General features: G+C 70.4%; 48 protein-coding genes and 1 tRNA gene. 39 read left to right on the top strand and 10 right to left on the bottom strand.

All coding sequences use genetic code 11. The features are described from left to right. Window positions 1–269: 269 nt before the first annotated feature. Window positions 270–1160 (top strand): diaminopimelate epimerase, encoded by an 891-nt coding sequence (gene dapF / locus ABS772_RS00685; RefSeq protein WP_350391668.1) that lies wholly within the window; start codon window positions 270–272, stop codon window positions 1158–1160. Continuing rightward, window positions 1157–2389, top strand: a complete 1233-nt coding sequence (gene mtaB, locus ABS772_RS00680) for a tRNA (N(6)-L-threonylcarbamoyladenosine(37)-C(2))-methylthiotransferase MtaB (RefSeq protein ID WP_350391667.1) — start codon at window positions 1157–1159, stop codon at window positions 2387–2389. The genes dapF and mtaB overlap by 4 nt, the downstream gene beginning before the upstream one ends. A 335-nt stretch (window positions 2390–2724) precedes the next feature. Here mtaB and ABS772_RS00675 read toward each other — a convergent pair whose 3' ends face one another. After that, entirely contained in the window at window positions 2725–3489 is a 765-nt protein-coding gene (locus tag ABS772_RS00675) for an RluA family pseudouridine synthase (protein WP_350391666.1), read from the bottom strand. 55 nt (window positions 3490–3544) lie between these two features. On the opposite strand from ABS772_RS00675, the gene ftsY reads away from it, so the two are divergent. Together ftsY and ABS772_RS00665 are read left to right on the top strand one after the other, a co-directional pair. After that, window positions 3545–5008, top strand: a complete 1464-nt coding sequence (ftsY, locus tag ABS772_RS00670) for a signal recognition particle-docking protein FtsY (RefSeq protein ID WP_350391665.1) — start codon at window positions 3545–3547, stop codon at window positions 5006–5008. A gap of 43 nt (window positions 5009–5051) precedes the next feature. After that, window positions 5052–5672, top strand: a complete 621-nt coding sequence (locus ABS772_RS00665; RefSeq protein ID WP_238254695.1) for a septation protein A — start codon at window positions 5052–5054, stop codon at window positions 5670–5672. 6 nt (window positions 5673–5678) lie between these two features. Here the strand turns inward: ABS772_RS00665 and ABS772_RS00660 are convergent, their stop codons facing one another. Further along, window positions 5679–6539, bottom strand: coding sequence for a carotenoid 1,2-hydratase (locus ABS772_RS00660; protein ID WP_350391664.1), 861 nt, complete (start codon window positions 6537–6539; stop codon window positions 5679–5681). Further along, window positions 6536–8071, bottom strand: a complete 1536-nt coding sequence (gene crtD, locus ABS772_RS00655; protein WP_350391663.1) for a 1-hydroxycarotenoid 3,4-desaturase CrtD — start codon at window positions 8069–8071, stop codon at window positions 6536–6538. The genes ABS772_RS00660 and crtD overlap by 4 nt, the downstream gene beginning before the upstream one ends. Window positions 8072–8179: 108 nt before the next feature. Between crtD and ABS772_RS00650 the strand changes: the two genes are divergently transcribed. The 17 genes from ABS772_RS00650 (at window position 8180) to ABS772_RS00570 (ending at window position 24855) form a co-directional block, all read left to right on the top strand. Beyond that, a complete protein-coding gene (locus ABS772_RS00650; RefSeq protein ID WP_350391662.1) occupies window positions 8180–9046 on the top strand; it encodes a polyprenyl synthetase family protein in 867 nt (288 codons plus the stop codon). A 22-nt stretch (window positions 9047–9068) separates the two neighbouring features. Continuing rightward, on the top strand, window positions 9069–10208 hold the full coding sequence (locus tag ABS772_RS00645; RefSeq protein ID WP_350391670.1) for a methyltransferase: 1140 nt from the start codon (window positions 9069–9071) through the stop codon (window positions 10206–10208). 105 nt (window positions 10209–10313) lie between these two features. Then, window positions 10314–11252, top strand: coding sequence for a chlorophyll synthesis pathway protein BchC (bchC, locus tag ABS772_RS00640; protein WP_350391661.1), 939 nt, complete (start codon window positions 10314–10316; stop codon window positions 11250–11252). Then, window positions 11249–12253 carry a chlorophyllide a reductase iron protein subunit X gene (locus ABS772_RS00635; RefSeq protein WP_350391660.1) on the top strand — a complete coding sequence of 335 codons (1005 nt, stop codon included), beginning with the start codon at window positions 11249–11251 and terminating at the stop codon, window positions 12251–12253. Before bchC ends, ABS772_RS00635 begins: the two co-directional genes overlap by 4 nt. 3 nt (window positions 12254–12256) lie before the next feature. Beyond that, window positions 12257–13783, top strand: a complete 1527-nt coding sequence (gene bchY / locus ABS772_RS00630) for a chlorophyllide a reductase subunit Y (protein ID WP_350391659.1) — start codon at window positions 12257–12259, stop codon at window positions 13781–13783. After that, entirely contained in the window at window positions 13783–15249 is a 1467-nt protein-coding gene (bchZ, locus tag ABS772_RS00625) for a chlorophyllide a reductase subunit Z (RefSeq protein ID WP_350391658.1), read from the top strand. Before bchY ends, bchZ begins: the two co-directional genes overlap by 1 nt. A gap of 68 nt (window positions 15250–15317) precedes the next feature. Then, a complete protein-coding gene (locus ABS772_RS00620) occupies window positions 15318–15551 on the top strand; it encodes a hypothetical protein (protein ID WP_350391657.1) in 234 nt (77 codons plus the stop codon). Between the two features lie 120 nt (window positions 15552–15671). Next, a complete protein-coding gene (gene pufB, locus ABS772_RS00615; RefSeq protein ID WP_183434156.1) occupies window positions 15672–15902 on the top strand; it encodes a light-harvesting antenna LH1, beta subunit in 231 nt (76 codons plus the stop codon). An 11-nt stretch (window positions 15903–15913) separates the two neighbouring features. Next, window positions 15914–16102 carry a light-harvesting antenna LH1, alpha subunit gene (gene pufA, locus ABS772_RS00610; RefSeq protein WP_012454734.1) on the top strand — a complete coding sequence of 63 codons (189 nt, stop codon included), beginning with the start codon at window positions 15914–15916 and terminating at the stop codon, window positions 16100–16102. Between the two features lie 78 nt (window positions 16103–16180). After that, window positions 16181–17005 (top strand): photosynthetic reaction center subunit L, encoded by an 825-nt coding sequence (gene pufL / locus ABS772_RS00605; RefSeq protein ID WP_238255504.1) that lies wholly within the window; start codon window positions 16181–16183, stop codon window positions 17003–17005. Between the two features lie 124 nt (window positions 17006–17129). Further along, complete coding sequence (pufM, locus tag ABS772_RS00600; RefSeq protein ID WP_238255520.1) at window positions 17130–18107, top strand: photosynthetic reaction center subunit M; 978 nt, start codon at window positions 17130–17132, stop codon at window positions 18105–18107. Next, window positions 18104–19213, top strand: coding sequence for a photosynthetic reaction center cytochrome PufC (gene pufC / locus ABS772_RS00595; RefSeq protein ID WP_350391656.1), 1110 nt, complete (start codon window positions 18104–18106; stop codon window positions 19211–19213). Before pufM ends, pufC begins: the two co-directional genes overlap by 4 nt. Before the next feature lie 409 nt (window positions 19214–19622). After that, entirely contained in the window at window positions 19623–21380 is a 1758-nt protein-coding gene (locus tag ABS772_RS00590) for a type I secretion system permease/ATPase (protein WP_238255506.1), read from the top strand. Further along, window positions 21380–22741: an HlyD family type I secretion periplasmic adaptor subunit gene (locus ABS772_RS00585; protein WP_238255507.1), complete on the top strand. Its 1362-nt coding sequence runs from the start codon at window positions 21380–21382 to the stop codon at window positions 22739–22741. The genes ABS772_RS00590 and ABS772_RS00585 overlap by 1 nt, the downstream gene beginning before the upstream one ends. A 290-nt stretch (window positions 22742–23031) precedes the next feature. Continuing rightward, window positions 23032–23157 (top strand): type B 50S ribosomal protein L36, encoded by a 126-nt coding sequence (ykgO, locus tag ABS772_RS00580; protein WP_003601867.1) that lies wholly within the window; start codon window positions 23032–23034, stop codon window positions 23155–23157. An 89-nt stretch (window positions 23158–23246) separates the two neighbouring features. Beyond that, window positions 23247–23849, top strand: coding sequence for a tetratricopeptide repeat protein (locus ABS772_RS00575; RefSeq protein WP_350391655.1), 603 nt, complete (start codon window positions 23247–23249; stop codon window positions 23847–23849). 10 nt (window positions 23850–23859) lie between these two features. Then, entirely contained in the window at window positions 23860–24855 is a 996-nt protein-coding gene (locus tag ABS772_RS00570) for an alpha/beta fold hydrolase (protein WP_350391654.1), read from the top strand. On the opposite strand, the gene pyk is transcribed toward ABS772_RS00570, so the two are convergent. Further along, the gene (gene pyk, locus ABS772_RS00565; protein WP_350391653.1) at window positions 24852–26288 is read right to left on the bottom strand and encodes a pyruvate kinase; all 1437 of its coding nucleotides are present in this window, start codon (window positions 26286–26288) and stop codon (window positions 24852–24854) included. The two genes, ABS772_RS00570 and pyk, sit on opposite strands and share 4 nt — an antisense overlap. A gap of 371 nt (window positions 26289–26659) precedes the next feature. On the opposite strand from pyk, the gene ABS772_RS00560 reads away from it, so the two are divergent. Next, window positions 26660–27517, top strand: a complete 858-nt coding sequence (locus ABS772_RS00560) for an outer membrane protein (protein ID WP_350391652.1) — start codon at window positions 26660–26662, stop codon at window positions 27515–27517. Window positions 27518–27876: 359 nt separating this feature from the next. On the opposite strand, the gene ABS772_RS00555 is transcribed toward ABS772_RS00560, so the two are convergent. Together ABS772_RS00555 and ABS772_RS00550 are read right to left on the bottom strand one after the other, a co-directional pair. Continuing rightward, window positions 27877–28365, bottom strand: a complete 489-nt coding sequence (locus ABS772_RS00555) for a DUF1036 domain-containing protein (protein ID WP_238255512.1) — start codon at window positions 28363–28365, stop codon at window positions 27877–27879. Next, a complete protein-coding gene (locus ABS772_RS00550) occupies window positions 28331–29644 on the bottom strand; it encodes a glycerate kinase type-2 family protein (protein WP_350391651.1) in 1314 nt (437 codons plus the stop codon). Before ABS772_RS00550 ends, ABS772_RS00555 begins: the two co-directional genes overlap by 35 nt. Window positions 29645–29838: 194 nt before the next feature. On the opposite strand from ABS772_RS00550, the gene ABS772_RS00545 reads away from it, so the two are divergent. The 3 genes from ABS772_RS00545 to ABS772_RS00535 all read left to right on the top strand — a co-directional run bounded on the left by ABS772_RS00545 (window position 29839) and on the right by ABS772_RS00535 (window position 31357). Beyond that, window positions 29839–30612, top strand: coding sequence for an N-formylglutamate amidohydrolase (locus tag ABS772_RS00545; protein ID WP_350391650.1), 774 nt, complete (start codon window positions 29839–29841; stop codon window positions 30610–30612). Between the two features lie 56 nt (window positions 30613–30668). Further along, a complete protein-coding gene (locus ABS772_RS00540) occupies window positions 30669–30986 on the top strand; it encodes a DUF1244 domain-containing protein (RefSeq protein ID WP_350391649.1) in 318 nt (105 codons plus the stop codon). A 104-nt stretch (window positions 30987–31090) separates the two neighbouring features. After that, entirely contained in the window at window positions 31091–31357 is a 267-nt protein-coding gene (locus tag ABS772_RS00535; protein WP_003601858.1) for a DUF2312 domain-containing protein, read from the top strand. Between the two features lie 239 nt (window positions 31358–31596). Here ABS772_RS00535 and ABS772_RS00530 read toward each other — a convergent pair whose 3' ends face one another. The 3 genes from ABS772_RS00530 to ABS772_RS00520 all read right to left on the bottom strand — a co-directional run bounded on the left by ABS772_RS00530 (window position 31597) and on the right by ABS772_RS00520 (window position 36885). Further along, complete coding sequence (locus ABS772_RS00530) at window positions 31597–33081, bottom strand: DUF882 domain-containing protein (RefSeq protein ID WP_350391669.1); 1485 nt, start codon at window positions 33079–33081, stop codon at window positions 31597–31599. A 222-nt stretch (window positions 33082–33303) separates the two neighbouring features. Further along, the gene (locus ABS772_RS00525) at window positions 33304–35244 is read right to left on the bottom strand and encodes a L,D-transpeptidase family protein (protein ID WP_350391648.1); all 1941 of its coding nucleotides are present in this window, start codon (window positions 35242–35244) and stop codon (window positions 33304–33306) included. 150 nt (window positions 35245–35394) lie between these two features. Continuing rightward, a complete protein-coding gene (locus ABS772_RS00520) occupies window positions 35395–36885 on the bottom strand; it encodes a sigma-54-dependent transcriptional regulator (RefSeq protein WP_350391647.1) in 1491 nt (496 codons plus the stop codon). Window positions 36886–37201: 316 nt separating this feature from the next. Between ABS772_RS00520 and ABS772_RS00515 the strand changes: the two genes are divergently transcribed. The 14 genes from ABS772_RS00515 (at window position 37202) to ABS772_RS00450 (ending at window position 55197) form a co-directional block, all read left to right on the top strand. Then, window positions 37202–39079: a M3 family oligoendopeptidase gene (locus ABS772_RS00515; RefSeq protein WP_350391646.1), complete on the top strand. Its 1878-nt coding sequence runs from the start codon at window positions 37202–37204 to the stop codon at window positions 39077–39079. Window positions 39080–39153: 74 nt separating this feature from the next. After that, on the top strand, window positions 39154–39378 hold the full coding sequence (locus ABS772_RS00510) for an AbrB/MazE/SpoVT family DNA-binding domain-containing protein (protein WP_238257596.1): 225 nt from the start codon (window positions 39154–39156) through the stop codon (window positions 39376–39378). After that, window positions 39375–39764, top strand: coding sequence for a type II toxin-antitoxin system death-on-curing family toxin (locus ABS772_RS00505; RefSeq protein ID WP_350391645.1), 390 nt, complete (start codon window positions 39375–39377; stop codon window positions 39762–39764). Before ABS772_RS00510 ends, ABS772_RS00505 begins: the two co-directional genes overlap by 4 nt. A 92-nt stretch (window positions 39765–39856) precedes the next feature. Then, complete coding sequence (locus ABS772_RS00500) at window positions 39857–41227, top strand: ABC1 kinase family protein (protein WP_238257599.1); 1371 nt, start codon at window positions 39857–39859, stop codon at window positions 41225–41227. Between the two features lie 113 nt (window positions 41228–41340). Beyond that, the gene (locus ABS772_RS00495) at window positions 41341–41634 is read left to right on the top strand and encodes an aa3-type cytochrome c oxidase subunit IV (RefSeq protein ID WP_238257600.1); all 294 of its coding nucleotides are present in this window, start codon (window positions 41341–41343) and stop codon (window positions 41632–41634) included. A gap of 111 nt (window positions 41635–41745) precedes the next feature. Beyond that, entirely contained in the window at window positions 41746–42885 is a 1140-nt protein-coding gene (locus ABS772_RS00490) for a Re/Si-specific NAD(P)(+) transhydrogenase subunit alpha (RefSeq protein WP_350391644.1), read from the top strand. A gap of 21 nt (window positions 42886–42906) precedes the next feature. Continuing rightward, window positions 42907–43359, top strand: a complete 453-nt coding sequence (locus tag ABS772_RS00485; RefSeq protein WP_350391643.1) for a proton-translocating transhydrogenase family protein — start codon at window positions 42907–42909, stop codon at window positions 43357–43359. Between the two features lie 4 nt (window positions 43360–43363). Beyond that, window positions 43364–44761, top strand: a complete 1398-nt coding sequence (locus ABS772_RS00480; RefSeq protein WP_350391642.1) for an NAD(P)(+) transhydrogenase (Re/Si-specific) subunit beta — start codon at window positions 43364–43366, stop codon at window positions 44759–44761. A gap of 116 nt (window positions 44762–44877) precedes the next feature. Next, window positions 44878–46689: a single-stranded-DNA-specific exonuclease RecJ gene (recJ, locus tag ABS772_RS00475; protein WP_350391641.1), complete on the top strand. Its 1812-nt coding sequence runs from the start codon at window positions 44878–44880 to the stop codon at window positions 46687–46689. An 89-nt stretch (window positions 46690–46778) separates the two neighbouring features. Next, window positions 46779–46862: transfer RNA gene (locus ABS772_RS00470), tRNA-Tyr, on the top strand. Between the two features lie 248 nt (window positions 46863–47110). Continuing rightward, entirely contained in the window at window positions 47111–47845 is a 735-nt protein-coding gene (locus tag ABS772_RS00465) for a Crp/Fnr family transcriptional regulator (protein WP_238254580.1), read from the top strand. Window positions 47846–47895: 50 nt separating this feature from the next. Continuing rightward, window positions 47896–48600 carry an HWE histidine kinase domain-containing protein gene (locus tag ABS772_RS00460; protein ID WP_350391640.1) on the top strand — a complete coding sequence of 235 codons (705 nt, stop codon included), beginning with the start codon at window positions 47896–47898 and terminating at the stop codon, window positions 48598–48600. A gap of 222 nt (window positions 48601–48822) precedes the next feature. Further along, on the top strand, window positions 48823–50808 hold the full coding sequence (locus ABS772_RS00455) for an autotransporter assembly complex protein TamA (RefSeq protein ID WP_350391639.1): 1986 nt from the start codon (window positions 48823–48825) through the stop codon (window positions 50806–50808). Beyond that, window positions 50809–55197, top strand: a complete 4389-nt coding sequence (locus ABS772_RS00450) for a translocation/assembly module TamB domain-containing protein (protein ID WP_350391638.1) — start codon at window positions 50809–50811, stop codon at window positions 55195–55197. A 57-nt stretch (window positions 55198–55254) separates the two neighbouring features. Here ABS772_RS00450 and ABS772_RS00445 read toward each other — a convergent pair. Beyond that, window positions 55255–55448, bottom strand: a 194-nt coding sequence (locus tag ABS772_RS00445; RefSeq protein ID WP_456238261.1) for a cyanase, incomplete at its 5' end; no start/stop codon positions are given.

The raw sequence follows: 55448 nt of genomic DNA, 5'->3' as shown, positions 1-55448 counted from the left end.
GTGCTGGGCGGCGGTGCGTTCTGGGCGAGGGACGCGGAGGGCAGGACGGGAGCGAGAGCCAGCAGGCCCGCGGCGAGGGTGGCGAGACGGGTCAAGGCGGTGAGGCTCCGAGTGGCCGATGCCGGCAGGGTAGGGCCGAAACGCGCCCCGCGCGAGACCGTTGCGGCGCGACGATGCGGGCCATACCTCCCGACTCGCGGGCGGCGGGCTTTTGCCCTATACGCCGCGCCATCCCCCACATTCCCGCAGACAAGGTCGTCAGAGGTCCGATGAGCCCTCTCGCAGAGCGCCGCTTCCTGAAGATGCACGGTGCCGGCAACGCCATCGTCGTGCTCGACCTGCGCGGCAGCTCGATTCGCGTCGCCCCGGCCGAGGCCCGCGCCATCGCCGCCGACGCGCATTCGCGCTTCGACCAGCTCATGGTGGTACACGACCCCGTGACGCCGGGCACCGACGCCTTCATGCGCATCTACAACACCGATGGCTCGGAATCGGGCGCCTGCGGCAACGGCACCCGCTGCGTCGGCTACGCGCTGCTCGACGATCCGGCCATGGCGCGGCCCGCCGAGAACGGCTGCCTGACGCTGGAGACCAAGGCGGGTCTCGTCGCCGTGAAGCGCGTGACCGACCGCTCCTTCACCGTCGATATGGGCCAGCCACGCCTGCGCTGGGACGAGATCCCCCTCGCCGAGCCCTTCCCCGATACCCGGCGCATCGAGCTTCAGGTCGGGCCGATCGACGACCCGATCCTGCACTCGCCCGCCGCCGTGAGCATGGGCAATCCGCACGCGATCTTCTTCGTGGAGCGCGACCCCGACAGCTACGATCTCGGCCGCATCGGCCCGCTGCTCGAAGCGCACCCGATCTTCCCGGAGCGCGCCAACATCTCCATCGCCCAGGTGACCGGCCGCGACACGATCAAGCTGCGGGTCTGGGAGCGCGGCGCCGGGCTGACGCTCGCCTGCGGCACGGCCGCCTGCGCCACGGTGGTGGCGGCCTCGCGCCTGCGCATGATCGGCCGCGCCGCCCGCGTGGCGCTTCCCGGCGGGGAACTCGCGATCGAGTGGCGCGCCGACGACCACGTGCTGATGACCGGCCCGGTCTTCCTTGAGGGCGAGGGCACCTTCGCGCCCGACCTCTTCGCCGGACTCGACGGGTGAGCGTCGAGACGCTCACCTTCGGCTGCCGTCTCAACACCGTCGAGTCGGAGGTGCTGCGCGGCCATGCCGAGGCCGGCGCGCAGGGCCGCGACCTCGTCGTCGTCAACACCTGCGCCGTCACCGCCGAGGCCGGGCGGCAGGCCCGCAAGGCAATCCGCCGTCTCGCGCGCGAGCGGCCCGGCGCCGAGATCGTCGTCACCGGCTGCGGCGCCGAGGTCGAGCGCGCGCAGTATTCCGGGATGCCGGAGGTGGCGCGCCTCGTCGGCAACGCGGCGAAGCTCAGGCCGGAGAGCTGGCGCGACGGGGCCCCATCCGAGCCAGAGGACATCATGGCGGTACGGGCCGCCGAGCCGACGCGCATCGCCACCATGAGTGGGCATACCCGCGCCTTCGTGCCGGTGCAGAACGGCTGCGACCATCGCTGCACCTTCTGCATCATCCCGTTCGGCCGCGGACACTCCCGCTCGGTCCCCGTTGGCGAGGTGGTGGCGCAGGTGCGCCGCATCGTCGAGCATGGCGGCCGCGAGGTGGTGCTCACCGGCGTCGATCTCACCGCCTACGGCCGCGATCTCGATCCCGACCTGAGCCTGGGGCGTCTCGTCCGCACGATCCTCGCCGAGGTGCCGGATCTCGCCCGCCTGCGGCTTTCCTCGATCGACTCGGTCGAGGCCGATGCGGCGCTGATCGCGGCGTTTGCCGAGGAGTCGCGGCTGATGCCGCATGTCCACCTCTCGCTCCAGGCGGGGGACGACCTGATCCTGAAGCGGATGAAGCGCCGCCATTCCCGCGCTGACGCGATCCGCCTCTGCGCGACCCTGCGCGACCTGCGTCCCGGCCTCGTCTTCGGCGCCGACCTGATCGCCGGGTTTCCGACCGAGACCGAGGCGCAGTTCACCCGCTCCCTCGATCTGGTGGCGGAATGCGGGCTGACGCATCTCCACGTCTTCCCCTACTCGCCGCGCCCCGGCACGCCCGCCGCCCGGATGCCGGCGGTGCCCGGCGACGTGATCCGCGCGCGCGCCGCGCGACTGCGCGAGGCCGGCGCGGCGGCGCTCGCCCGCCATCTCGACGGTGAAGTCGGCGCCCGCCGCCGGGTGCTGACCGAGCGGGGCGATACGGGGCGGACGGAAGCGTTCGCGCTGGTGCGCTTCGCGGAAACGGTGCCGGCTGGAGAGATCCGCGCCGTCACCGTGACGGGACATGACGGGCAGGCTTTGCTCGCGGCTTGAGAGGCGCACCAACCCCTCCCCGCACGGATATCGGGCCTGTCCGATATCCGCATTCTTGGGTGCTCACGTCGGGCAGGCCCGACTTGCGCTGGAGGAGGGTGGCCCTCGCGTGAGCGAGGGTCGGGGAAGGGGAGCGACCTTTCCGGAAGAACCTGAGCCGGCCCCCCATACGCCATCCGTTTGATCGCTTCGGTGTTTCCTCCGTCATTGCGAGGCGAAGCCGTGGCAATCCAGTCCGCGACTTTTCCGGATGAGTCGCGCGCTGGATCGCTTCGGCTCCGCCTTCGCGATGACGGAGGCTGGCAAAGCCCGAAGCGATCGACCGGGAAAAGGTATCACCCGTCCGCTGCGCGGGCACCCTCGCCCGCGGAGGGGAGAGGGTTTTGCGAGGCGGCGACCATCCCGCATGCCGCCAACCCCGCCCGCATATGCCCCGGCGCGGGCGCCTCCACGGCGATCGCCTCGCGCTTCGGATAGAGCGGCAGGCGCAAGCCCCGCGCATGGAGCTGGAGCCCCGGCCCCTCCCGCCCGGCGGATCCGTAGATCGCGTCGCCGCGGATCGGCCACCCCATCGCCGCGCAGTGGACGCGCAGCTGATGCGTGCGCCCCGTCACCGGCTTCAGTTCCAGCCACGACATCCCGTCCGCCCGCCCGAGCACCCGGTAGAGCGTCAGCGACGGCGCCCCGGCCGGGTCCGCCTTCATCCACCAGCTGCGCGGATCGTCCGAGCGCTTGGCCAGCGGCAGGTCGATGCGCCCCTCCATCGCCTCGGGTCCGCCCTCGACCAGCGCCCAATAGGTCTTGTCCACCTTGCCGTCGGCGAACAGGCGGTTCAGACGGGCGAGCGCCTTGGCGTGACGGCCCAGCACGAGGCAGCCCGAGGTGTCGCGGTCGAGCCGATGCGCGGCCTCCGGGCGGCGCGGCAGGCCGAAGCGCAGGGCGTCGAGATGGTCGGTCAGGGTCGGCCCGCCCTTCGGCCCCGGATGCACCGGCAGACCCGCCGGCTTGTCGATGACGAGCATCAGGGCATCGCGGTAGAGCAGGGAAAGCCCTATCTCCGGTCCGACGGTGCGATCCGGCACTGAAACACGCGCGTTCATGCCTCACGGGCTAGAATGCCGGATCGTCGCGGGCAAGGCTGTATAAGGGACTGGGATGAGCGACGACGAGAAGCCCGGCTGGTTCGGACGCCTGTTCGGGCGGAAGGGTGCGCCCGAGGCGAAGCCTGCCGACCCCACGCCCGCCGAGGAACTGCCGGCCGAGGTTCAGCCGGACACGCCGCCGGTCACGCCAGACCCTTTGTCGCCGGCCTCCGAATCCGAGGGTCTGCCGGACTTCGCCACCGCGGCGGACGACGTGTCCCACGTGCCGCCGCCGGTCAGCGAACCCGCCTCCGAGGATCCCGACAAGAACCGCATCCCCGATCAGGTCGAGGGCGCCGACCTCCAGCCGGAGCCGCAGCCGCCGTCGGGCGAAGCGCCGCAGCCGGACGAGACGACGACGGAGCCGGAACCGTCGGCCCTCTCCGCGGAGCCGGCGGAGAAGCGGAACTGGTGGTCGCGCCTGACGGCCGGTGACGCGGAGGAGGCGGTCCCGGCCGAGGCGCAGCCGCCCGCCGAGGCCGACATCCAGCCCGTCGATGCCGCCGCGGCGCTCGCCAGCGATGCGATCTCCGGTGCCGTCGAGGGCACGGAGAAGCGGGGCTGGTGGTCGCGGCTCACCGAGGGCATGCGCCGCACCTCTTCGGCCCTGTCGGATCGGGTGACGGGGCTGTTCACCAAGCGCAAGCTCGACGCGACCACCCTGGAGGATCTGGAGGACGCGCTGATCCAGGCCGATTTCGGCGTGGAGACGGCCACGCGGATGTCGGAGGCGGTCGGCAAGGGCCGCTACGAGAAGGGTATCTCGCCCGACGAGGTGCGCGCCATCCTCGCTACCGAGATCGAGCGAGCGCTGGAGCCGGTGGCGACTCCGATCGCCATCGACACGGGCAAGAAGCCCTACGTGATCCTGACGGTCGGCGTGAACGGTGCCGGCAAGACGACGACGATCGGCAAGCTCTCCCTCAAGTTCAAGGCGGAGGGCCGCAGCGTGATGCTGGCGGCGGGCGACACGTTCCGCGCCGCGGCGATCGAGCAGCTGCGGGTCTGGGGCGAGCGCACGAACACCCCCGTGATCAGCCGCGAGCAGGGATCGGACGCCGCCGGGCTCGCCTTCGATGCCTTCAAGGAGGCGCGGGAGAAGGGCACCGACGTGCTCCTCATCGACACCGCCGGCCGCTTGCAGAACAAGGCGGGGCTGATGGCGGAGCTGGAGAAGATCGTCCGGGTCATCCGCAAGCTCGATCCGGAAGCGCCCCACGCCACCCTGCTGGTTCTCGACGCCACCGTCGGCCAGAATGCGCTGAGCCAGGTCGAGCTGTTCTCGCAGGCGGCCCCCGTGTCCGGACTCGTGATGACGAAGCTCGACGGAACCGCGCGGGGCGGTATTCTGGTGGCACTCGCCGCGAAGTTCGGCCTGCCCGTGCATTTCATCGGGGTCGGCGAGGGCGTCGAGGATCTGGAGCCGTTCGCCGCGCGGGATTTTGCCAGGGCGATCACCGGCCTCCCCAAGGAGTAACCGATTGCCCGCCGCCCCATCGGAAGATCATGAGAACCTCAGCATGAAGGTCGAGAGCGTCCCGCCGCGCCGGCACCTGCCGCCGCTCCTCAAGCTGGCGCTGGAGGTGGGCCCGCTCGCGGTGTTCTTCTTCAGCAACGCCTATGCCGAGCGCTTCGGCGTGACGCCGGAGAGCAAGCTGTTCGTGGCGACCGGCGTATTCATCGTCGCCACGATGATCGCGCTCGGCGTGCACTTCGCCCTGCTGCGGCGGCTGCCGATCATGCCCCTCGTCTCCGGCGTCGTCGTGCTGGTGTTCGGCGGGCTGACGCTGGCGCTTCAGGACAAGACCTTCATCATGATGAAGCCGACCATCGTGAACACGCTGTTCGGCCTCGTCCTGCTCGGCGGGCTCGCCTTCAACAAGTCGCTGCTCTCGGTCGTGCTCGACAGCATGTTCGCGCTGACCGACGAGGGCTGGCGCAAGCTCACCTTCCGCTGGGGCCTGTTCTTCCTCGCGCTCGCCGCCCTCAACGAGATCGTCTGGCGCACCCAGACCGAGGATTTCTGGGTGAGCTTCAAAGTGTTCGGCATCATGCCGCTCACCATCGCCTTCGCTCTGGCGCAGACGCCGCTGCTGCTGCGCCACGAGCGCAAGGACGAGGCCGAAGCGAAGGCCGGCTGACCGATCCTAGCCGATCCGCCGCGGCATCCGGAACGGCAGCATCAGCCGCACCAGCGGGTTGCGGAACCGGGTCAGCGAGAGGCTCTCGTGCACCGGCCGCGCCGCCTCGCCGTCGAGGGTCGAGGCGAGCAGCGAGCGGGCGTAGAACGGCGTGTCCTCGAAGGTGCGGACGACCTGCGCCCGCGCATCGTCGCTGCGGGTCGAGCGCGGCATCCGCCACAGGCCGGTCGGCGGCAAGGGGGCGGCGAGCGGCGGGCGCATCTCGCGGCGGCTGCCGTCCGCGTCGAAGCGCAAAGTCAAGTTCTGGCCGCTGCCATCGGTCCGGCGCACGTCGTAGAGGATGGCCGAGCCGCGCTGGAGCGGCGCGCGGCACCAGGTCCAGTCCGTGAACGCATCTTCAAGGGCGCCGTCGCCGTCGTTGGTGTCGTGGTAGCCGCTGCCGCGCCAGGCGATCGCGGGTGAGGAAAACTCCGCCTCGACCTCGCAATCGGGCGCCATCGGCCACCAGCGGTGCAGGCCCTGCGCGTCGAGGGTGAAGGGCTGCGCCGTCAGCGCCTTCGGCCGCACCCGCACCGTGCCGCGCACGGCCCGCGGAATCGGGGCGCCGCGCTCGTCGAGGCGGATGGTGAGCACGCTGCCGTCCCATTCGAGCGAGGACGGCCCGAGGCTGAAGCGCGACGCGTCCCGCGACAGGGAGCGGGCGTCGCGCTCGGTCATGGCGAAGCGGTTGGCGCGCTCGCCGTAGAGCACGACGTTGACGGCGCAGTGGGCGAACGGGTCGCGCGACGCGTCCCACCCGTAATAGGGCGAGAACACGCTGCCGATGAAGGCGATGACGGTGAGCCCCTGGCGCCCGTCCGCGCTCACCGCATCGACGTACCACCAGACGTAGCCGCCGCGCGCGACCGCGCCGTCGAATCGAGGTCCGCGCGCAGTGCCGCCGCCGCGAGCCGGCCCGACTGCGCCGCCATCGGCACTCCCGGCCCCGGATGCACGCTCCCCCCCGCAAGGTAGAGGCCCGGCACCCGCGTCCGCGCCCCCGGTCGCTTGAAGGTCGCCGTCCAGCCGTGCGAGGCCCGGCCGTAGAGGGCGCCCCCCGTCCCCGGAAACAGCCCCGCGAAGCCTGTCGGCGTCGTGAGCGTCGCCGGTCCCGTCGGCTCCAGGGTCAGCCCGCAGGCCGAGAGCTTGCGAAGGATGGTCGTCTCGCATGCGGCGATCTCCCGAGGGGTGAGGGGGCGGTCCCCGCCATCGGCCGGGGCGTTGACGAGGAGGAGCAGGCGCTCCGGCCCATCGGGCGCCGAGCCGCCGTCGCCGTCTCGATCCTGGGCGCAGACGTAGACGGTCGGGTCCGGCGGCAGGCGGCGTCCGCGCAGGATCGTGTCGAACTCCGCGCGGTAGTCGGCGGAGAAGAACACGCTGTGATGGGCGAGGTCGAAGCCTTTCGCCCGCGCGGTCAGGCAGGCGGTGACCGCCGAGAGCGAGCGTTCGCGGGGCGGGATCCGGTCGCCGGCACCGACCGCCTCGGGGCCGAGCAGGCCCGCAGCGAGGGCGGCCACATCCGCGTTGGCGATCACCGCGTCGGCGGCAAGGCGCTCGCCGTCCGCCAGTTCGACCCCGGCGACCCGGCTCCCTTCGGTCAGGATCCGCGCCACCTGCACCCCGGTGCGGATCTTCGCCCCCCGGCGTTCCGCCAGGTCCGAGACGGCGCCCGCGAGGCGGCTCAAGCCGCCCTCGACGGTCCAGACGCCGGCCTGCTCGACATGGGCGACCAGCATCAGCGTGGCCGGCGCCTCGAACGGCGAGGCGCCGCAATAGGTGGCGTAGCGCCCGAAGAGCTGGCGCAGCCGCGGATCGCGAAAATACTCACCGAGCGCCGACCACAGGGTCGCGAACGGTTGGATGCGCCAGAGGCTGCCGAGCCCCGACAGGCCGACGCGTTGGGCGAGATCGACCGGGCTCGGCCGTTCGGCACGGATGAACGGCCCCTCCAGCGTGCGGTAGACCTCTGCCGCGCGGGCGCAGAAGCGGCGGTAGCCTTCCGCCTCCCGCGCGCCCGCGAAGGCGTCGATGGCGTCGGCGGAGGCGGCGATGTCGGCGAAGAGATCCAGCCGCTCGTGCGCGCTCCAGGCGTGCCGGGCGAGCAGCGAGGCCGGCCGCAACCCGATCTCCGTCTCGAGGCTCGTGCCCGCCTCGGCGAAGAGCTCGTCGAACACCCAGCGCATGGTGAAGACGGTCGGCCCCGCCTCGACCGGAACGCCCCCGACGCTGACCGAGCGCATCTTGCCGCCGACGGGCGGAGCGCGCTCCAGCACCGTCACGTCGAGACCGGACGCGGCGAGGCTGAGCGCCGCCGCGAGGCCGCCGATCCCGGCGCCGATCACGATGACGCGCTTCTCCATCGAAAGATGCCTGCTTTGTCCGGCCTGCGGCGTTGATCCGGGCCGCAAACACTGTCAATCATAGTTGACACTTGAGCAAGACAAAATGAATTTACTCGGGAGGTCGCCATGGATGTCGGAAGGCGGATCGAGACGGTGCTCGACGTGGCGGTCTCGCATGCGGAGGCGCCGGGTGCACCGCCGCTCCTGGCCGAGGCGATCCGCTACGCCGTCTTCCCCGGCGGCCATCGCATCCGTCCCCGCCTCTGCATCGCCGTGGCGCTCGCCTGCGGTGACGACGATCCCGGCGCCTCCGATGCCGCGGCGGCGGCGATCGAGCTGCTGCACTGCGCCTCCCTCGTCCACGACGACCTGCCCTGCTTCGACGACGCGCCGATGCGCCGGCAGAAGCCGTCGGTCCACGCCGCCTTCGGCGTTCCGCTCGCCGTCCTGACCGGCGACGCGCTGATCGTTGCCGCCTTCGAGACGCTGGCGCGGGGCGCCGCCCGCTCGCCCGCCCGGCTGGCGTCCCTCGTCGGGCTCGTCGCCCGCGCCGTCGGCTCGCCGGCGGGCATCGTCGCGGGCCAGGCCTGGGAATCCGAGCCGCATGTCGATCTCGTCGAGTACCAGCAGGCCAAGACCGGGGCGCTGTTCGCCGCCGCGACCGTCGCCGGCGCGGCGGCCGCGGGCGCCGCGCCCTTGCCCTGGCGCCTGCTCGGCGAGTGCCTCGGCGAAGCCTATCAGGTCGCCGACGACCTGCGCGACGTCGCCTGCCGTCAGGAGGAGATCGGCAAACCCGCCGGCCGCGACGCGACCCTCGGACGCCCGAACGCCGCCGCCCTCCTCGGAATGAGCGGTGCCCTTGAGCGGCTCAAGCGGCTGACGCGGGAGGCGATCGAGGTGATCCCGACCTGTCCGGGGCAGGACGCCATGCGCGCCGAGATCGAAGCGCAGACGCGACTGTTCCTGCCCGCTTCCCTGCGCGAACTCGCGTGAGGCCGCCGTGCCGCCCGGCGCGATGACGGAGATCGGGCCGGCGCCGCGGCATCCCGGCTGGCGCGAGCGCTGGCTCGCCCTGCGCAACCGCCTGGTGGCCTCACCGGGCTTCCAGCGCTGGGCGGCCGGTTTCCCGCTCACTCGCCGGATCGCGCAGCGCAACACGCGGGCCCTGTTCGATCTCTGCGCCGGCTTCGTCTACGCGCAGGTGCTGTTCGCCTGCGTCCGGCTCGACCTGTTCGGATTGCTGCGGGCCGGCCCGCTCGGCCCGGAGGCCATCGCCCACCGGCTCGGCCTGTCGCCGGAGCGCGGGCTAACCCTGCTCCGAGCCGCAACCTCCCTCGGCCTGATCGCGCGGCTGCCCGACGGCCGCTTCGCGCTCGCCGACCTCGGCGCGGCGCTGATCGGCAATCCCTCGATCGCCCTGATGATCGAGCATCACGCGATGCTCTACGCGGATCTGGCCGACCCCGTCGCGCTGCTGCGCGGCGAGGCGGGCGCGACCCGGCTCGCCGGCTACTGGCCGTACGCCGATGCGGGGAATGCCGGCTCGATCCACCCCGAATCGGTGGCTGCCTACAGCCGGTTGATGGCGGCCTCGCAGGCACTGATCGCCGACGACGTCCTCGACGCGCTCCCGCTCGCCGGCCGGACCTGCCTCATGGATGTCGGAGGCGGGGAGGGCGTCTTCCTGACGCACGCCGCCCGACGCCACCCGGATCTGGCGCTGCGCCTGCTCGATCTGCCGCCGGTCGCCGAGCGGGCCGCGGCGCGGTTTGCGGCCGAGGGGATCGGCGACCGGGTGACCTGCTTCGGCCAGACCTTCCTCGACGGTCCGCTGCCGACGGGGGCCGACGCGATCAGCCTCGTGCGCGTGATCCATGATCACGACGATGCGGCGGCCCTGGCGATCCTCAGGGCGGTCCACGCGGCGCTGCCGCCCGGCGGTCTCGTCGTCATCGCCGAGCCGATGGCCGGAACCGGCGGCGCGGAGCCGGTCGGCGACGCGTATTTCGGATTCTACCTCCTCGCGATGGGAAGCGGCCGGCCGCGGCGAGTGGAGGAACTGGCCGGCATGCTCGCCCAGGCCGGATTCGCCGCGATCCGCGAGAAAAGCACCCGCAGGCCGCTCCTCGCACGACTTATCGTCGCCGTTCGGTGAGCGGAATGTAATCTTTCCTTGACGGGACGTTGTGTCCATCTAGATTGACACTATGCGGTCCTGCATCCGGCAGAGTCGCCAACAAGAGAGAGCGGAGGCACGAACATGGAGGCGTTGGCCGTCGTTCTCGAGCGACCGGAGCACCTGGCGCTCAGCCGCCTCGCGCTCACCCCAGCTGCCCAAGGCGACGCGGTCGTCGCCGTTTCCTGGAGCGGAATCAGCACGGGAACCGAGCGGCTGCTCTGGTCCGGCCGGATGCCGCCCTTCCCCGGCATGGGCTACCCGCTCGTGCCGGGATACGAGTCGGTCGGCACGGTGGTCGAGGCCGAGGCCGGAAGCGGCCTGCGCGTCGGACAGACCGTGTTCGTCCCCGGCGCCCGCTGCTTCGGCGAGGTCAAGGGCCTGTTCGGCGGCGCGGCCTCGCACCTGATCGCCCCCGCCTCCCGCCTCGTCCCGGTGGATGCCGCCCTCGGCGACCGGGCCTGCCTGATCGCGCTCGCGGCGACCGCCTACCACGCCCTCTCCGGCATCGTCCCCGGCGAGCGGAACCTGATCGTCGGCCACGGCGTGCTCGGCCGGCTGCTGGCGCGGCTGACGCTGCTCGCGGGCGCCGAGCCGGTCGTCTGGGAGCGCGAGCCGCTGCGGTCCGAAGGCGCGTTCGGTTACGCCGTGCTCGCGCCCGAGGACGACCCGGCCCGCGACTATCCGGTCGTCACCGACGTCAGCGGCGATTCAGGCCTCCTCGACACGCTGATCGGCCGTCTCGCCCCCGGCGGCGAGATCGTGCTCGCCGGCTTCTACGAGGCGCCGCTCGCCTTCGCCTTCCCGCCCGCCTTCATGCGCGAGGCCCGCATCCGGGTCTCGGCGGAGTGGCGGCCGGCCGACCTCGCCGCGGTCCGTACGCTGATCGAGGCCGGCAGCCTGTCGCTCGACGGCCTCATCACCCACCGGGTGCCCGCCTCGGCGGCGCCGGAGGCCTACCGCACGGCCTTCGCCGACCCGTCCTGCCTGAAGATGATCCTCGATTGGAGGACCTGCTCATGAATCTCCAGCTCAACAAGGCGGCGCTCGCCGCCGCCGCCACGCTGCGGGACGAGGCCGCCATCGAGCCCGATCCGGTCGCCACCGGCGAGGTGAAGCGCGAGACGCAGATCATCGCGATCTACGGCAAGGGCGGCATCGGCAAGTCGTTCACCCTGGCCAACCTCAGCTACATGATGGCCCAGCAGGGCCGGAAGGTGCTGTTGATCGGCTGCGACCCGAAGAGCGACACGACCTCGCTCCTGTTCGGCGGGCGCGCCTGCCCGACCATCATCGAGACCTCCACCAGGAAGAAGCTCGCGGGCGAGGCGGTCGCCATCGGCGACGTCTGCTTCAAGCGCGACGGCGTCTACGCGATGGAGCTCGGCGGACCGGAAGTCGGTCGCGGCTGCGGCGGGCGCGGCATCATCCATGGCTTCGAGCTTCTGGAAAAGCTCGGCTTCCACGAATGGGGCTTCGACTACGTCCTGCTCGACTTCCTCGGCGACGTGGTCTGCGGCGGCTTCGGCCTGCCGATCGCCCGGGACATGTGCCAAAAGGTCATCGTCGTCGGCTCCAACGACCTGCAATCACTCTACGTCGCCAACAACGTCTGCTCGGCGGTGGAGTATTTCCGCAAGATGGGCGGCAATGTCGGCGTCGGCGGCCTCGTCATCAACAAGGACGACGGCACCGGCGAGGCGCAGGCGTTTGCGAGGGCCGCCGGCATTCCGGTGCTGGCCTCGATCCCGGCCGACGACGACATCCGCCGCAAGAGCGCCAACTACGAGATCATCGGCAAGCCCGAGGGGCGCTGGGGCTCGCTCTTCGCCGACCTCTCGCAGAACGTGGCGGAGGCCGCGCCGCACCAGCCGAAACCGCTGAGCCAGGACGCCCTGCTCGGCCTGTTCTCCAGCGAAGCCACCGGGCGCGACGTCGTGCTGGAGCCCGCCACCCTCGAGGACATGTGCGGGCGGACCAGCCTCGCCAAGCCGTCCCTCGAAATCGTCTACGACGAGGTCTGAGCCATGGCGGTCAGCCTCGACATCGCCGCGCTCCGCGCACGCCGCCCCGAGGGCATCGACATCGCCGCGACGCAGGGCGACGGGCTCGGCTGCCACGCCGGCAAGGATGCGATGCGAGCGGCCGCCGAGGCCGCCGGCCTGTCGGCGACGCTGGAACAGTACAAGCGGGACTACCCGGCCGGTCCGCACGACCAGCCGCAGAGCATGTGCCCGGCCTTCGGCAGCCTTCGCGTCGGCCTGCGGATGCGGCGCACCGCGACGATCCTGTCGGGCTCCGCCTGCTGCGTCTATGGGCTCACCTTCACCTCGCACTTCTACGGCGCGCGGCGCAGCGTCGGCTACGTCCCGTTCAATTCCGAGACGCTCGTCACCGGCAAGCTGTTCGAGGATATCCGCGAGGCGGTCCACGCCTCCGCCAAGCCCGAGGAGTGCGACGCCGTCGTCGTCATCAACCTCTGCGTCCCGACCGCCTCGGGCGTGCCGCTGCGGCTGCTGCCGAAGCAGATCGACGGGGTGCGCGTCATCGGCATCGACGTACCGGGCTTCGGCGTGCCGACCCATGCCGAGGCCAAGGACGTGCTGGCTGGCGCGATGCTCAAATTCGCCCGCACGGAGGCCGAGCAGGGCCCGGTCCAGGCCCCGCGCGGTGGTCGCTCGGAGCGCCCCTCCGTCGCGCTGATCGGCGAGATGTTCCCCGCCGATCCCGTGGTGATCGGCGGGCTCCTCGAACCGCTCGGCCTCAGCGCCGGGCCGGTCGTGCCGACGCGGGAATGGCGCGAACTCTACGGCGCCCTCGATGCGGCGGCGGTGGCGGCGATCCACCCGTTCTACACCGCGAGCGTGCGCGAGTTCGAGGCGGCCGGGCGCCCGGTGGTGGGCTCCGCCCCCGTCGGCCACGACGGCACCGCCGAGTGGCTGGAGGCCATCGGCAACGTCTGCGACGTCCCGCGGGACAAGATCGCGGCGGCGCAGAACCGATGGCTGCCGGCGATCCGCGGCGCGCTCTCCGCGGCGCCGATCCGCGGACGCATCACGCTCTCGGGTTACGAGGGCTCGGAACTGCTGGTCGCGCGCCTCCTCGTCGAGAGCGGCGCCGAGGTGCCCTATGTCGGCACCGCCTGTCCGCGCACGCCCTGGTCCGAACCCGACCGGGCGTGGCTGGAAGCGCGCGGCGTCCGCATCCGGTACCGCGCCTCGCTGGAGGACGACCTCGCCGCGTTCGAGGAATTCCGGCCGGATCTCGCCATCGGCACGACCCCGGTGGTGCAGAAGGCGAAGGAGGCCGGCACGCCGGCGCTCTACTTCACCAACCTGATCTCGGCGCGCCCCCTGATGGGGGCGGCCGGCGCCGGCTCGCTCGCCAAGGTGGTGAACGCGGCGCTCGCCAACCGGCCGCGCTTCGATGCCATGCGCGCCTTCTTCGAGGGGGTCGGCACCGGCCACGCCGCCGGCATCTGGCAGGACGTGCCGCGGATCAAGGCCGCGCCGAAGGCGCAGGCCCCCGAGAAACCGGTCGGGGAGATGGCGTGATGCTCGTCCTCGATCACGACCGGGCCGGCGGCTACTGGGGGGCGGTCTACGTCTTCACCGCGATCAAGGGATTGCAGGTCGTCATCGACGGCCCCGTGGGCTGCGAGAATCTGCCGGTCACCTCGGTCCTCCACTACACCGACGCGCTGCCGCCGCACGAATTGCCCATCGTCGTCACCGGCTTGGCGGAGGAGGAGCTCGGCCGCCACGGCACGGAAGGAGCGATGAAGCGAGCGCACGGCACGCTCGATCCCGGCCAGCCGAGCGTCGTGGTGACGGGCTCCATCGCCGAGATGATCGGCGGCGGCGTCACGCCGGAGGGGACCGGGCTGCAGCGCTTCCTGCCGCGCACCATCGACGAGGACCAGTGGCAATCCGCCGACCGGGCGATGAGCTGGCTCTGGCAGGAATACGGCGCGCGGCGCTTCGCCAAGAAGGGCATTCCGGCCCGGCCCGAGCGCAAGCCCGGGGAGAAGCCGCGGGTCAACATCATCGGCCCGGCCTACGGCACCTTCAACATGCCCTCGGACCTCGCCGAGATCCGCCGCCTCGTCGAGGGCATCGGCGCCGAGGTGAACCTCACCTTCCCGCTCGGCTCGCATCTCGCCGACGTGCCCAAGCTCGTCAACGCGGATGCCAATATCTGCCTCTACCGCGAGTTCGGCCGCCTGCTCTGCGAGAGCCTGGAACGGCCCTACCTCCAGGCGCCGATCGGGGTACTTTCGACCACCAAGTTCCTGCGCTCGCTCGGCGAGATCCTCGGGATCGATCCCGAGCCCTTCATCGAGCGCGAGCGCCACACCACGATCAAGCCGGTCTGGGACCTGTGGCGCTCGGTGACGCAGGACTTCTTCGGGACGGCGAGCTTCGGCATCGTCGCGACCGAGACCTACGCGCGGGGTGTGCGCCACTTCCTCGAAGAGGAGATGGGCCTGCCCTGCCACTTCGCCTTCGCGCGCAGCGCCGGGACCAAGCCCGACAACGCCGCGGTGCGCGAGGCGATCAAGGCCAACCCGCCGCTGGTCCTGTTCGGCTCCTTCAACGAGCGGATGTACCTCGCCGAGAGCGGCGGGCGGGCGGCCTACGTCCCCGCCTCGTTCCCCGGCGCGATCATCCGGCGGCACACCGGAACGCCCTTCATGGGCTACGCCGGCGCGACCTACCTCGTGCAGGAGGTCTGCAACGCCCTGTTCGACATGCTCTTCCACATCCTGCCGCTCGCCCGCGACATGGATGCGGTGGAGGCCACCCCCGCCCGGACGCACCGCGAACTGCCCTGGGACGAGGCGGCCCGCGCCCTTCTCGACGCGCTGGTCGAGCGGCATCCCGTCCTCACCCGCATCTCCGCCGCCAAGCGCCTGCGCGACGCCGCCGAGCGCGCCGCGCGCCGGGCCGCCGCCGACCGTGTCGCGCCCGCCCATGTCGAGCGGGCGCAGAGCGACCTCACCGCGGGAGCCGCCGCATGAGCGCGCTCCTCCATCCTCTTCACCCTCCGGCCCCACGCCGCGCCGGACAGCCTGCGGAGGCACCTGCCATGGGAGTCGTCATGCAACGATCGATGCCCGCATCGTCGCGCCTGCACAGCGAGGCGATCCAGTTCCGGATCATTCTGGCCGCGACCTACCCGTTCTTTCTCGCCGCGGCGATCGTGCAGCGCGTCCTGCCGCGGCAGGCGCAGCGGCGCGGCCTGCCGCCGGTGCGGCGCTCGATCTTCGGCGAGGCCAAGGCCATGGCGGTCTCGGCCATCCCCTTCGCCTTCATGGGCTAGCGCGCCCCAAGCACTTCCGTGCGGTGACACGGGGGACCCTGCGCCGTGATGTCATCGAGTCACGGCGACACCCGCCGCGCCTTTGCCAAGCGCGCGGCATAACCAGCGGAGGTTCGATCGATGGCCAACGGTATCACTGAAAGACCGAGCAGCCTGTCCGGGCTGACGGAACCCGAAGCCAAGGAGTTCCACGCGATCTTCTTGACGAGCTTCATCATCTTCACGGCGATCGCCGTGGTCGCCCACATCCTCGTCTGGCTGTGGCGGCCCTGGCTTCCCGGGCCGAAGGGCTACGCCCTTCTTGACGGCGTGACGAACGCCGCACACGGCCTCGTGTCGATGATCGGCTGAGGAGGCGCGCGATGCACAAGATCTGGCTTCTGTTCGATCCGCGGCGCACCCTCGTCGCGCTCTTCACCTTCCTGTTCGTTCTGGCGCTGCTGATCCACTTCATCCTGCTCAGCACCGACCGGTTCAACTGGCTCGAAGGCCCGAAGGACGCGAAGGCGGCCGCCGCCCACAGCCTCGTCCTCCCGACGATGCCGGGCTGACCGGCTTCCTCGCCGGTCCTGCCGCGGGCGGGCGCGCCTGCCCCGGCATCCTCCATCCTCACCTTGGGGATCTCCGCCATGGCGATGCTGAGCTTCGAGCGCAAATACCGGGTCCGCGGCGGCACCCTGCTGGGCGGTGACCTCTTCGATTTCTGGGTCGGCCCGTTCTACGTCGGCTTCTTCGGCGTCACGACGATCTTCTTCTCGGTGCTCGGCACCGCGCTGATCCTCTACGGCGCGGCGATCGGCCCGACCTGGAACATCTGGCAGATCAACATCGCGCCCCCGGATCTGAAATACGGGTTGGCGCTGGCGCCCCTGAAGGAAGGGGGCCTGTGGCAGATCATCACCTTCTGCGCGGTTGGGGCGTTCGCCTCCTGGGCGCTGCGCGAGGTCGAGATCTGCCGCAAGCTCGGCATCGGCTACCACGTGCCGTTCGCCTTCTCGGTGGCGATCTTCGCCTACGTCACGCTGGTGGTGATCCGCCCGCTCCTGATGGGCGCCTGGGGCTACGGCTTCCCCTACGGCATCCTCTCGCACCTCGATTGGGTGTCGAACACCGGCTACCAGTACCTGCACTTCCACTACAATCCCGCGCACATGCTCGCCGTGAGCTTCTTCTTCACGACGACCTTGGCGCTGGCGCTCCACGGCTCGCTGATCCTGTCCTCGACCAACCCCGCCAAGGGCGAGACGGTGAAGACGCCCGAGCACGAGGACACCTACTTCCGCGACACGATCGGCTACTCGATCGGGACGCTCGGCATCCACCGGCTGGGCCTGTTCCTCGCGCTCTCCGCGGGATTCTGGAGCGCGGTCTGCATCGTCATCTCGGGGCCCTTCTGGACGCAAGGGTGGCCGGAATGGTGGGGCTGGTGGCTCAACCTGCCCGTGTGGCGGTGAAACGGATCGCCGTCCGGCGTCCGCGCCGGCCGGCTTGAGGCGCAGGTCCGATCTTCGGGCGCGGGATTCTCCGCCGACGGCGCGAGCCTCCCTGAGCGACCGCAGGTCCATGGAGGGAGACGCCGTGGCCTACTATCAGAACATCTTCACCCAGGTGCAGGTGCGCCCGGTCGAGCCGGAGCACGGCATCCCGATCTCGGTCGATTCCCGTGTCGGGCGGCCGTTCAACAGCTACCTGTTCGGGCTGATCGGCAATTCCCAGGTCGGACCGATCTACGGCGGCTATCTCGGGGCGCTGTCCTTCGCCTGCGGCCTGATCGCCTTCGAGATCATCGGCCTCAACATGTGGGCCAGCGTGAACTGGGATCCGATCCAGTTCGTGCGCCAGCTGCCCTGGCTGGCGTTGGAGCCGCCCCTGCCCAAATACGGCCTCAAGGTGCTGCCGCCGCTCAACGAGGGCGGATGGTGGCTGATCGCGGGCTTCTTCCTCACCACCTCGATCCTGCTCTGGTGGGTCAGGATGTATCGCCGCGCCCGCGCGCTCGGCCTCGGCACGCACGTGCCCTGGGCCTTCGCCTCGGCGATCTGGCTCTACCTCGTGCTCGGCTTCATCCGGCCGCTGCTGATGGGGTCGTGGAGCGAGGCGGTGCCCTTCGGCATCTTCCCGCACCTCGATTGGACCGCGGCGTTCTCGCTGCGCTACGGCAACCTGTTCTACAACCCGTTCCACATGCTCTCGATCGTCTTCCTCTACGGGTCGACGCTGCTCTTCGCCATGCACGGGGCGACGATCCTCGCCACCAGCCGCTACGGGTCGGAGCGTGAGATCGACCAGATCGTCGATCGCGGCACCGCGACCGAGCGCGCCGCGCTGTTCTGGCGCTGGACCATGGGCTTCAACGCCACGATGGAGTCGGTTCACCGCTGGGCGTGGTGGTTCGCGGTGCTGACGACGCTGACCGGCGGCATCGGCATCCTGCTGACCGGCACCGTGGTGGACAACTGGTACCTGTGGGCGGTCAAGCACGGCGTCGCGCCGTCCTATCCGCAGATCTACGGACCGATCACCGACCCGCTCGCGACGCCAGGGGGGACGCCATGAAGACTCTGCTCGTCGTCGCGGGCGCGGTCGTCGCCCTGTTCCTCACCATCGCCCAGTTCGGCACCGCCGGCTGGACCAAGCCGCCGATCCTCGCCCAGCAGCACGGCTTCCGCGGCACGGGCATGGATCAGATCCAGACCAAGGCCGGCGCGGCGGCGCTCAAGGCCGCCAACCTGCCGCCGACCCCCGCCGAACCGGTCGAGGCCGGGACCGAGAAGGCCGGCGCGGTCTACGAGAACGTCAAGGTTCTCAAGGATCTGAGCGTCGAGGAATTCAACCGCCTGATGGTCTCGATGACGGAATGGGTCAGCCCCGAGCAGGGCTGCACCTACTGCCACAACACCGAGAACATGGCCGACGACAGCCTCTACCAGAAGCACGTCGCCCGGCGGATGATCCAGATGGTGCAGCACATCAACACGGACTGGAAGGAGAAGCATGTCGGCGAAGCCGGGGTGACCTGCTACACCTGCCACCGCGGCCAGCCCGTGCCGACGAACATCTGGTTCCAGAATCCGGGGCCGAACTACAAGAGCGGCTTCATCGCCCGCAACAACGGGCAGAACATGGCCTCGCCCTCCGTCGGCCTCGCCTCTCTGCCCTACGACACGCTGAGCGAGTTCTTCGCGAAGAAGGATGTCGACGAGAACCTGATCCGCGTGAACGCGACGACAGCGTTGCCGGAGAGCAAGGGCAAGCCGATTCAGGCCGCCGAGCGGACCTATGGCCTGATGATGCACATGTCGTCGTCGCTCGGCGTCAACTGCACCTACTGCCACAACACCCGGGCGATCTCGAACTGGTCGCAGAGCACGCCTCAGCGGACCCTGGCCTGGCACGCGATCCGCATGGTGCGCGATCTCAATGGCGACTATATCGAGCCGCTGACCACGACCTTCCCGCCCAACCGTCTCGGCCCGACCGGTGACGCGCCGAAGCTGAACTGCGCCACCTGCCACAACGGGCAGAGCAAACCCCTGGCGGGCGCGCACGTGGTCGAGACCTACCCCGAACTCACCAAGAACACGGCCGAGATGGCGGCGGCGCCGCAGACCCCGGCAGCGCCCGAGGCGCCGCCGGAGGCACCCGCAACCCCGCCGCAATAGCGGGCGGTCCTGTCCGTTGGACGGATCGAGAAACGACGAGCCGCCGGTCCATCGGGCCGGCGGTTTTTTTCGTACCGACCCGCCGTCGAGGATATCCGCCCGGTGAAGACGGGTTAGCCTTTTCGGCTCGCTTCGCTCGGTTTCCACAGCCGTCAAATAACTGTCGGGACTGTGTTCTAGACACGTCGGGACGGCACGCCGGAGCGCGTTCAATCGATCCGTCGGCGACGGCGAAGCGACTTAAGAATATGTTCAATATTTCGCTAGATCGAAAGACGTAACCCTTCCTGATTAGAGCATGTATGCTGAAATTTAGTCGCATTTTCGGGTATCAAGACGCTCATTCGGCAGGGGTCACGTGACGGTCGGAATGGCGGCGAATCCGGACCGCGGTGCATCAAGGGGGACGATGGTGAGCGACAGGCGCGACAAGAACGAGATTGCCGCCGCACTCCGGCAGTGCAAATCGGCCTTCGTGGGGGTGGCCGTGATGAGCGGCCTCGTGAACATCCTCTATCTCACCGGCTCGTTCTTCATGCTCGAGGTCTACGACCGCGTGATCCCGAGCCGCTCCGTGCCGACCCTGATCGGGCTGGCCGCGCTCGCCCTCGCCCTCTACGCCTTCCAGGGCGTGCTCGAAGCCATCCGCGGGCGCATCCTCGCCCGGGTCGGCGCGGCGCTGGACGAGTCGTTGAGCGGGCGCGTGTTCGATCTCGTGGTGCGCGCGCCCCTCAAGGGCACGAACCAGGGCGACGGTCTCCTGCCCCTGCGCGACCTCGACCAGATCCGCGCCTTCCTGTCCGGTTCCGGCCCCTCGGCCTTCTTCGACCTGCCGTGGATGCCGTTCTACCTCGCGATCTGCTTCCTGTTCCATCCGCTGATCGGCGTCGCCGCCCTCGTCGGCATGGGCATTCTCGTCGCCCTGACCTTCCTCACCGACCGCGCCAGCAAGGACCCGACGCGGGAGGCGACCAGCCACGGCATGCGCCGCAACGGACTGGCCGATGCCGGCCGCCGCAACGCCGAGGTGCTGGCCGCCATGGGCATGCAGGACCGCCTCGCCGCTCGCTGGGCCTCGGCCAACCGCGACTACATGAACGCCCATCAGGCCGTGGCGGATGCCGGAAGCGGCTTCGGCGCCGGCTCGAAGGTCTTCCGCATGGCGCTGCAATCGGGCGTGCTCGCGCTCGGCGCGTGGCTCGTCATCCACAACGAGGCCAGCGCCGGCGTCATCATCGCGAGCTCGATCCTCGTCTCCCGCGCTCTGGCGCCCGCGGAGCTCACCATCGCCAACTGGAAGGGCTTCGTCGCCGCCCGCCAGAGCTGGCACCGCCTGTCCGAGCTGCTGGCGCGGATGCCGCAAGGCGCGCGTCCGCACGCCCTGCCGGCTCCGAGTGAGACCATCACCGTCGAGAACGCCAGCATCGCTCCGCCCGGCGCGCCCCGGCTCGTGGTGCAGGACGTCAGCTTCGGCCTCCGCGCCGGTCAGGGCCTCGGCATCATCGGCCCCTCGGCCTCCGGCAAGTCCTCGCTGGTCCGGGCGCTCGTCGGCGTCTGGCCGCCGGTGCGCGGAAAGGTCCGCTTCGATGGCGCGGCGCTCGATCAGTGGTCGAGCACGGATCTCGGCGCGCATATCGGCTTCCTGCCGCAGGAGGTGGAGCTGTTCGCCGGCACGGTCGCCGAGAACATCGCCCGCTTCGAGCCCGACGCCCCGGCCGAAGCGATCATCGCGGCGGCCAAGGCGGGCGGCGTCCACGAGCTCATCCTGCGGCTGCCCGAGGGCTACGACACCCGCATCGGCGAGGGCGGCTCCGGCCTCTCCGCCGGGCAGCGCCAGCGCGTCGGGCTCGCCCGCGCGCTCTATCGCGAGCCCTTCCTCGTGGTGCTCGACGAGCCCAACGCCAACCTCGACAGCGAGGGCGAGAACGCCCTGACGCAGGCGATCCTCGGCGTGCGCCAGCGCGGCGGCATCTGCGTGGTCGTCGCCCACCGGCCGAGTGCGCTCGCCGCCCTCGACCTGATCCTGATGATGGCCGACGGCCGCGCCCAGGCCTTCGGCCCGAAGGACGAGATCCTCAAGCGCGTGCTGCGCCCGGCGCCGACGCCCGTTCCCGCCGACGCTCCGGCCGCGCAGGTTGCCGCGCCCACGATCCGTGAGAGTGCCTGATGTCCTCGACGCTAGCTCCCTCGACGCTCGCCCCCCTGAGCGGCCTCGCCCCAGCGCTGCCGCGGCCCGTCGCCCACGGCTCGATCCGTCGCCACCTCGCCGTCGCCATCGGCCTCTCCGTGGCACTCGTCTGCGGCGTGGGCGGCTGGGCCGTCTTCACCGACATCTCGGCCGCGGTGATCGCGCCCGGCCAGCTCGTGGTCGAGACCGACGTCAAGAAGGTCCAGCATCCCACGGGCGGCGTCGTCGGCCAGCTCCTCGCCCGCGAGGGCCAGCGGGTCGCCGCCGGCGACGTGCTGATCCGCCTCGACGAGACCCAGACCCGGGCCAACCTCGACATCGTCCTGAAGGCGATGGACGAGCTCTCCGCCCGCCGCGCCCGCGACGAGGCCGAACGCGACGGGTTCAAGACCATCACCTTCCCGCCCGAACTCGTCGCCCGCATCGACACCGATCCCACCGTCGCCCGGCTGATCGACGGCGAATCGCGCCTGTTCGCGTCGCGCGTCGCCGGCCGCGAGGGCCAGAAGGCGCAGCTGCGCGAGCGCATCGACCAGCTCCGCCAGGAGATCGACGGGCTCACCAAGCAGGCGGCGGCCAAGGACCGCGAGATCAACCTGATCGGCCACGAGCTGACCGGCGTTCGCGACCTCTACGCCAAGAACCTCGTGCCGCTCTCGCGGGTCACGGCACTCGAGCGCGACGCCGCCCGGCTGGAGGGCGAGCGCGGCCAGCTCGTCGCCTCCACGGCCTCCGCCCGCGGCAAGGTCGCCGAGACCGAGCTGCAGATCATCCAGATCGACGGCGAGATGCGCACCGAGACCGGCAAGGATCTGGCCGAGATCCGCGGCAAGTGGTCGGAGCTGCGCGAGAAGCGGGTCGCGGCGGAGGACCAGCTCAAGCGGGTCGAGCTGCGCGCGCCGCAGGACGGCTACGTGCACCAGATGAACGTGCACACCGTCGGCGGCCTCGTGGTGCCGAGCGAGCCGGCGATGCTGATCGTGCCCGCCTCCGACCAGCTCCTCGTCGAGGTGCGGGTGCAGCCGCAGGACATCGACAACGTGCGGGTCGGGCAGAAGGCGGTGCTGCGCTTCCCCGCCTTCAACACGCGCACCACGCCGGAGATCGACGGCGAGGTGGTGCGGGTCTCGGCCGACGTGACCCAGGACGCCAAGACCGGCATGAGCTTCTACACGGCGCGCATCCGCATTCGCGAGGACCAGAAGGAGCGCCTGTCGGGCCTGCGGCTGGTGCCGGGCATGCCGGTGGAATCCTTCACGCAGATCGGCGAGCGCTCGGTGCTGTCCTACCTGACCAAGCCGCTCACCGATCAGATCGCCAAGGCGTGGCGCGAGCGCTGAGCAACTTACCCCCGGGGTGATCGCTTCAGGCGATCACCCCAGTGTCTCTCCGGCCCCGGTCACCGGCGCCCGCCTCCGCGGACAATCCCGGTGCCTTGAGCTTCCGCATCGCTCGGCGCTCTTCGAGAGATTGCCGTGATCTTGCCTCCAAGGCGGGTTGTCTGATAAGGCGACCGCCTCCCCGCGATGTCACCGATGTCATCGCCGGAGCGTCCTTCGCGGCGCTCCGTCCCTTCGAGACACCTTGAACAACAGGCGGCCGGTCTCGAATCCGTGCCGATGTGAGACCGATGAAGATTCGCAACTCGCTCAAGTCGCTGCGCGGCCGTCACCGCGACAATCAGCTCGTGCGCCGCAAGGGCCGGGTCTACGTCATCAACAAGACCCAGAAGCGCTTCAAGGCGCGCCAGGGCTGATCCCGAAGGCGGTTCGGTCTCGCCGCGAATCATGCGCGGCACCGAAGCGCGTTGACGGGAGCCGGGTTCGGGGTGGAAGCTCCGGACCCATGGACGCTCGCCGCACGCCTCTCCTGACCGCCCTCTGCCTCGGCCTCGCCCTCGCGGGCACCGGCTACGCGGCGGCGGCCTCCGAGAAGGCGCGGCCCGAGAAAGAGCGCAAGGCGCATCCGCCGGTCACCCTCGACGATCTCTACACCCGCCTCAAGCAGGCCGGGGACGAGGCCGAGGCCAAGGCGATCGCCACCCTGATTGAGCGCCGTCTCGGCCGATCCGGCAGCGCGACGGCCGATCTCCTCTCCGACCGCGCTCGGCAGGCGATGGGTGGCAACGATCTGCCGCTCGCCGTCGAGCTGATGGACCGCGCCGTCGCCCTGGAGCCGAACTGGTCCGAGGGCTGGAGCCGGCGGGCGACCCTGTTCTGGCGCCTCTCGGATTCCGCGACCGCCATCGCCGACCTGCAGCGCGCCCTGGTGCTGGAGCCGCGCCATTTCGAGGCCTGGGCCGCGCTCGGAAAGCTCTACCTCGCGCAGGAGGACAAGGGCCGTGCCCTCGACGCCTTCCGCCGCGCGGAGGCGCTCTACCCGCAATGGGACGTGCTCAAGAAGGCAATCGAGCGGTTGAAGCCCGAGGTGGACGGGCGCGAGCTCTGAAGCGCGCGTCGTGAGCCTCGCCGACCTCCCGCGCTTCGCCGTCGGCTTCCTCGCGGCGGCCCTTGGGCTCGTCGTGCTGGTTCTCGCCTGCGCGGCGGTGGCGACGCGTCTGATCGCCTGGCGTGTCGAGGCGCGCTACGCGGGCGCTGACCGCAGCGTCGAGATCGAGGGCGGCCGAATTGCTTATCTCGAGGACGGACCTCGGGAGGGGGCGAGGGCGACCGTCGTTCTGCTCCACGGCGCCTCGGCGAACGCCCATGATCCGATGGAGGGTTTCGGGCGCCTCCTCGCCCGAGCCGGCTTCCGGGTCATCGCCTTCGACCGGCCGGGATACGGCAACAGCGACCGCATCGGCGGCGCGGACGCCGCCTCGCCGGCCGCCCAGGGGAGGGCACTCGGAACAGCCCTCGACCGGCTCGGCACCGGGCCGGTGATTCTCCTCGGCCATTCCTGGTCGGGTGCGCTCGCCCTGCGGATGGCCCTGGACCGGCCGGAACAGGTGGCGGGGCTCGTTCTCGTGGCGCCTGTGGCGATGCCGTTCCCGCCGCGCCCGCTGCCCTGGTGGACCGGGATCGCTTTAAGGCCGCCCGTGACGTGGCTGCTGACCCGGACCGTCGCGGTGCCGCTCGGCCTCTATTACCTGCCCTCGGTTGCGAAAAGCGTCTTCCGGCCGGAGCCGGCGGTGGAGAACTACATCGAGGCGAGCCGCGCGCCGCTGATCCTGCGGCCGGGACCGGCGCTCGCCAACATCCAGGATCTCGCCGGGCTGCCAGCGGCGCTGGCCGAGCAGGCGCCGCGCTATGAGACCATCGGCGTGCCCGGCGTGATCATCGCCGGCGAGGCCGATCCGGTCGTCCAGACGCGCGTCCAGGCCGAGCCGTTGAGCCGGGCGATGCCCCGCGCCCGGCAGGTGGTGCTGCCGGGCGCCGGACATATGGTGACCTACACCGCCCCCGACCGGCTGGTGCGCGAAGTCGAGATTTTGGCGGACGTCTCAGAGCGCTAGGCTCGCTCGGCGTGCTCCCGGGTGACGAAGGCGATGCGCACCATGTTCGTCGCGCCCGGAATGCCGAACGGCACCCCGGCCACGACGATCACCCGGTCGCCGATCTCGGCGAAGCGCTCGCGCACCGCGAACTTCGCGGCGCGGAAGGCCATGTCGTCCACGTCGCTGGCGTCCTTGGTGACGATCGGGTGGACGCCCCACGCCATGGTGAGCCGCCGCGCCGTCTCGCGCTTCGGGGTCAGCGCGATGACGCCGGCGTTGGGCCGCGCGCGGGCGAGCCGCAGCACCGTCGAGCCCGAATGGGTCCAGGCCATGATCGAGCGCAGGCCGAGCGCCTCGACGATCTGGTGCGCCGCCGCCGCGATCGCGTCGGAGGCGGTCGGCTCGGGTTCGGAGCGCTGCGCCATCAGGATCGACCAGTAGAGCGCGTCGCGCTCCACCTGCTCGGCAATGCGGCTCATGGTGGCGATCGCGTCGACCGGGAACTGGCCGGCGGCGCTCTCGGCCGAGAGCATCACCGCGTCCGCGCCCTCGTAGACGGCGGTCGCCACGTCGGACACCTCGGCGCGGGTCGGCACCGGCGCGGTGATCATCGATTCGAGCATCTGCGTCGCCACGACGACCGGCTTGCCCAGGCGGCGGGCGCCGCGGGTGATGCGCTTCTGCACGCCCGGCACCTGCTCGAGGGGCATCTCGACGCCGAGATCGCCGCGGGCGACCATGATGCCGTCGGAGATCTCGATGATCTCGTCGAGGCGCGAGAGCGCCTGCGGCTTCTCGATCTTGGCCATGATCAGGGCGCGGCCGGCCGCGACCTTCTTCACCTCGGCCACGTCCTCGGGGCGCTGCACGAAGGAGACGGCGATCCAGTCGGCGCCGGCGGCGAGCCCGGCTTCGAGATCGCCGCGGTCTTTCTCGGTCATCGCCGGGAGCGGCAGCACCGTGTGGGGCAGCGACACGCCCTTGCGGTTCGAGATGCGTCCGCCGACCTCGACGCGGGTGACCGCGCGGCCCTCGCTCACCTCGGTCACGACCAGACGGAGCTTGCCGTCGTCGATCAGAATTCCGTGATCGGGCTCCAGCGCCGACAGGATTTCCGGATGGGGCAGGTACACGCGATCGGTATCGCCCGGCGTCGGATCCGAATCGAGCACGAAGGTCTGGCCGTTCTCCAACTCGGCCGCGTCGCCGACGAAGGTGCCGAGTCGCAGCTTCGGTCCCTGCAGGTCGACGAGGATGCCGATGGGCCGCTTGGCCTCGCGCTCGATGGTGCGAATCACCTCGATCCGCTCGGACAGTTTCTCACGAGCCAAGTGGCTCATGTTGATGCGGAACACGTCCGCTCCGGCATGGAACAGCTTCTCGATCATCTCCGGCGTGTCGGATGCCGGGCCGAGGGTTGCGACGATCTTGGTGCGGCGCGAGCGCTTCAATGGAGCCTCCAACACCCGCTGGACCCGCTGGTCGCGGACATCGCGTGCGGGAACGGCCCGGCAGATGCGCGGCACCTTATGGGGCGGTGCCGTTGGCCGGACTGGGGCTTGCCGGCCACAAGCATCCCTCGGCCCCGAAGGTCAAGGCCGCATCACGGATGCGTGTCGGGAATTTTCCGACACCGGGAACCTTTTCTACGAAACCCTGTTTTTTCCGCCGCTCAACTTTGCGGTACTTGCGGGTTTAACATTTCGTGAACGCAACCGCCGCGGCATCGTCGCTGCGTGTTGCTGGAAAGTCATAGGCAGCTTGGCCTTAACGCTGCTAGCGTCAGCCTAGAATTCAGCACTTTCCAAAGGCGATCCACACCGTGATCAGAGCACTCCTTCTGGGCAGCGCCGCAGCGCTCGCGACCACCGCGGCCCTGGCCGCCGACCTGCCCCGCCGCGAGGCTCCGCCGGTCGCCTTCGCCCCGGTCCCGGTCTTCACCTGGACCGGCTTCTACGCCGGCCTGCACACGGGTTACGCCTTCACCGACAACCCGAACATCCAGACCCGCGGCAACGATCCCTTCACCGCCTCCAACGTCGCGCTCGGCCGCCGCGCCGCCGCGATCAAGAGCGAGGTCGACGGCTTCTCCCGCATCGGCGGCGGCTTCGGCTACAACTATCAGTTCACGCCGGGCGGCGGCTTCGTGGCCGGTCTCGCCTTCGACGCGACCTGGCTCGACCTCGACAAGCGCACGGGCTTCTACGGCACGCCGAACCCGGTCATCGGCAATGCCAGCGTCTACACGCAGAGCCTCGACTTCCTCGGCACCGTCAACGGCAAGCTCGGCTACGCCTTTGACCGGTTCTTCATCTACGGCACCGGCGGTCTCGCCTTCGGTCACGTCAGCTACGGCGCCGACTTCTACAACCCGGGCGCGACGGTGCTGCAGTACACCGGCGGTGGCCGCAAGATCTTCGAGACCGGCTACAACTACGGCGGCGGCATCGAGTACGCGATCCCGGCCGACAGCTTCCTGACCTACTTCTCGGTCGGCCGCTGGCTCGGGATCAAGTCGGACGTGACGATCAAGGCCGAGTACATCCGCTACGACCTCGGCAGCCGCAACGTGCTGGTCAACCAGGTCCTGGCGGCCCCGGCCGGCTCCTACACCTCGCGCTTCTCCACCGAGGGCAGCCTGATCCGCGCCGGCTTCAACTACAAGTTCAGCGGCCTCTGAGCCCTGTCCCATCGCTGATCGAGACGAGCGGGCGTCCCTACGGGGCGCCCGCTTTCGTTTGCGCAAACGGCGACGACGGAAGCACGGCGTGAGGTGATGCCACCCCCTGATGGTCCCCTCGCACTGCCCGACGCCGTCATCGCGAGGCGGAGCCGACGCGATCCAGGGCGCGACCTATCCGGCAAGGGCGTGTCCCGGATTGCAACGGCTTCGCCTTGCAAGGACTGCAGACGGAAAAGTGTTCGGCGCTCAGGCGTCGCGATTCCAGCCGGGACGGCAAACAGAGGTCGGCGACCTCTCGGACCATCGGCGCGATCGCGACAGGAGCAGGGCCCCGAGCTCGCGCGAAGGCGCGCGTCCTACGGCCCGCCCGCCAGCGGCTGTCCGGGATCGGAGAGCTGGATCGTCCAGTTCCGCTGCTGGCCGGTATCGACCTCGATGAAGCCGTTGCGGTCGAAGCCGCGGGCGAGACAATCCTCGACACCGCGGATCGTGAAGGCGGTGTCGCGGGTGCACATCATCGCGCGGCCGCTCCACTCGCCGCCGCGCGTATAGTCCACGGCGTAGATGTAGTAGAACTGCGCCGCCAGCGACCCGCGAAGCAGGGTCTCGCAGTTGCGCGGCTTCAGCTCCCACCAGCCTTCCGTCACCCAGCCCTGCGCATCGCGGTAGCCCAGCGTCACGCCGACCTTGCTGGCGGTCTGGTTGCACAGGCGCAGGTCGGCGAGAGCGGGGAGGGGAAGGGCGGCGAGACCCGCCGCCAGGCTCAGTCCGAGAAGACGGCGACGGGAAGGGCGGACTTTCAATCGGGTCTCAGCCCACGAGGATGACGCGGCAATCGTTGACATTGGTTCGGGTGGGACCCGGCTGAACGAGATCGCCGATTGTCGCGAAGAATCGCGTCGAATCATTGTCCGTCAGCATCGCCCGCGGATCGAGCCCGGCGGCTCGCGCCCGCGCCAGGGTGGTCTCGTCGACGAGGCCGCCCGCGGGATCGGTCGCGGCACCCCGGCCGCCATCGGTCCCGTCGGTGTCGGCGGCGATGCCGGCGATGCCCTCGGCGCCGTCGAGCGCCAGGGCGAGCGCCAGGGCGTATTCCTGGTTCGGCCCGCCGTCGCCCTCGCCGCGGATGGTGACGGTGAGCTCGCCGCCAGAGATCAGCGCGACGCGCCGACCCGCCTGCTTCGCCTCCAGCGCGAGGCGCGCGTGCTCGGCGGCGACTTCGCGCGCCTCGCCCTCAAGGTCGGGACCCAGCATCACCGGCTCGTAGCCGGCGCGGCGGGCGGCCTCGGCGGCCGCCTCCAACGCGTCGATCGGCCGGGCGATGATGCGGTACTCGGCGCGGGCGAAGGCCGGATCGCCCGCCTTCGGCGTCTCGTTGGCCGGATCGTTCAGCAGGGCCAGCGCCGAGTCGGGCAGGGTGATGCCGCGGCGCTCGCAGATCGCCCGCGCATCGGCCAGCGTCGAGGGGTCCGGCACGGTCGGGCCGGAGGCGATCACCGAAGGGTCGTCGTGCGGCACGTCCGAGATCGCCAGCGTCAGGATCGATTTCGCGTTCCGCGCGGCGACGGCGAGGCGTCCGCCCTTGATGCGCGAGAGGTGCTTGCGCACGGCGTTGATCTCGTTGATCGGCGCGCCCGAGCGCAGCAGCGCCTTGGTGATCGCCTGCTTCTCGGCGAGCGTCAGGGTGCCGGCGGGCGCGATCCAGTTCGCCGAGCCGCCGCCGGAGAGCAGCACCAGAACCTCGTCCTCCGGGCCGGCGCTCGCGGCGATGGCGAGCGCTTCCTTCGTCGCCTCGATGCCCGCGGCATCGGGGACCGGATGGCCGGCCTCGATCATGCGAATGCCGGGCGCGTCCTCGCCGTAGCCGTGGCGCGCCACCGCGAGGCCGACGATCCGGTCCTCCGGCACGCCGTGCTCCTGGCGGTAGAAGCGGCTCGCGACCGCGGCCATGCTGCCGCCGGCCTTGCCCGCACCGAGGATGATGAGCCGTCCCGGCGTCGGCGCCGGCAGGTGGCCGACGAGGCACTTGCGCGGGTGGGCGGCGGCGATCGCCTCGTCGAGGATCGCCGTGAGGAGGGCGCGACGCTCCGCGTTGGCCGGATCGGTCGGGGCAGGGGCGGTCATGGGCGTCCTCGCACGGTTCTTGTTTGAGCGTTTGCTTGCCCGAGCGCTGCCGTGTCGGCAAGCCTCCGCGGCTTCACAAAACTTTCGTGCCGCGAAGCATTCTTTTTGACCGCGGCGCGATCCATCCCTCCCGCGGGCCAGCCATGCCGGGTCTGCCCCTTCCGATCCCGCCGAACCGGCCCAGATATGCGCCCATGCTGTCCATCGAGCCCGAGATCGAAACCCTCCCCGAACATCCTGTGGAACGCATCGCCGGCGATCCCGCCCGCGGTCTCCTGCTCGTGTGCGAGCACGCCTCGAACGCGGTGCCCGAGGATCTGGCACGGCTCGGCGTCGCGGAGCGGGAATTCTCCCGGCACATCGCCTACGACATCGGCGCGGCCGAGGTCACGCGCCGGCTCGCCGCCCGGCTCGGCGTTCCGGCGGTGCTGACGCGGTTCTCGCGGCTCATCATCGACCCGAACCGCGGGCGGCTCGACCCGACTCTGGTGATGCGCCTCTCCGACGGCGCGATCGTGCCCGGCAATGCCCGCATCGACGCGGCCGGCATCGCCGAGCGGATCCGGCGCTTCTACGTGCCCTTCGACCGCGCGGTGGACGAGGCGGTCGCCGAGGCCGAGGCGGCCGGCGTGCGGCCGATGTTCGTGACGATGCACAGCTTCACGCCGTTCTGGCGCACCATCGCCCGGCCGTGGCAGGTCGGCGTGCTCTACGACCGGGATGCCGGGTTGAGCCGCCTGCTGATCGAGGCGCTGAAGGCCGATCCGGCGGGCCTGTGCGTCGGCGACAACCAGCCCTACGGCGGCGGCCTACCGGGCGACACGATCGACCGGCACGCGACGGCGCGCGGCCTGCCCAACGCCCTGGTCGAGATCCGCCAGGACCTGATCGGCGGCCCCGAGGGCCAGGAGGAATGGGCCCAGCGCTTCGCGCGCATCCTCGCACCGATGCTGCGCCCGCCGGCTTGACGCGGAAAGAGCGCGGGACGACCTCTGCGGCATCCCACGACTCAGAGAGCCGCCCCATGACCGAGCCGCTGAACGGAATCGACCCCGCGACCCAGACCGAGCTGGAGGCCGCGGTGTTCCGCCGCCTCGTCGCGCACCTGCGCAACCGCACCGATGTGCAGAACATCGATCTGATGAATCTCGCCGGCTTCTGCCGCAACTGCCTGTCGAACTGGCTCAAGGACGCCGCCGACGAGCGCGGCCTCGGCCTGTCCAAGGACCAGAGCCGCGAGCACGTCTACGGCATGCCCTACGAGGAGTGGAAGCAGAAGCACCAGACGGAGGCGAGCCCCGAGCAGCAGACGCGCTTCGCCTCCGGCGGCGGCGGCCACTGAGGCCGGTCGGGCATCAACGAGCGGGTAAGGTTGATGCCGTAATCCCCGGACATCCGGCGTGGGCCTTCGGGCGCACGCCATCCCTCGCGTGAAGGAGCGCCGCCATGGCTGCCTCGCCTGCCCCCGCCGTCGATCCGTCCTCGGTCGCCGCCGACCAGCTCAAGAGCATCATCGAGCGCATCGAGCGCCTCGAAGAGGAGAAGGCCGGCATCGCGGGCGACATCAAGGACGTCTACGCCGAAGCCAAGGCCAACGGCTTCGACGTGAAGGTGTTGCGCAAGATCATCTCCCTGCGCAAGCGCGACCACGACGAGCGCCAGGAGGAGGAGGCGATCCTCGAACTGTACCTCCAGGCGCTCGGCATGGCGTAGGACCGCGGGCCGTCGCGAGGTTCTTTACGACGTCCGGCCGGGGCCGGTTATTCGGGCTGTGCCCCTCTCCAGTCATCGCGAGGCGGAGCCGAAGCGATCCAGGGCGCGACCTCTCCGGAAATATCGCGCCCTGGATTGCCGCGGCTTCGCCTCGCAATGACAACAGCGCCTTGACCGTCAGCCGGAGAGAGGCGGGTCGCGCCGTCGACGGCCCGCGAGGGGGCGCCGACGCTCCGGCCTCAACGACCCCCGGCCGATCCCGTCGCGGCAGAGCCGGTGAAGCGGGCGGCGGAGAGCGTCTCCGGTGCGGTCGAGAAGCGGTTCGCCACCGTCTCCGCCGGAGTGAACAGCGCCTCCGCGGGCAGCGCCTCATCGGGGCGCGGACGCGCCAGCGCGACGCGGACCGGTGCCGTCGCCGCGGCGGGCTCCGACACGCCCTGAACCGCGGAGAAGAGCAGGCTACGCACCTGTTCGCGGGGGTCGGCATCCGCGGGCACGAGCCGCGGTTCGGCCGCGCCCGACTCGGTCGACAGCGCGGCGGGTTCGATCCCGGCCTCCGCGACATGCACCATGCCGCTGATGCCTTCGCCGTTGAGGGAGGCGAGCCGCACCGGGCGCTGCGGCGGCAGCGGGATGGTGAGGGCGGTCGCGACGACGGCGAACTCGGAGGGGCGCCGCGGCGGCAGCGGCGCGACGACGGACTGGTCCGTCTCACCGGTCAGCAATTCCTTCGCCGAGGCGCGGTCTCCGCGCAGAGCGGTCGCGCGCGTGGTCTCGGAGGCGCCCGACGCGGCGTAGGCCATGGCCGCGCCCGTATCGGCGGGATCGGCGCTCGCGACCACGACGCTCGGCTTGGTCCGTGCCTTCGCCGCCGGGGCGCCGGCGAGCGCGGCCGGGGGGGCATCGGTGCCGCCGCCGCCGCCGAAGAGCGAGGCGAAGAAGCCCTTGAGGCCGGGCCCGTCGTCCATCTCGTCGGCGCTGGCCAGAGCCGTGTAGCCCAGCACCGTGCCGCCGCGGGACAGAATCTCGGCGCGCGCCTCTTCATAGCGGGCGAGCGGCTTGCCGTCGGCGGGGAGGTGAACGGTCTTGCCGTCCGGGAACAGGCGGGCGAGCTGGTCGTGGCTCATGCGCGGCCACGAGCGCACCGAGCCGACATCGAGGTGGACGAAGGGCGAGCCGGACCGGGGATACCAGCCGACGCCGCCGCGCTGCATCCGCATGCCGATGGCGCGGATCTGGTCGATCGAGGCGTCGGTCAGGAAGAAGTCCATGGCCTTACCCAGCATGTGCTGGCTGGTCTCGGCCACGCCCGAGGAGCGGCGCCGCAGCATCCCGTTCGTCTTCGGGCTGCGATAGGCGGAGACGATGCGCAGCGGCGCGGTCGAGCCGATGGAGCGCTGCGCCTCCCAGACGACGTCGAACAGGCGCGGGTCCATCTTGGTGGACTCGTTCTCGCGCCAGTCCCGCAGGAGCCAGTTCAGCTGGTCGAGGGCGGCGCGGTCGAAGCGGCCGTCGCGCTTGAACGTCACCGAGAGGCTCTCGCCGGTATGCTCGTGCACCAGCGAGAGGCTGCGGGTGTCGCCGTTGGCGACCGCATTCTGGGTCTCGGCGGTGCCGGCCAGCAGCAAAGCGGCCATGGCGCCGGCCGCGGATGCGAGGCGCTTGAGGCGCGGGGGATGCGAGGTTCGGTTCGAGGTCAGGCGGTCCCGGATCGTGCGCAGCATGGTCCTCACCTCGCGGAACGGCCGCGACATCGGTGATGTCGCGGAGCGCAAGGATGACCGAGGACCGGAAAGGCGGGTCGTCGGGGCCCGTGCTGCTCGCCGTCTTCAGCGACGGCTACGGGGGAACCGTGGCAAAAAAGAGCCTTGCAAGAGCTTCACCGCACGCTGTCCCGCCCGGAGCGACGCAACTGCCATCCGGCGGGAAACGTGACGAGGGCTGGCCTACCAGAAGCTGCGCTGCGAGGTTTCGTAGGTCTGGCCGCTCCAGGGATCGCCGAACATGTCGCGGGTCCGGCGCTGTTCCGCGCGGCGCTCGCTGCGCACGGCCTCGCGCGAAGCGGCCTGGCGCGGGGCCGGGCGGGCTTCGGCCGCCTTCCGCTTCGCCGCCGCGGGTGCCTTCGCCACCGCCTCCGAGCGGGCGGCGAGGCCGAGCGCGACCTTCATCGGCCCGTCGTAGCCGTAGAGGTCGGGCAGGGTGCGGTAGGAGCCGAGATCGTCCACCTCGGCGGTGAAGTAGGCGAGATGCACCGGAAGCTTCTCGGGCAGGCGCAGGGTCCGCTCGCCCTTGCCGATCAGCTTCTTCAGGCGCTCCTCGGTCCAGTTCGGCAGGACCGCGTCGGCGAAACGGAACGGGTCGTCCACGCGCACGCAGCCGTGGCTGAAGGCGCGGGTCGAGGCCGAGAACAGCGAGCGGTTCGGCGTGTCGTGCAGGTAGACCGCGTGCTGGTTGGGGAACATGAACTTGATGAAGCCGAGCGCGTTGCGCTCCCCCGGCGGCTGGCGCAGGGAGATCACGTTGCCCCGGCGCACGACCTCGAATCCGGCCGTCTTGCCCGAGGCCAGCATCTGCTTGAGGATCGAGGGCGGCACGTACCAGGACGGATTGACGACGGCGTACTCCATCATCCCCGAGAAGATCGGGGTCGGGCTGGTCGGCTTGCCGACGATGACCCGCGTCTCGTCCCGCAGGCTGCCGCCGCGAAACACCTTCAGCTTGAATTCCGGCACGTTGACGAGGACGTAGTCCGGTCCGAGCTCGGACGGCAGCCAGCGCCAGCGCTCCATGTTGACGAGGATGTCGGCCTCGCTGGCGCTCGTCTTCGGCACGCTCGGGTTGGCGAGCGCGGCGACGGTGGCGCGGGTGAGCGTGCCGCTCGCCGGAAGGCCGCGGCTTCGCTGGAAATCCTTCACGGCGTCGGCGACGGACCGGTCGTAGGCGTCGGCCTCGCCGGGCGCGGCGTCGAGGGTGCCTACGGAGCGCGCCTCGAGGCCGAACCGGCTGCGCAGCAGCGGCACCCGCGGATCGTTCATCCCGAGCTTGAGGACGGGGCCGTCGGGAAGCTTCACGCTCGGCGCCCCGTGCGTCCGTCCGACCCGCAGGCCGGCGAGCCGCTCCTTCAGGGCGAGGTAGCCCGGCTGGCGCGGATTGTAGGATTGCAGCACCGCTCCGGCCTGCGCGCCCGCCGCGGCGAGGCGGGCCAGCACCGTGTCGGCCGGCGGCAGATCGAGGGTCGGGGTGATCAGCTTCGAGATCGCGGCCGGATTGACTCGCCCGCCGCGGGCGTCGCGGGCGTAGAGGGCGAGGGAGGCCGAGAGCTTGAGGTCGGCCTCCGCGATCTCGGCGTCGGTGTCCGGGCGGCTGAGCTTGCCCACCGCCGGCACCGGATAGGCGTTCGGATCGAGACCGTCCTCGCCCGCCGCGCGCAGGCGCGCGATCGCGGCGTCGGCGGCGGCGTTGAAGGCGCCCTTCTCGATCCAGACCGGCTTGAAGTTGCCGAGGGCGTAGAAGGCCTGGATCGCCTCGCGATCCTTGGCCGTCAGCCGCTGCAGCAGCGGCGCGCTGTTGTTGAGGCGCGCGTAGACGGCCGCCGGGAGCGGCTCGCTCGGCGCGACCGGAGCGGGCGGCCCTTCGACGATGGTGACCGGAGCGGGCTCCGCGGGCGGCGCGGGGGCTTCCGCGGCCGGGGACGTGCCCTCGCTCGCCTCCGGGGACACGGCAGCCCCGTCCGCGGGGTCGACCGCGGCCTTGCGGATGACGATGCCGCTCTCGGCGGCGGACGGTTCCTCGGCACGGGCCGGGGCTTGGCCGAAGGCGAGGAGGGCCGCCAAGGCGACGGACAGAGTCCGTGCGACGCCCGTTCCGGCTCCCGATGCAGCGCGCATGTCGGCAACTCCCTGGATACGGCCGAGAATGCCGCAGCTCTGCTTAAAGATCATCGACCGAAGCACGGCCGAGCGCAACCACACGACCACGGCTCACGGCCAAGCCTGATCCTGGAGGCGAACAGCCGAGCACCATCCCCTGTTCCACTCTCAGGCCGCGTCCTCGGAACGCTCCCCCTCGTCGAGGCCGAGTTCCTTGAGCTTGCGGTAAAGGGTGGATCGGCCGATTCCGAGGCGCCGGGACACCTCCGACATTCGGCCGCGGTAGAATTGCAGGGCGAAGCGGATCACTTCTGCCTCGACCGCTTCCATCGTCTTCATGTCGCCGGTCTCCTCGAGAACGAGGGACATGGCGTGCGGGTCGCGCACCTCGACCCGGACGATCTCCCGCACCGGCTCGAGCGTGCCCGCGGGCAGGGCGGCCTGCGCCGGGAGCGGCGGGATGCGCACGTCGAAACCCTCGACCTGCGCGGCGATCTGCGGGAACTCCGTCACCGTCAGCTCGTCCCCGTCGGCGAGCACGACCGCGCGGAACAGGGCGTTCTCCAACTGGCGCACGTTGCCGGGCCAGGGGTAGCGGGTGAGCAGGGCCATCGCCTCCGCCGTGATGCCGCGCAGGCGCTTGCCTTCCTCCGCCGCGAACCGCGCGCAGAACGAGCGCACCAGATCCGGGATGTCCTCGCGCCGCGCCCGCAGCGGCGGCAGCGTCATGGGGAAGACGTTGAGGCGGTAATAGAGATCCTCGCGGAACTTGCCCTGCTTGACGAGGTCGAGCAGCGAGCGGTTGGTCGCCGAGATCAGGCGGATATCGACGCGCACGGCCCGCTTGCCGCCGACCGGATCGACCTCGCCTTCCTGTAGCGCCCGCAGCAGCTTCACCTGCGCGTCGAGCGGCAATTCGCCGATCTCGTCGAGGAACAGCGTCCCGCCCGAGGCCTCGACGAACTTGCCGACATGGCGCTCGGTGGCGCCGGTGAAGGCGCCCTTCTCGTGGCCGAAGAGGGTGGACTCGACCAGGTTCTCGGGGATCGCGCCGCAGTTCACCGTCACGAACGGCTTGCCGCGCCGGTCGCCCGAACCCTGGATCGCCCGGGCCAGCACCTCCTTGCCGACACCCGATTCGCCCTCGATCAGGACGGGGATGTTCGACTTCGCCGCCCGCTCGGCGAGGCGGATCACCCGCTCCATGTCCGGGCTCTTCGAGGCGAGATCCTTAAAGCCGAGCGCCCCGGAGGCGCGGCGGCGCATGCGGCGCACCTCCTCCTCGAGCTGATCGACCCGCAGGGCGTTCTTGATCGAGACCTGGAGCCGCTCGGCGCCGGCCGGCTTCACCACGAAATCGACAGCGCCCGCGCGCATGGCGTTCACCACGGCGTCGATGGAGCCGTTCGAGGTCTGCACGATGACCGGCGTGTCGATGCCGCTCTTGCGCATCTCGGCCAGCACGCCGAGGCCGTCCATGCCGCCGGGCATGACCAGATCGAGCAGCACGACGTCGACGCCCTCGCCGGCCCGCAGCAGGGCCAGCCCGTCGTGACCGTTCTCCGCGACCCGAGCCTCGAAGCCGAGGCGGCGCACCATCGCCTCGGCGAGGCGGCGCTGGACGGGATCGTCGTCGATGATGAGAACGGTGGTCGACATGCGGGGCGCCTCGCTTTCCGCTCGAGCCGACCGCGGGCCGACGCGATCTCCGAGGAGAGACCGGCGGACGCATGGCGGCGGCTGTTTCGTTTCGAGGCACAGGGTCGCCCAAGAGCGTAAAGCCCCGCTTAACGACGCCGGAATTTCGCCCGCCCGGCGGTCGAGGCGACAGAACCGCCGTTCAGTCGGCCCTCCGGCGCCCGGGATTGCGGGCCGCAGTTGATCGTAGGGACCTCCCGCTCGATATCTGCCCCTGCCCGCGCCGGAGCGACCGATTCCGGACCGGTGGCCCAACGCGTCGAGGAAACCGCACATCATGTCGAGCCGAGCCGTTTTCGCCGCCCTGGCCCCGGATCTGCCGAGGGGGGCCGAGGAACTCGCGGCCGTGCGCAGCGCCGTTCAGGCGGCGGACCTCGGGGTGCTGCCCGAATGGGACCTCACCGACCTCTATCCGAGCATGGACGCGCCCGCCTTCCGGGACGACCTCGAACGGGCCGAGGCGGAGAGCCGAGCCTTCGCCGAGCGCTATGCCGGCCGAATCGCCGAGATCGCCGGCGGGCCGGACGCCTCCTCCGTCCTGGGCGAGGCGGTGCAGGCCTACGAGCGGATCGAGGATCTGATGGGGCGGCTGATGTCCTATGCCGGCCTCGTCTATTCCGGCGACACCACCGACGAGACCCGCGCCAAGTTCTACGGCGACACCCGCGAGCGGCTGACCACGGCGTCCGGCGACCTGCTGTTCTTCGGCCTGGAACTGAACCGCGTCGAGGATGCCGTGCTCGATGCGGCGATGGCCGACGGTCCGCTCGCCCGCTACCGGCCCTGGATCGAGGACCTGCGCCGCGAGAAGCCGTACCAGCTCGACGACCGCACGGAGAAACTGTTCCTCGACAAGTCGGTGACGTCGAGCGCCGCTTGGGACCGGCTCTTCAACGAGACGATCGCCTCGCTGCGCTTCCCCGTGCAGGGCGAGCGCCTGACGCTGGAGCCGACCCTGAACAAGCTTCAGGATCCGGACGGGGCGGTGCGCAAGGAGGCGGCGCTGGCGCTCGGCGAGACGCTGCGGGCGAACCTTCGCATCTTCGCGCTGATCACCAACACGCTGGCCAAGGACAAGGAGATCTCCGACCGCTGGCGCGGCTTCAAGGACGTGGCCGATGCTCGCCACCTCTCGAATCGCGTCGAGCCGGAGGTCGTCGCGGCCATGGTGGAGGCGGTGCGCGCGGCCTATCCGCGCCTGTCGCACCGCTACTACCGGCTCAAGGCGAAGTGGTTCGGCGTCGAGGCGCTGCCCTACTGGGACCGCAACGCGCCGCTGCCGAAGGTGGAGCAGCGCACGATCCCCTGGGCGCAGGCCCGCGACACGGTGCTGGAGGCCTACAACGCGTTCTCGCCCGACATGGCCGGCATCGCCAAGAAGTTCTTCGACGGCGGCTGGATCGACGCGCCGACCCGGCCCGGCAAGGCGCCCGGCGCCTTCGCGCACCCGACGGTGCCCTCGGCCCATCCCTACGTTCTGGTGAACTACCAGGGTAAGCCGCGGGACGTGATGACGCTGGCGCACGAACTCGGCCACGGCGTGCATCAGGTGCTCGCCGCCCCGAACGGCGCGCTGATGGCGCCGACGCCGCTGACGCTGGCGGAGACCGCGAGCGTGTTCGGCGAGATGCTGACCTTCCGCCGCCTGCTCGGCCAGACCACCGACCCGACCCAGCGCCGGGCGATGCTGGCGGCCAAGGTCGAGGACATGATCAACACGGTGGTGCGTCAGATCGCGTTCTACTCGTTCGAGCGGAAGGTCCACCTCGCCCGCGTCAAGGGCGAGCTGACGGCCGAGCAGATCAACGGGCTCTGGATGTCGGTGCAGTCGGAGAGCCTCGGCCCGGCCATCACCCTCGACAAGGGCTACGAGCCGTTCTGGGCTTACATCCCGCACTTCATCCACTCGCCGTTCTACGTCTACGCCTACGCCTTCGGCGACTGCCTCGTGAACTCGCTCTACGGCGTCTACGCCCGCGCCGAGCCGGGCTTCGTCGAGCGCTACTTCGCCCTGCTCTCGGCCGGCGGCTCGAAGCCCTACGGCGAGCTGCTCAAGCCGTTCGGGCTCGACGCGAGCGATCCGGGCTTCTGGCAGATCGGGCTCGGAATGATCGAGGGGATGATCGCGGAGCTGGAGGCGATGGAGGACGCGTAGGCCGCAATCTATGGGCCTTGGCCTCGACGTGTTATACGCACGTTGAACGCGGATAAGGTGGGAGGCCCATCAACATGAAGCTCGAAATCAAGCGCATCGGAAACTCGACCGGTCTGATCCTGCCGAAGGAACTCGTCGGCAGGCTCAAACTGGATCAGGGCGATTGGCTGCATGTCACCGAGAACGCGGACGGCACGCTGCATCTCTCGCCCTATGATCCGACTTTCGAGAAGGGCATGAAGATCGCCGAGAAGGCGATGAAGACCTATCGCAACGCGCTCGCCGAGTTGGCGAAGTGAGCGAGATCGTTTGGCTGACAAGCGACCTCGTCCAGGCCATTCACGCACAGCAGCTCAAGCTATTCGGCGGGCCTCCAGGCCTGCGCGATGAGGGCGCGCTCGAATCGGCCCTCGGTCGACCCATCAATCGCGTAGGCTACGGCGAGCCTGACTTGGCTGAACTCGCCGCAGCCTACGCCTTCGGCATTGCCAAAAACCATCCCTTCATCGACGGCAACAAGCGCGCTGCGCTCCTGGCGTTGGTGACCTTCCTCGGGCTGAACGATATCGATTTCGTCGTTGACGAAGCGGAGGCGGTGCTGATGATCCGTGGCCTCGCCGCCGGCGAGATCGACGAATCCGGCCTCACCCGCTGGATCCGCGACAACTGGCCGAAGGCAGTGTAGTCCCATCCGCGGCGCGCCGTCCCAGCGCCCTGTGCGCGGGACACCGAGCTGCCTATCTCCGGTCGAGTCCCGAAAGGAATCGATCCGAGTCCATGGCCGAGACCGACCGCGAAGCCAACCGCTTCACCGCCCGCGCGAGCCGCTACGCTAGCGTCGGCGCCAATGTCGGAGGGGTGGCCGCGCGGATGGCGGCGGCGCGCCTGTTCGGCGGGAAGGACGGCGCGAGCCTGACCAACGCGGCGGCCCTGGCCCAGGCCCTCGGCGGCCTGAAGGGGCCGATCATGAAGGTGGCGCAGCTCCTTGCCACCGTGCCGGATCTCCTGCCGCCGGAATACGCCGCCGAGCTGCAGAAGCTTCAGGCCGACGCGCCGCCGATGGGGGCGGCCTTCGTCAAGCGCCGGATGATGGCCGAACTCGGCGCCGACTGGCAGAGCCGCTTCGGCCGATTCGACCTGAAACCCGCGGCAGCCGCCTCCCTGGGGCAGGTCCACCGCGCCGAATCGCTCGACGGCGCGCCGCTCGCCTGCAAGCTCCAGTATCCCGACATGCAGTCGGCGGTGGAGGCCGATCTCAAGCAGCTCCAGGTCGCCTTCGCCCTGCATCGCCGGATGAATTCCTGGCTCGACACGTCGGAGATCTCCAAGGAGATCGGCGCGCGGGTGCGCGAGGAACTCGATTACGGCCGTGAGGCCAAGCACGCCGCCCTCTACGGCAGCGTGCTCAAGGACATCGATTCGGTGCGGGTGCCGACGGTGCACCCCGATCTCTCCACGAAGCGGCTCCTCACCCTCGGCTGGCTCGACGGTGAGAGGATCCTGACCTTCGCCGACGCCCCGATCGAGATCCGCAACCGCATCGCCCAGGCGATGTTCCGGGCGTGGTGGCATCCCTTCAGCCGCGCCGCGGTAATCCACGGCGATCCGCATCTCGGCAACTACACCGTCTTCTCCGAGGGCGGCGAGGCGCAGGGCATCAACCTGCTCGATTACGGCTGCGTGCGCATCTTCCACCCGCGCTTCGTCGGCGGCGTGGTCGATCTCTACCGCGGATTGCTGAACAACGATCGGGATCGCGTCGTCCACGCCTACGAGGTCTGGGGCTTCAAGAAGCTCGACAAGGAGACCGTCGACATCCTCAACATCTGGGCCCGCTTCATCTATGGGCCCTTGCTGGAAGACCGCACGCGCACGGTCGCCGACGGGGTCGAGCCCGGGGCCTACGGCCGGCGAGAGGCGTTTTCCGTCCATCAGGCGTTGAAGGAGCGGGGGCCGGTCACCGTCCCACAGGAATTCGTGTTCATGGACCGGGCCGCGGTCGGGCTCGGCGCGGTCTTTCTGCACCTGCGCTCCGAACTGAATTATCATCGGCTGTTCGAGGCGGAGATCGAGCGATTCTCGCTCGAAACCCTGTCCGAGCGGCAGGGCACGGCCCTGGCCGAGGCGGGTCTGCCCAACCCGACATAACAAAAAGTCGGCTCAAGACGTGCCGACCCGACCGTCAAGCTGATTGCGAGCGGGATAGCCTTGCGCTAAATCCGCGCGTGACAAGCAAAACGATATCAGGGAACGGGCGCGCAATGGCGGACACGAAGACCCTCACCGGCCTGAACTACAGCCCGGCGATGGACGAGAAGACCCACGAGCAAACCTATCGGGGCTTCATCCGCTTCGTCGAGATCGGCACGGTCACGGTTCTGTGCTGGGTCGTGGCCCTCGCCATCGGCGGCGTGCACGAAGCCTGGGTGACCGCCATCATCGGCGTGCTGGTGTCCTGGGCCGCCGCGGCGGCCGGCGCCTTCGTTCCGGCCATCGGCTGGAAGGCCCAGGCCTTCGTCCTCGCAGCCCTCCTCGCGATCCTCTTCCTGAGCTGAGGACCGAATGTTTCGGGCCGGCCCCACGGGTCGGCCTTTTCCAGATCTGAACTTCCACGAAGGCTCGGATACCGGCACGCCGAAGGGCGGCTGTAAGAACGGGAGCAACTGATGCGTATTGCCGTCTTGACGGAGACGGACCCGATAGAACCACGGGTCGCGGCCGTCCCAGAAACGGTCAAGAAGTTCATTGGTCTGGGCAGTGAGGTCGTCGTGCAATCGGGGGCCGGCACCAAGGCCGGCGTTCCCGATTCCGAGTACGAGGCGGCCGGCGCCAAGATCGCCGGAAGCGCCGAGGAGGCTCTGTCCGGCTCGGATCTGGTCCTCAAGGTCCGCCGTCCCAACGCGGACGAGCTTGCCAAGATCCAGAAGGGCGCCGTGGTCGTCGCGATCATGGACCCCTACGGCCACGAGGACGCGCTGAAGGCCATGGCCGAGGCGGGTGTCTCCAGCTTCGCCATGGAGCTGATGCCCCGCATCACCCGCGCGCAGGTGATGGACGTGCTCTCGTCCCAGGCCAACCTCGCCGGCTACCGCGCCGTGGTCGATGGGGCCGCCGAGTACGGCCGCTCCCTGCCGATGATGATGACCGCCGCGGGCACCGTGCCGGCCGCGCGCATCTTCATCATGGGTGTCGGCGTCGCCGGCCTCCAGGCCATCGCCACCGCCCGCCGCATGGGCGCCGTGGTGACCGCCACGGACGTGCGCCCCGCCACCAAGGAACAGGTCGAATCGCTCGGCGCCAAGTTCGTCGCGGTGGAGGACGACGAGTTCAAGCAGGCCGAGACGTCCGGCGGCTACGCCAAGGAGATGTCGGCCGAGTACCAGAAGAAGCAGGCGGAGCTGGTCAAGGGCCACATCGCCAAGCAGGACATCGTCATCACCACGGCCCTGATCCCGGGCCGCCCGGCGCCGAAGCTCGTCTCCGAGGAGATGGTCGCCTCGATGAAGCCGGGTTCGGTGCTCGTCGACCTCGCGGTCGAGCGCGGTGGCAACGTCGCGGGTGCGAAGGCGGGTGAGATCGTTACCGTCGGCAACGGCGTGAAGATCGTCGGCCACGTCAACGTGCCCGGCCGCCTCGCGGCGACCGCCTCAAGCCTCTACGCCCGCAATCTTTTCTCCTTCGTCGAGACGATGATCGACAAGGAAGCAAAGGCGCTGGCGGTGAAGTGGGACGACGAACTCGTCAAGGCCACCAACCTCACCCGCGACGGTCAGGTGGTTCACCCCAACTTTCAGCCCAAAGCCTGATCGGTCGCGGAGGATCTCATCATGGCAACCCCCCTTCCGCCCGTCTCGCCTGCTGATCAGGCCCAGGCCGCCGCGGCCGCCGCACGCGCCGCGGCCGACATCGCCCAGCAGAACGCCGCCCACGCGCAGTCGATCGCCGATGCGATCGGCCACGGCGTGGCGGCCGCCACCCACGGCGCGGTCGATCCGACCGTGTTCCGTCTCGCGATCTTCGTGCTCGCGATCTTCGTCGGCTACTACGTCGTCTGGTCGGTGACGCCCGCGCTGCACACGCCGCTCATGTCCGTCACCAACGCGATCTCCTCCGTCATCATCGTCGGCGCGCTGCTCGCCGTCGGCGTCCCGCTGATCGAGAAGGGCACCGGCTGGGCCCGCTTCTTCGGCTTCATCGGTATCGTCCTCGCCTCCGTGAACATCTTCGGCGGCTTCCTCGTCACGCAGCGCATGCTCGGCATGTACAAGAAGAAGGCCTGAGGCGATGTCTGAAAACGTCTCATCCCTTCTCTACATCGTCTCCGGCGTCCTGTTCATCATGGCGCTGCGGGGGCTCTCGCACCCGACGACCGCTCGTCAGGGCAACCTCTACGGCATGGTGGGCATGGGGCTCGCCATCCTCACCACGCTGGTCGGCCACCCGCCGTCCGGCCTCAGCGCCTGGATCCTCGTGCTCCTCGGCCTCGGCCTCGGCGGCGGCGCCGGTGCCGTGATCGCCAAGCGGGTGCCGATGACGGCGATGCCGCAGCTCGTCGCCGCCTTCCACTCGCTGGTCGGCCTCGCGGCGGTCGCGGTGGCGGCCGGTGCGCTCTACGCGCCCCAGGCCTTCGGCATCATCGAGAACGGCCACTTCCACAAGCAGTCGCTGTTCGAGATGGGTCTCGGCGTGGCGATCGGCGCGATCACCTTCACCGGTTCGGTCATCGCCTTCGCCAAGCTCGACGGGCGCATGTCCGGCAAGCCGATCCTGCTGCCGGCCCGGCACGCCATCAACCTCTCGGTGGCGATCTTCCTGGTCGTGCTGCTCGGCATCTTCATCGGCACCGAGTCGAAGGTGGCGTTCTGGCTGATCGTGATCGTCTCGCTGATCCTCGGCGGCCTCATCATCATCCCGATCGGCGGCGCCGACATGCCCGTCGTCGTGTCGATGCTGAACTCCTACTCGGGCTGGGCCGCGGCCGGCATCGGCTTCACGCTCGGCAACCTCGCGCTCATCATCACGGGCTCGCTGGTCGGCTCGTCGGGCGCGATCCTGTCCTACATCATGTGCCACGCGATGAACCGCTCGTTCATCTCGGTCATCCTCGGCGGCTTCGGCGGGGACACCGCCGCGGCCGGCAGCGGGCAGGTCGAGACGCGCCCCGTCAAGCAGGGCTCGGCGGACGACGCGGCCTACATCATGAAGAACGCCGAGAAGGTCATCATCGTCCCCGGCTACGGCATGGCGGTCGCCCAGGCGCAGCACTCCCTGCGCGAGATGGCCGACCTGCTGAAGAAGGAAGGCGTGGACGTGAAGTACGCCATCCACCCGGTGGCGGGCCGCATGCCGGGGCACATGAACGTGCTCCTGGCGGAAGCCAACGTGCCCTACGACGAGGTGTTCGAGTTGGAGGACATCAACGGCGAGTTCCCGCAGGCCGACGTGGCCTTCGTGATCGGAGCCAACGACGTCACCAACCCGGCCGCCAAGACCGACAAGACCTCGGCGATCTACGGCATGCCGATCCTCGACGTGGAGAAGGCCAAGACGGTCCTCTTCATCAAGCGCGGCATGGGCTCCGGCTATGCCGGCGTCGAGAACGAGGTGTTCTTCCGCGACAACACGATGATGCTGTTCGGCGACGCCAAGAAGGTCGTCGACAGCATCCTCAAGAACCTCTGATCGGCCCAAACGGCGGTCAGGCGGCGGGGGGGGCGAGCAATCGTCCGCCCCGCTGTCGTTTGCGGGGCGCAGTTTTTGCCGGCCGAAGCCGGTATAGTCGCCGCGTGTCCGCCGCCATGTCCCTCGCTTCCCACCCCGATCTGCCCCGCCCGTTCCTCGACGTCTCCGCCTCGGTGCTGGGGCGGCCGTGGCGGGAGCGCTGCGGCGATCCCGGACTCCAGGCCCTGGCGACGACCATGAGCCAGGCCTACGGGCTGCCGGACCTGCTCGCCCGCGTCCTCGTCGGGCGCGGCGTGCGGCCGGCGGAGGCCGAGGCCTACCTGTCCCCGCGCCTGCGCGACCTGATGCCGGACCCGGCCGTCCTCGTGGACATGGAGGCGGCGGTCGACCGGCTCGCCCACGCCGTTCGGACCCGCGAGACCGTGGCGATCTTCGGCGACTACGACGTGGACGGCGCGTCGAGCGCGGCTTTGCTGGCCGCGTATCTGCGGGCGCTCGGCGTGCCGGTGCGCATCCACATCCCCGACCGCATCACGGAGGGCTACGGCCCCAATGTCGGCGCCGTCACCGCGCTGCGCGCGGAGGGGGCGGGCCTGCTCGTCTGCGTCGATTGCGGAACCGCTGGCCACGAGCCCCTGGCCGCCGCCGCTTCCCTCGGCCTCGACGTGATCGTGCTCGATCACCACGGCGCGCCGGAGGAGCTTCCGACGACCCGCGCCCTGGTCAACCCGAACCGGCTCGACGACCTGTCCGGGCTCGGCCATCTCTGTGCGGCGGGCGTCGTCTTCATGACCCTGGTCGCGCTCGCCCGCCGCTTGCGGGGGGAGGGCGCCTTCGGAGCCTCCGCCGAGCCGCGGCTGACCGATTTCCTCGATCTCGTGGCGCTCGCCACCGTGGCCGACGTCGTCCCGCTCACCGGACTGAACCGCGCCTTCGTCGTCCAGGGGCTCGCGGTGATGCGCGGGCGCGGACGGCCGGGGCTGGCGGCGCTCCTCGACGCGGCCGGGCTGAGCGAGCCGCCGGAGGCGTGGCATCTCGGCTTCCTCGTCGGGCCGCGCATCAATGCCGGCGGCCGCATCGGCGATGCCGGCCTGGGCGCGCGCCTGCTCACCACCGCCGACCCGATGGAAGCCCGCCGCATCGCCGAGGAACTCGACCGGCTCAACCGCGAACGGCAGGCCATCGAGGCGCAGGCGGTCGCCGAGGCCGAGGCGGAGATGGATGCGCGCCTCGCCCGCGACCCTGACCGTCCGGTGCTGATCGCCGCTTCGCCCGAATGGCATCCCGGCATCGTCGGCCTCATTGCCGCCCGCCTCAAGGAGCGGTTCGGCCGGCCGGCCTTCGCCTTCGCGGTCAAGCCCGACGGAAGTGCCGTCGGATCCGGGCGCTCGGTCGCCGGAGCGGATCTCGGCGGGGCCGTGCGCAGCGCCGTCGAGGCCGGGCTCGCGGTCAAGGGCGGGGGACACGCCATGGCGGCCGGCGTCACCCTGGCGCCGGGAGGCCTCGACGCCTTCGGCGCGAGCCTGTCCCGTGATCTCCTCGAAGCCGTCGGCCGGGCACGGGCGGCCGAGGCGCTGCTGATCGACGGCACGGTGAGCGCCGGCGGCGCGACCGCCGAACTGGTGCGGCTGATCCAGCGGGCGGGGCCGTTCGGGCAGGGCGCGCCGGAGCCGGTCATGGCGCTGCCGCGCCATCGCCTCGTCGACGCGGGCATCGTCGGAAACGGACATGTCCGCGCGCGGCTCGTCAGCGGCGATGGGCAGGCGGTCGGCGGTATCGCCTTCCGCGCTGCGCAGGGCCCCCTGGGCACCGCCCTGCTCGGCGGTATCGGCCGGAGCTTTCATGTCGCCGGCACGCTCTCCTGCGACCGGTGGCGCGGGGCCGAGCGGGCTCAGGTGCGAATCTGCGACCTCGCGCCCTGTGGATAGAAACCCCGTGAAACGGATCGGTTGACACCCGATCAGACCCTCACCATAAGGGCCTCGCCCGCCGCGATCGAAACGCGGCGACCCGGTTTGGGGGAATGTCCCGAGCGGCAAAGGGGGCGGACTGTAAATCCGCTGCGTAAGCTTCGTAGGTTCGAGTCCTACTTCCCCCACCAAACACATCCCGCGAAAGACGTCGGCGGCCTGCGGCAGTTCATCCGCCCCATCGTCCGTGCACGCGGCTGACGATGCTCGACGCGCACCGCTTCCTCTTTGTCGTTCAGATCCGGCATGACGTCGGTGGCATGTGCGCCGCGACAGGAATCTGTTCATAGATTCAGGTGTCTGCGCGAAAAACTAACGTGCGTTAGTTCCGCGAGCTTTGCCGAGCGTTAGGTTGCGGCGGCCAGGCCAAGGAAGCTCAGTGTCTAACCCGCTCGTTCGCAAGCTGGAAAACTTCGTCCGCCTGTCTCCGGAGGAGAAGCAGGCCCTGGAAAAGATCGCCCAACCGACACGACGGTTGGGCGCGCGTGAGGACGTGATCCGCGACGGCGACCGGCCTCGCCACGTCAACGTCGTCCTCGAAGGGTGGGCCTGCCGCTACAAGCAGCTCGAGGACGGCCGGCGCCAAGTCATCTCGATCTTCCTTCCCGGTGATCTGTGCGATCCGCACGTCTTCGTCTTGCGGAAGATGGATCATTCGCTGGGAACGCTGACCTCGGTGGTCCTTGCCGAGATCTCCGAGGCCGCCATCCGGGACATCGCCCTGCAATATCCACGCGTGGCGGAGGCGCTCTGGTGGGAAATGCTCGTGACGGCGGCGATCCAGCGCGAGTGGACCGTCAGCCTCGGCCAGCGTCTGGCGACGGAGCGCCTGGGACACCTCTTCTGCGAGCTGTTCCTGCGGTTGCGCGCCGTCGGCCTGACGAGCGAGACGAGCTGCGAGTTCCCCATCACCCAGGCCGATCTCGGCGACGCGATGGGTCTCTCGACGGTGCACATCAACCGCACCCTCAAGGAGTTGCGGGCGGCGGGCCTGATCCGCCTGCGCGGGCGTCAGCTCACCATTCCTGATTTTCCCGCCCTTCAGGCGGCCTCGCTGTTCGACCCATCTTATCTACATTACGAGCGTGATCCATCGGTAGCGGACGACGATTGATGAGCGGCTTTAGCCGATTCATCCTCTTGAGGTCAGCGAACGGCTAAACCATGAACCAGGATCCGCGGGACGCACGTATCGAGGAGCTGGAGGCCGAGAACCGGCGCTTGCGCCGCTTCCTCGACGAGAAGGGTCTGCCCGCAGAGCTGCGCCACAAGGTGCGCAACACGCTGTCGATGCTGCGAGCGATCATCCGCCGCTCGGCCGAGACGAGCGACTCCGTGGAAACCTACGTCGCCCATCTCGACGGGCGGGCCGATGCCCTCGCCCGCGTGCTCAACGCCTTGATGCGGAGCGTGCCCGAGGGGATCGGTCTGCACTCCCTCGTCGCCGACGAGCTTCTGGTGCATCTCGCGCGGGAGGGCGAACAGGTCGCGATCGCGGGACCGAGCCTGCGCCTGCGCTCCGGAGCGGCCGAGGTCTTCGCCATGGCGGTGCACGAGTTGGCCGTGAACGCCGTCGAGCACGGCGCCCTGACGGTGCCCCAGGGCCACATCCGCGTCGCCTGGACGCTGTCCTCGCCGACGGAGGCGAGCGGGTCCCCGCCAAAGCTGACCTTCGTCTGGGAAGAGAGCGGTCTCGAAGACGTCGCGCCGTCGCCGTCGCATCGCGGGTTCGGTTTTGAAGTCCTCGAACGCAGCCTGCGCTACGAATTGAAGGCGGATACCGACCTGACCTTCGAGCCGCACGGCTTGCGCTGCACGATCAGCCTGCCGCTTCCGTCCCAGATCACGGTGGTCGAGGACGAGGAGTAGCGCCGCCGCGCCGGATCCGTCGACGATCGAGGCGAGGCGTCCGATCTCCGTCGGATCTGCGACCGATCGGGCACACCGGACCGTTGTCCGCTCACCATTTCTCGATCAAGCGGTGTGCCAAGCGTGGCCGGGGTAGCCCGGCGGGTGATCGACGGGTACTTAACATCTGGATGCTTTCGTGGAGGCATCGCCCCGTCACGAACCAGAGATCCCACCGCGCGAATGCATGTCCGGATGAACTGCCTGCTGCGTTCGCCGGCCCTCGGTGGCGTTCTTCTGGGTGTGGCGGCGCTGATGGTCCTGCCGCAGCGGGCGCAGGCCTTCGATCTGTTCGGCCTGTTCGACTCCGAGGAGGAGCCGCCGGCACCGAGCGCCGGGGCGCTGCCCTACAACCTGCGGATCACCGGCACCGACGACTCGGACATCCTCCGCGCGCTTCAGGATACGTCGACGCTCTACCGCCTACGGCAGGAGGCGCCCCCGGACGGGGAGGGGCTGGTCCGGCGCGCCGAGGCGGATCTGCGCCGCCTGACCGACGTCCTGTCCGGCTTCGGCTATTATCAGGGAACGGTCGCGATCCGCATCGACGGTGTTCCGGTCGGCGGGGAAGCCTCGCTCGCCGCCGCCTCTCGTGCCGCGGAGGGCGCGCGCGGGCGAGCGCTGGTGCCGGTCAAGATCGCCGTCGATCTCGGCCCCCTCTACACCCTCCGCAGCGTCCGCGCCCTCGATCCGCGCGGCCGTCCCTTCTCGGACGAGGTGCTGCCCGAGCGCTTCACCCGCACCGACGACGACGTCCCGGCCCGCTCGGCCACGGTGCTGGCCCGCGAGGCGAGGATCGTCGACCGCTTCCGCGCCCTCGGCCATCCCTTCGCCAAGGCGGTGAGCCGCGACCCCGTCGTGGACGACGCGGCGCACGTCATGGATGTCACCTTCACCATCGATCCCGGGCCGATGGCCGGGCTCGGCGAAGTGTCGGTCAAGGCGACCGACGGCATCGATCCGGCGGTGATCCGCTCGTTCATCTATTCCGAGCCCGGCGATCCCTACTCGCCGAAGGCGGTCGCCGACATCCGTCGCTCGGTGGCCCGCATCGAGGGCCTCGGCGCGGTCCGCGTGCGCGAGGGCGAGACTCTCGACGCGCAGGGCAACCTGCCGATCTTAGTGGAGGTGAGCGAGCGCGAGCGCAATCTCATCGGCGTCGCGGCGCGCTACTCCACCGTCGACGGACCGGGCGTCCGGGCCTACTACGCCAACCGGAACCTGTGGGGCGGCGGCGAGACGCTGCGGCTCGACGCCGACATCTACTATCTCGGCCTCGGCTACGATCCGTTCGCGACCCAGCGCAAGCTCGCGGGCATCGACACGACCGGGCTCGGCGGGCGCCTCTCCGCGACCTTCGTGAAACCGGCGCTCGGCGGCACCCGCAACGATCTCCTGGCCAATGTCTTCGTCACCCGCGAGGTGCAGCAGAGCTACTTCGTGGACGCGGCCGGGGCTTCGGTGGCCCTGCGCCACCGCTTCTCCGACACCTTCTCCGCCCAGATCGGCCTCGACGGGCAGGTCGGCCGCTCGAAGGACGCCATCGGCACGGTCGATTACCGGCTGATCGGCGTGCCGCTCTCCGTCACCTACGATTCGACCGACAGCCTGCTCGATCCCACCGAGGGCTTCCGGGTGATCGCCTCCGCGGCGCCCTATCCCGGCTTCCTCGGCTCGGATCCGGGGATCTTCGTCGCGAAGGCCCAGGGCTCGACTTACTACGCGTTGGACGACGAGCGGAAATACGTGCTCGCCGGACGCCTCGGATTCGGCTCGGTCTCGGGAGCGCGGCTCGACGAGATCCCCGACAATTTCCGCTTCTTCGCCGGCGGCGGCGGCTCGGTGCGCGGCTTCGCCTTCCGGACCCTCGGCCCGCGCGGGCCATTCAACCTGCCGATCGGCGGGCGCAGCCTGCTGGAAGCCTCGATCGAGGCCCGCATCAAGATCACCGACACGATCGGCATCGTGCCGTTCTTCGACGCGGGCACCGCCTTCGCCTCGACGCTGCCGGATTTCGATGAGCGTATCCGCAAGGCGGCGGGCATCGGCGTCCGCTACTACACCGGCATCGGTCCGATCCGCGCCGACCTCGCCTTCCCGCTCGACAGGATCAAGGGAAACCGCGAGTTGCCGGCCGCCCTGTACATCAGCCTCGGACAGGCGTTCTGAATGGAAGTCCCGCGTCGCCGGCACCACCGCGATCCATCCCGCCGCGCGGGGGAGGGGCGTTGCCGCGCCGGAGCGAGGGGGATCCTGGCGGCCGCTCTCCTCTCGGCCGCCCTGCTTTTCGCCGCCCTCTTCGCCACCGACGACACCCGTGCCGCGGACGGCGAGAAGACCGCGCTCGGCGGGCTCCTGTCCAAGGCACTCTCGACGCCCTCGTCACAGGTCTCGATCGGGGCCGTCGACGGCGCCCTGTCGTCGGACGCCACCATCCGCAACGTCGTCATCAGCGATTCCGACGGCCCGTGGCTCAAGCTCGACCGCGCCCGCCTCGTCTGGCGGCGCCTCGCGCTGCTCTCCGGCCGGCTCGAAGTCGACAGCCTGGAGATCGGCCGGCTCGAAGTGCTGCGCAAGCCGGTGCCCGGCCCGACGCCGGCGGAAGCCGAGCCCGATGGCAGCCTCCTGCCGGAGCTGCCGGTGAAGGTCGAGATCAAGGGCTTCACGCTGACCGAGCTGGTGCTGGGCGAGAGCGTCGCGGGCCAGCCCGCCCGGCTCGCCGGCAGCGGCAAGGCCAAGCTCGGGAACCCCTCCGAGGGGCTCGACGCCAGCGCGGAGTTCCGCCGCCTCGACGCCGCCGGCCGCTTCCTCGCCCGGCTCCTGTTCGTGCCCAAGGGCGAGCGTCTGGAAGTGAAGGCGACCCTCGTCGAGCCGGAGGGCGGACTTCTCTCGAAGGCGGCGAATCTCCCCGGCACGCCGCCGATCAACTTCGACCTCGACGGAAGCGGCACCCTCGACGCCTTCAACGCGAGGCTCGATTTCGACGCCGGCCCGGAGATCGGCGCCAAGGGCGGCGCGCGCCTCTCGCGCATCGGCAGCGACCGGCGCCTCAGCCTCGACCTGACCTCGCGCATCGAGGGCCTCGTGCCGGGCCCGGCCGCGGCGATTTTTTCCGGCGAGACCAAGCTCGACGGCGGCATGGCCTTCTCCGATACCGGCGCCTTCCGCATCGACCGGCTCGACCTCGCCTCCCGCACCGCGCGGCTCGGGATCGGCGGCACCCTGACCGCCGGCCGGGTCGCGGATTTCACGATTTCCGCGCGCGCCGTTCCCACCGAAGGCGGTGTGACCAAGGCGGCCGAGGCGGAACTGGAAACCCTGCTCTTCGACGGCAGCCTGAAAGGGCCGCTCGCGTCGCCGCGGGTGAAGGGCAACCTCAAGGCCGCCGGCCTGCGCACGAGGGAATCGAGCCTCGAGCGCGTCGAGGCCGTGCTCAGCGTCGAGCCGACGGGCGCAGACACGGCGCAGCGCTTCGCCGTCACCGCCGACGCGGCGATGGACGGTCTGCGCCTCTCCGACCCGGCCCTGCGCCGCGCCGTGGGCAGCCGTGCCAAGCTGACCCTGCGCGCCGCCGCCGGCTCGGACGGGATCCTCGACGTCACCACCCTGACCGTCGAATCCGACACCGCCCGTGCCGCCTATGCCGGCCGCCTCGGGCAGAACACCCTGACGGGCACGGTCGAGGCGGCGCTCGCGGATATCGGCGCGTTCTCCGGCGTGGCGGGCCGCACGCTCGCCGGCCGCCTCGATGCCAAGGCTTCCTTGAGCGGCGACCCGGCCCACAAGGCTCTCTCCGCCGACCTCGACCTGCGCGGCGGCGGCCTCGTCCTCGGCGGGGAGACGGCCGACCGGCTGGTCGGCCGTGCTCCGGTGCTGACGGGGCGTGTTTCGCAGACCTATGACGGCTACGGTTTCGACCGCGTGCGCTTCGAGGGCGCGGGGTTTGCCGCCACCCTTCAGGGACAGGCCAACGCCAGGACCGCCGACGTGGCCGCCCGCGTCGATCTCAAGAACCTCTCCGCCCTCGACGAGCGGCTCGCCGGCCCGGCGAGCGCCGACGCGCGGCTGACGGGGTCTCTCCTGAAGCCCGCCCTCACCGCCGCGCTCCGCGCCCCGCAGGTGACCGCCAACGGGCGACCGATTCGGGATCTGCGCCTCGACGCGGTGCTGAGCGATCTGCGCGACGCCCTCGACGGCACCCTGCGCCTGACCGGCGACATCGCCGGCAAGCCGCTGCGGGCCGAGGCCCACATCGCCCGACCGAGCCGGACCGATTACGCCCTCGACCGGCTGGCCTTCGCCCTCGGCTCCGTCACCGCGGACGGGCGTGCCGTGGTGGATGCCGACAATCTCCTCGCCGAGGGTTCCCTGACGGTGCGGGCCGGCGATCTCGGCGACCTGTCGCCGCTCGCCCTCGCGCCCATGGGCGGCAGCCTCGACGCGGCGGTGACGCTCTCCCGCGCGGGCGGCCGCCAGGACGCGGCGATCCGCGCCACGGGGACGAGCCTGCGCTACGACACCTTCGGTCTCGCGAAACTCGACGCGGATCTCACCGGCCTCGATCTGCGGGCGCATCCGGTCCTCGACGGCCACGCCGCCATCGATCGCCTCGTCGCGGCGGGCCAGGGCATCGATACGGTGCGGCTCACCGCCAACGGCACGGCGGCGGCGAGCGACATCACGCTCACCGCCCAGGCCCGCGGCTTCGCCCTCGACGGTGCCGCGCGTCTGATCCCGGCCGCGCGCACGCGGATCGAGATCGCCCGCTTCTCGGCGCAGCGCGGCGGCGACCGTCTCGCCCTCGCTGGCCCCGCCGCGATCACCCTCGACCGGGGCTCCGCGCTGATCGAGGGGCTCGTCGTTGCCGCCGGTTCCGGGCGGATCACCGTCCAGGGCCGCGCCGGGTCCGATCTCGACCTCAAGCTCGGCATCCGCGCCCTGCCGCTGTCGCTCGCGCGGATCGCGAGCCCGAGCCTCGCTCTATCCGGCACGCTGGAGGGCGAGGCCGACCTGCGCGGCCCGGCCGCGCGGCCGGAGGGGCGCTACGCGCTCTCCGTCGCCGGCCTCGTCACGCCCGAGACCCGCAAGGCCGGCCTGCCGCCGATCACGGCGCGGGCGAGCGGCCGGCTCGCCGACGGCGAGGCCAGCATCGACGGGCGCGTCTCCGCCGGGCGCGGCGCCGAGGTGACGGTGACGGGCACGGTGCCGGTCGAGGCCGGCGGGGGCTTGAGTCTGCGCGCCCGCGGCACCCTCGACGCGGCGCTCGCCAATTCCATGCTGAGCGTCGGCGGCCAGCGGGTCGCGGGTCGGGTCGCCCTCGATGCCGGCGTGACCGGTACGGTGGCGGCGCCGAGGGTAGAGGGCTCGGCGACGCTCTCCGGCGGCAGTTTCGCCGATCCGCTCAACGGCATCCGCCTCACCGACATCCAGGGTCGGGTGACGGGCCGCGGCGACACCGTCGTCATCGAGCGCCTGACCGCCGCGACCCGCAACGGCGGGCGCCTCTCGGTGGACGGACGCGTGGCCATGGAGCCGGCCTCGGGCTTTCCCGGCAATCTGCGCATCACCGCCGACCGGGCCGAACTGGTGTCGAGCCCGCTGATGACGGCGGTGTCGAGCCTCAACCTCGCCCTGTCGGGGCCGCTCGCCCGCAGGCCGATGATCAAGGGGCGGGTCGATGTCGTCTCCATCGACGTGTCGGTGCCCGACCGACTGCCGGCGACGGTGCAGCCCCTGCCGGGGATCCGCCGGGTCAACGTGACCCCCGAGGTGCGCGAGCGCCTCGCTAAGCGGGCCGAGCGCAGGGCGCAGATCGAGGCGGCGAGCCGCCGGAGGAAGGCGGCCCCGCCCTTCGATGCGAGCCTGGACGTGACCGTGAGCGCGCCGAACCGCATCTTCGTCCGCGGGCGCGGCATCGATGCCGAACTCGGCGGCGAACTGCACGTCACCGGTTCGTCGCGCGACCCGCGGGCCAACGGCGACTTCGCCATGCGCCGCGGCGTCTTCAGCCTCGCCGGACAGCGCCTCGATTTCACCCGCGGCCGGGTGTTCTTCGCGGGCGATCTCGCCCAGCCCGATCTCGACTTCGCCGCGGAGACCAAGGCCGCCGACGTCACCGCCCGCGTCGCGGTCACGGGACCGGCCTCGCAGCCGGTCTTCGCGCTCTCCTCCGATCCGAGCCTGCCGCAGGACGAGATCCTGTCGCGCATCCTGTTCAAGAAGGCGGCCGCCGGCCTCTCGCCGTTCCAGGCGCTGCAACTGGCCCAGGCCGTGGCACAGCTCTCCGGCGGGGCGGGAGGGCCCGACGTGTTCGAGGCAGCCCGCAAGGGGCTCGGTCTCGACAGCCTCGACGTCTCGACGGGCGCGAGCGGCGGCCCGGCGGTCGGCGCCTCGCGCTACATCAACGACCGCATCAGCGTCGGCGTGAAGGCCGGCGCCAAGCCGGCCGACACCGCCGCGACGATCAATTACGACGTGACGCGACGAATCAAGCTCAACGGCGAGGCCGGCAGCGACGGCCGCACCTCGGTCGGCGTCGGTGCGGAGTGGGAATGGTAGGCGGGCTTCCGGTCGCCGGAACTCGCCCGCCCCCTCGAAATCGGCGGCGAAGCGCGCCTACGGCTCCTTGAAGCCGTATTCCGGCACGCCCTCGTCGTTGCCGTAGTACTTGTAGGGCAGGAACTTGCCCGACATGGCGAGCTTCACCCGGTCACCCTTGTTGTTGGGCTCGCGCTCCATCGTCATGTTGAAGTCGATCGCCGACATGATGCCGTCGCCGAACTCCTCCTGGATCAGCTCCTTCCAGGTGG

It is taken from the genome of Methylorubrum podarium, assembly GCF_040270385.1.
GTDB lineage: Bacteria > Pseudomonadota > Alphaproteobacteria > Rhizobiales > Beijerinckiaceae > Methylobacterium > Methylobacterium podarium.
Note: the sequence above shows the minus strand (reverse complement) of the source record. Positions and strands in the feature narration are given on the sequence as shown.

What these genes read in the sequence shown, in the direction of transcription:
- ABS772_RS00540 (WP_350391649.1), top strand. Translation starts at nt 30,669, where the DNA reads ATGACCGAGCCGCTGAACGGAATCGACCCCGCGACCCAGACCGAGCTG.
- ABS772_RS00590 (WP_238255506.1), top strand. Translation starts at nt 19,623, where the DNA reads ATGGTGAGCGACAGGCGCGACAAGAACGAGATTGCCGCCGCACTCCGG.
- ABS772_RS00480 (WP_350391642.1), top strand. Translation starts at nt 43,364, where the DNA reads ATGTCTGAAAACGTCTCATCCCTTCTCTACATCGTCTCCGGCGTCCTG.
- ABS772_RS00635 (WP_350391660.1), top strand. Translation starts at nt 11,249, where the DNA reads ATGAATCTCCAGCTCAACAAGGCGGCGCTCGCCGCCGCCGCCACGCTG.
- ABS772_RS00620 (WP_350391657.1), top strand. Translation starts at nt 15,318, where the DNA reads ATGGGAGTCGTCATGCAACGATCGATGCCCGCATCGTCGCGCCTGCAC.
- ftsY (WP_350391665.1), top strand. Translation starts at nt 3,545, where the DNA reads ATGAGCGACGACGAGAAGCCCGGCTGGTTCGGACGCCTGTTCGGGCGG.
- ABS772_RS00450 (WP_350391638.1), top strand. Translation starts at nt 50,809, where the DNA reads ATGGAAGTCCCGCGTCGCCGGCACCACCGCGATCCATCCCGCCGCGCG.
- ABS772_RS00675 (WP_350391666.1), bottom strand. Translation starts at nt 3,489, where the DNA reads ATGAACGCGCGTGTTTCAGTGCCGGATCGCACCGTCGGACCGGAGATA.
- pufA (WP_012454734.1), top strand. Translation starts at nt 15,914, where the DNA reads ATGCACAAGATCTGGCTTCTGTTCGATCCGCGGCGCACCCTCGTCGCG.
- bchZ (WP_350391658.1), top strand. Translation starts at nt 13,783, where the DNA reads ATGCTCGTCCTCGATCACGACCGGGCCGGCGGCTACTGGGGGGCGGTC.
- crtD (WP_350391663.1), bottom strand. Translation starts at nt 8,071, where the DNA reads ATGGAGAAGCGCGTCATCGTGATCGGCGCCGGGATCGGCGGCCTCGCG.
- ABS772_RS00550 (WP_350391651.1), bottom strand. Translation starts at nt 29,644, where the DNA reads ATGACCGCCCCTGCCCCGACCGATCCGGCCAACGCGGAGCGTCGCGCC.
- pufB (WP_183434156.1), top strand. Translation starts at nt 15,672, where the DNA reads ATGGCCAACGGTATCACTGAAAGACCGAGCAGCCTGTCCGGGCTGACG.
- ABS772_RS00585 (WP_238255507.1), top strand. Translation starts at nt 21,380, where the DNA reads ATGTCCTCGACGCTAGCTCCCTCGACGCTCGCCCCCCTGAGCGGCCTC.
- pufC (WP_350391656.1), top strand. Translation starts at nt 18,104, where the DNA reads ATGAAGACTCTGCTCGTCGTCGCGGGCGCGGTCGTCGCCCTGTTCCTC.
- recJ (WP_350391641.1), top strand. Translation starts at nt 44,878, where the DNA reads ATGTCCCTCGCTTCCCACCCCGATCTGCCCCGCCCGTTCCTCGACGTC.
- pufL (WP_238255504.1), top strand. Translation starts at nt 16,181, where the DNA reads ATGGCGATGCTGAGCTTCGAGCGCAAATACCGGGTCCGCGGCGGCACC.
- ABS772_RS00555 (WP_238255512.1), bottom strand. Translation starts at nt 28,365, where the DNA reads ATGTCAACGATTGCCGCGTCATCCTCGTGGGCTGAGACCCGATTGAAA.
- bchC (WP_350391661.1), top strand. Translation starts at nt 10,314, where the DNA reads ATGGAGGCGTTGGCCGTCGTTCTCGAGCGACCGGAGCACCTGGCGCTC.
- ABS772_RS00455 (WP_350391639.1), top strand. Translation starts at nt 48,823, where the DNA reads ATGCATGTCCGGATGAACTGCCTGCTGCGTTCGCCGGCCCTCGGTGGC.
- ABS772_RS00530 (WP_350391669.1), bottom strand. Translation starts at nt 33,081, where the DNA reads ATGCTGCGCACGATCCGGGACCGCCTGACCTCGAACCGAACCTCGCAT.
- ABS772_RS00645 (WP_350391670.1), top strand. Translation starts at nt 9,069, where the DNA reads ATGACGGAGATCGGGCCGGCGCCGCGGCATCCCGGCTGGCGCGAGCGC.
- ABS772_RS00490 (WP_350391644.1), top strand. Translation starts at nt 41,746, where the DNA reads ATGCGTATTGCCGTCTTGACGGAGACGGACCCGATAGAACCACGGGTC.
- ABS772_RS00520 (WP_350391647.1), bottom strand. Translation starts at nt 36,885, where the DNA reads ATGTCGACCACCGTTCTCATCATCGACGACGATCCCGTCCAGCGCCGC.
- ABS772_RS00545 (WP_350391650.1), top strand. Translation starts at nt 29,839, where the DNA reads ATGCTGTCCATCGAGCCCGAGATCGAAACCCTCCCCGAACATCCTGTG.
- ABS772_RS00665 (WP_238254695.1), top strand. Translation starts at nt 5,052, where the DNA reads ATGAAGGTCGAGAGCGTCCCGCCGCGCCGGCACCTGCCGCCGCTCCTC.
- ABS772_RS00485 (WP_350391643.1), top strand. Translation starts at nt 42,907, where the DNA reads ATGGCAACCCCCCTTCCGCCCGTCTCGCCTGCTGATCAGGCCCAGGCC.
- ABS772_RS00515 (WP_350391646.1), top strand. Translation starts at nt 37,202, where the DNA reads ATGTCGAGCCGAGCCGTTTTCGCCGCCCTGGCCCCGGATCTGCCGAGG.
- dapF (WP_350391668.1), top strand. Translation starts at nt 270, where the DNA reads ATGAGCCCTCTCGCAGAGCGCCGCTTCCTGAAGATGCACGGTGCCGGC.
- ABS772_RS00535 (WP_003601858.1), top strand. Translation starts at nt 31,091, where the DNA reads ATGGCTGCCTCGCCTGCCCCCGCCGTCGATCCGTCCTCGGTCGCCGCC.
- ABS772_RS00650 (WP_350391662.1), top strand. Translation starts at nt 8,180, where the DNA reads ATGGATGTCGGAAGGCGGATCGAGACGGTGCTCGACGTGGCGGTCTCG.
- ABS772_RS00575 (WP_350391655.1), top strand. Translation starts at nt 23,247, where the DNA reads ATGGACGCTCGCCGCACGCCTCTCCTGACCGCCCTCTGCCTCGGCCTC.
- ABS772_RS00525 (WP_350391648.1), bottom strand. Translation starts at nt 35,244, where the DNA reads ATGCGCGCTGCATCGGGAGCCGGAACGGGCGTCGCACGGACTCTGTCC.
- ABS772_RS00500 (WP_238257599.1), top strand. Translation starts at nt 39,857, where the DNA reads ATGGCCGAGACCGACCGCGAAGCCAACCGCTTCACCGCCCGCGCGAGC.
- ABS772_RS00495 (WP_238257600.1), top strand. Translation starts at nt 41,341, where the DNA reads ATGGCGGACACGAAGACCCTCACCGGCCTGAACTACAGCCCGGCGATG.
- ABS772_RS00460 (WP_350391640.1), top strand. Translation starts at nt 47,896, where the DNA reads ATGAACCAGGATCCGCGGGACGCACGTATCGAGGAGCTGGAGGCCGAG.
- ABS772_RS00510 (WP_238257596.1), top strand. Translation starts at nt 39,154, where the DNA reads ATGAAGCTCGAAATCAAGCGCATCGGAAACTCGACCGGTCTGATCCTG.
- bchY (WP_350391659.1), top strand. Translation starts at nt 12,257, where the DNA reads ATGGCGGTCAGCCTCGACATCGCCGCGCTCCGCGCACGCCGCCCCGAG.
- ykgO (WP_003601867.1), top strand. Translation starts at nt 23,032, where the DNA reads ATGAAGATTCGCAACTCGCTCAAGTCGCTGCGCGGCCGTCACCGCGAC.